The organism is Pilimelia columellifera subsp. columellifera, from assembly GCF_039532605.1.
GTDB classification, from domain to species: domain Bacteria; phylum Actinomycetota; class Actinomycetes; order Mycobacteriales; family Micromonosporaceae; genus Pilimelia; species Pilimelia columellifera.
On sequence record NZ_BAAARY010000005.1, the window covers coordinates 169121 to 225939 of the forward strand.

At 71.8% G+C, this 56819-nt stretch carries 50 protein-coding genes and 1 pseudogene (2 of these 51 running past the window's edge); 31 read left to right on the forward strand and 20 right to left on the reverse strand.

What is annotated here, in order from left to right; translation table 11 throughout:
• The 3 genes in view from ABD287_RS07520 to ABD287_RS07530 are tightly spaced (at most 15 nt apart) and all read right to left on the reverse strand, a layout consistent with a single transcriptional unit that may run on beyond the window.
• Positions 1-2870, reverse strand: partial view of an ATP-binding protein gene (locus tag ABD287_RS07520; RefSeq protein WP_344170316.1) — the 5' portion only. Its footprint begins 370 nt before the window's first position; only the first 2870 of its 3240 coding nucleotides appear in the window; its start codon is at positions 2868-2870; the stop codon falls past the left edge of the window.
• Complete coding sequence (locus ABD287_RS07525; RefSeq protein WP_344170319.1) at positions 2867-3229, reverse strand: hypothetical protein; 363 nt, start codon at positions 3227-3229, stop codon at positions 2867-2869. The genes ABD287_RS07520 and ABD287_RS07525 overlap by 4 nt, the downstream gene beginning before the upstream one ends.
• Positions 3230-3244: 15 nt before the next feature.
• Positions 3245-3550 carry a hypothetical protein gene (locus ABD287_RS07530; RefSeq protein WP_344170322.1) on the reverse strand — a complete coding sequence of 102 codons (306 nt, stop codon included), beginning with the start codon at positions 3548-3550 and terminating at the stop codon, positions 3245-3247.
• A gap of 303 nt (positions 3551-3853) precedes the next feature.
• Between ABD287_RS07530 and folP the strand changes: the two are divergent.
• From folP to ABD287_RS07565, 7 genes and pseudogenes are all read left to right on the forward strand, one after another.
• Positions 3854-4636: pseudogene (gene folP / locus ABD287_RS07535) on the forward strand (dihydropteroate synthase); the annotation flags it as partial.
• A 69-nt stretch (positions 4637-4705) separates the two neighbouring features.
• Positions 4706-5101, forward strand: a complete 396-nt coding sequence (folB, locus tag ABD287_RS07540; RefSeq protein ID WP_344170980.1) for a dihydroneopterin aldolase — start codon at positions 4706-4708, stop codon at positions 5099-5101.
• Complete coding sequence (gene folK / locus ABD287_RS07545) at positions 5098-5622, forward strand: 2-amino-4-hydroxy-6-hydroxymethyldihydropteridine diphosphokinase (RefSeq protein WP_344170325.1); 525 nt, start codon at positions 5098-5100, stop codon at positions 5620-5622. Before folB ends, folK begins: the two co-directional genes overlap by 4 nt.
• Positions 5623-5636: 14 nt before the next feature.
• On the forward strand, positions 5637-6164 hold the full coding sequence (locus ABD287_RS07550) for a DUF3180 domain-containing protein (RefSeq protein WP_425565542.1): 528 nt from the start codon (positions 5637-5639) through the stop codon (positions 6162-6164).
• Between the two features lie 76 nt (positions 6165-6240).
• The gene (locus ABD287_RS07555) at positions 6241-7503 is read left to right on the forward strand and encodes an ABC transporter permease (protein WP_344170331.1); all 1263 of its coding nucleotides are present in this window, start codon (positions 6241-6243) and stop codon (positions 7501-7503) included.
• Positions 7504-7512: 9 nt separating this feature from the next.
• Positions 7513-7818 carry a hypothetical protein gene (locus ABD287_RS07560; RefSeq protein ID WP_344170334.1) on the forward strand — a complete coding sequence of 102 codons (306 nt, stop codon included), beginning with the start codon at positions 7513-7515 and terminating at the stop codon, positions 7816-7818.
• 171 nt (positions 7819-7989) lie between these two features.
• Entirely contained in the window at positions 7990-8943 is a 954-nt protein-coding gene (locus tag ABD287_RS07565; protein WP_344170337.1) for a hypothetical protein, read from the forward strand.
• Between the two features lie 20 nt (positions 8944-8963).
• Here ABD287_RS07565 and ABD287_RS07570 read toward each other — a convergent pair whose 3' ends face one another.
• Both ABD287_RS07570 and ABD287_RS07575 read right to left on the reverse strand, forming a co-directional pair.
• Positions 8964-10049 carry an NADH-quinone oxidoreductase subunit D gene (locus ABD287_RS07570; RefSeq protein WP_344170983.1) on the reverse strand — a complete coding sequence of 362 codons (1086 nt, stop codon included), beginning with the start codon at positions 10047-10049 and terminating at the stop codon, positions 8964-8966.
• 135 nt (positions 10050-10184) lie between these two features.
• Entirely contained in the window at positions 10185-11186 is a 1002-nt protein-coding gene (locus ABD287_RS07575; RefSeq protein WP_344170986.1) for an SAM-dependent methyltransferase, read from the reverse strand.
• Between the two features lie 176 nt (positions 11187-11362).
• On the opposite strand from ABD287_RS07575, the gene ABD287_RS07580 reads away from it, so the two are divergent.
• From ABD287_RS07580 to ABD287_RS07620, 9 genes are all read left to right on the forward strand, one after another.
• Complete coding sequence (locus ABD287_RS07580; RefSeq protein ID WP_344170340.1) at positions 11363-12334, forward strand: Rossmann-like and DUF2520 domain-containing protein; 972 nt, start codon at positions 11363-11365, stop codon at positions 12332-12334.
• A complete protein-coding gene (gene panC, locus ABD287_RS07585; RefSeq protein WP_344170344.1) occupies positions 12331-13173 on the forward strand; it encodes a pantoate--beta-alanine ligase in 843 nt (280 codons plus the stop codon). Before ABD287_RS07580 ends, panC begins: the two co-directional genes overlap by 4 nt.
• Before the next feature lie 19 nt (positions 13174-13192).
• On the forward strand, positions 13193-13621 hold the full coding sequence (gene panD / locus ABD287_RS07590) for an aspartate 1-decarboxylase (protein WP_344170347.1): 429 nt from the start codon (positions 13193-13195) through the stop codon (positions 13619-13621).
• Positions 13622-13645: 24 nt separating this feature from the next.
• Positions 13646-14554: a septum formation family protein gene (locus tag ABD287_RS07595; RefSeq protein ID WP_344170350.1), complete on the forward strand. Its 909-nt coding sequence runs from the start codon at positions 13646-13648 to the stop codon at positions 14552-14554.
• A gap of 86 nt (positions 14555-14640) precedes the next feature.
• Entirely contained in the window at positions 14641-16368 is a 1728-nt protein-coding gene (locus tag ABD287_RS07600) for an L-aspartate oxidase (protein WP_344170353.1), read from the forward strand.
• A gap of 16 nt (positions 16369-16384) precedes the next feature.
• Positions 16385-17281, forward strand: a complete 897-nt coding sequence (gene nadC, locus ABD287_RS07605; protein WP_344170356.1) for a carboxylating nicotinate-nucleotide diphosphorylase — start codon at positions 16385-16387, stop codon at positions 17279-17281.
• Between the two features lie 3 nt (positions 17282-17284).
• Entirely contained in the window at positions 17285-18046 is a 762-nt protein-coding gene (locus ABD287_RS07610) for a type III pantothenate kinase (RefSeq protein WP_344170359.1), read from the forward strand.
• Positions 18047-19024: 978 nt separating this feature from the next.
• Positions 19025-19375 (forward strand): histone-like nucleoid-structuring protein Lsr2, encoded by a 351-nt coding sequence (locus ABD287_RS07615; RefSeq protein ID WP_344170362.1) that lies wholly within the window; start codon positions 19025-19027, stop codon positions 19373-19375.
• Between the two features lie 578 nt (positions 19376-19953).
• A complete protein-coding gene (locus tag ABD287_RS07620; protein WP_344170364.1) occupies positions 19954-22506 on the forward strand; it encodes an ATP-dependent Clp protease ATP-binding subunit in 2553 nt (850 codons plus the stop codon).
• A 77-nt stretch (positions 22507-22583) separates the two neighbouring features.
• Here the strand turns inward: ABD287_RS07620 and ABD287_RS07625 are convergent, their stop codons facing one another.
• A complete protein-coding gene (locus tag ABD287_RS07625; RefSeq protein WP_344170366.1) occupies positions 22584-23474 on the reverse strand; it encodes an HhH-GPD family protein in 891 nt (296 codons plus the stop codon).
• Between the two features lie 150 nt (positions 23475-23624).
• Here ABD287_RS07625 and ABD287_RS07630 point away from each other — a divergent pair, with 150 nt between their 5' ends.
• From ABD287_RS07630 to ABD287_RS07645, 4 genes are all read left to right on the forward strand, one after another.
• Positions 23625-24341, forward strand: a complete 717-nt coding sequence (locus ABD287_RS07630) for a hypothetical protein (RefSeq protein WP_344170368.1) — start codon at positions 23625-23627, stop codon at positions 24339-24341.
• 164 nt (positions 24342-24505) lie between these two features.
• The gene (locus ABD287_RS07635; RefSeq protein ID WP_344170989.1) at positions 24506-26110 is read left to right on the forward strand and encodes a glycosyltransferase family 4 protein; all 1605 of its coding nucleotides are present in this window, start codon (positions 24506-24508) and stop codon (positions 26108-26110) included.
• A 19-nt stretch (positions 26111-26129) separates the two neighbouring features.
• A complete protein-coding gene (locus tag ABD287_RS07640) occupies positions 26130-27677 on the forward strand; it encodes a glycosyltransferase family 2 protein (RefSeq protein WP_344170370.1) in 1548 nt (515 codons plus the stop codon).
• 5 nt (positions 27678-27682) lie between these two features.
• Positions 27683-28966: a nucleotide sugar dehydrogenase gene (locus tag ABD287_RS07645; RefSeq protein WP_344170372.1), complete on the forward strand. Its 1284-nt coding sequence runs from the start codon at positions 27683-27685 to the stop codon at positions 28964-28966.
• Between the two features lie 49 nt (positions 28967-29015).
• Here the strand turns inward: ABD287_RS07645 and ABD287_RS07650 are convergent, their stop codons facing one another.
• Both ABD287_RS07650 and ABD287_RS07655 read right to left on the reverse strand, forming a co-directional pair.
• Positions 29016-30233 carry a PP2C family protein-serine/threonine phosphatase gene (locus tag ABD287_RS07650; protein ID WP_425565521.1) on the reverse strand — a complete coding sequence of 406 codons (1218 nt, stop codon included), beginning with the start codon at positions 30231-30233 and terminating at the stop codon, positions 29016-29018.
• Positions 30230-31399: a PP2C family protein-serine/threonine phosphatase gene (locus ABD287_RS07655; protein WP_344170375.1), complete on the reverse strand. Its 1170-nt coding sequence runs from the start codon at positions 31397-31399 to the stop codon at positions 30230-30232. Before ABD287_RS07655 ends, ABD287_RS07650 begins: the two co-directional genes overlap by 4 nt.
• 70 nt (positions 31400-31469) lie before the next feature.
• Between ABD287_RS07655 and ABD287_RS07660 the strand changes: the two genes are divergently transcribed.
• On the forward strand, positions 31470-31949 hold the full coding sequence (locus ABD287_RS07660) for a MarR family transcriptional regulator (protein WP_344170378.1): 480 nt from the start codon (positions 31470-31472) through the stop codon (positions 31947-31949).
• A gap of 151 nt (positions 31950-32100) precedes the next feature.
• Here the strand turns inward: ABD287_RS07660 and ABD287_RS07665 are convergent, their stop codons facing one another.
• The 4 genes from ABD287_RS07665 to ABD287_RS07680 all read right to left on the reverse strand — a co-directional run bounded on the left by ABD287_RS07665 (position 32101) and on the right by ABD287_RS07680 (position 36007).
• Positions 32101-32634 carry an acyltransferase gene (locus tag ABD287_RS07665; RefSeq protein ID WP_344170382.1) on the reverse strand — a complete coding sequence of 178 codons (534 nt, stop codon included), beginning with the start codon at positions 32632-32634 and terminating at the stop codon, positions 32101-32103.
• A 38-nt stretch (positions 32635-32672) separates the two neighbouring features.
• On the reverse strand, positions 32673-33482 hold the full coding sequence (locus ABD287_RS07670; RefSeq protein WP_344170385.1) for an ABC transporter ATP-binding protein: 810 nt from the start codon (positions 33480-33482) through the stop codon (positions 32673-32675).
• Positions 33475-34371, reverse strand: coding sequence for an ABC transporter permease (locus tag ABD287_RS07675; protein ID WP_344170388.1), 897 nt, complete (start codon positions 34369-34371; stop codon positions 33475-33477). Before ABD287_RS07675 ends, ABD287_RS07670 begins: the two co-directional genes overlap by 8 nt.
• A 127-nt stretch (positions 34372-34498) precedes the next feature.
• Complete coding sequence (locus tag ABD287_RS07680; protein ID WP_344170390.1) at positions 34499-36007, reverse strand: glycosyltransferase family protein; 1509 nt, start codon at positions 36005-36007, stop codon at positions 34499-34501.
• Between the two features lie 146 nt (positions 36008-36153).
• Here ABD287_RS07680 and ABD287_RS07685 point away from each other — a divergent pair, with 146 nt between their 5' ends.
• From ABD287_RS07685 to ABD287_RS07715, 7 genes are all read left to right on the forward strand, one after another.
• A complete protein-coding gene (locus ABD287_RS07685; protein ID WP_344170393.1) occupies positions 36154-37518 on the forward strand; it encodes a glycosyltransferase in 1365 nt (454 codons plus the stop codon).
• Positions 37515-38075, forward strand: a complete 561-nt coding sequence (locus ABD287_RS07690) for a hypothetical protein (RefSeq protein WP_344170396.1) — start codon at positions 37515-37517, stop codon at positions 38073-38075. Before ABD287_RS07685 ends, ABD287_RS07690 begins: the two co-directional genes overlap by 4 nt.
• Before the next feature lie 64 nt (positions 38076-38139).
• Complete coding sequence (locus ABD287_RS07695) at positions 38140-38775, forward strand: TetR/AcrR family transcriptional regulator (protein ID WP_344170399.1); 636 nt, start codon at positions 38140-38142, stop codon at positions 38773-38775.
• A gap of 106 nt (positions 38776-38881) precedes the next feature.
• Positions 38882-39985: a DegT/DnrJ/EryC1/StrS family aminotransferase gene (locus tag ABD287_RS07700; RefSeq protein ID WP_344170402.1), complete on the forward strand. Its 1104-nt coding sequence runs from the start codon at positions 38882-38884 to the stop codon at positions 39983-39985.
• On the forward strand, positions 39982-40971 hold the full coding sequence (locus tag ABD287_RS07705) for a Gfo/Idh/MocA family protein (RefSeq protein WP_344170405.1): 990 nt from the start codon (positions 39982-39984) through the stop codon (positions 40969-40971). The genes ABD287_RS07700 and ABD287_RS07705 overlap by 4 nt, the downstream gene beginning before the upstream one ends.
• A gap of 80 nt (positions 40972-41051) precedes the next feature.
• Positions 41052-42599: a glycosyltransferase family 4 protein gene (locus ABD287_RS07710; protein ID WP_344170408.1), complete on the forward strand. Its 1548-nt coding sequence runs from the start codon at positions 41052-41054 to the stop codon at positions 42597-42599.
• A gap of 70 nt (positions 42600-42669) precedes the next feature.
• Entirely contained in the window at positions 42670-43521 is an 852-nt protein-coding gene (locus ABD287_RS07715; protein ID WP_344170412.1) for an alpha/beta fold hydrolase, read from the forward strand.
• Here ABD287_RS07715 and ABD287_RS07720 read toward each other — a convergent pair.
• Positions 43518-44000, reverse strand: a complete 483-nt coding sequence (locus ABD287_RS07720; RefSeq protein ID WP_344170995.1) for a Scr1 family TA system antitoxin-like transcriptional regulator — start codon at positions 43998-44000, stop codon at positions 43518-43520. The genes ABD287_RS07715 and ABD287_RS07720 overlap by 4 nt on opposite strands.
• A gap of 349 nt (positions 44001-44349) precedes the next feature.
• On the opposite strand from ABD287_RS07720, the gene ABD287_RS07725 reads away from it, so the two are divergent.
• Complete coding sequence (locus ABD287_RS07725) at positions 44350-45651, forward strand: magnesium and cobalt transport protein CorA (RefSeq protein WP_344170415.1); 1302 nt, start codon at positions 44350-44352, stop codon at positions 45649-45651.
• Positions 45652-45664: 13 nt separating this feature from the next.
• Here ABD287_RS07725 and ABD287_RS07730 read toward each other — a convergent pair whose 3' ends face one another.
• The 7 genes from ABD287_RS07730 to ABD287_RS07760 all read right to left on the reverse strand — a co-directional run bounded on the left by ABD287_RS07730 (position 45665) and on the right by ABD287_RS07760 (position 55096).
• Positions 45665-47788 carry a glycosyltransferase gene (locus ABD287_RS07730; RefSeq protein ID WP_344170417.1) on the reverse strand — a complete coding sequence of 708 codons (2124 nt, stop codon included), beginning with the start codon at positions 47786-47788 and terminating at the stop codon, positions 45665-45667.
• Positions 47785-49206, reverse strand: coding sequence for a glycosyltransferase (locus ABD287_RS07735; RefSeq protein WP_344170420.1), 1422 nt, complete (start codon positions 49204-49206; stop codon positions 47785-47787). Before ABD287_RS07735 ends, ABD287_RS07730 begins: the two co-directional genes overlap by 4 nt.
• A 90-nt stretch (positions 49207-49296) precedes the next feature.
• Positions 49297-50385, reverse strand: a complete 1089-nt coding sequence (wecB, locus tag ABD287_RS07740; RefSeq protein ID WP_344170423.1) for a non-hydrolyzing UDP-N-acetylglucosamine 2-epimerase — start codon at positions 50383-50385, stop codon at positions 49297-49299.
• A 223-nt stretch (positions 50386-50608) separates the two neighbouring features.
• Positions 50609-51715: a DNA integrity scanning diadenylate cyclase DisA gene (gene disA, locus ABD287_RS07745; RefSeq protein WP_425565543.1), complete on the reverse strand. Its 1107-nt coding sequence runs from the start codon at positions 51713-51715 to the stop codon at positions 50609-50611.
• 214 nt (positions 51716-51929) lie between these two features.
• Positions 51930-53357 (reverse strand): DNA repair protein RadA, encoded by a 1428-nt coding sequence (radA, locus tag ABD287_RS07750; protein ID WP_344170433.1) that lies wholly within the window; start codon positions 53355-53357, stop codon positions 51930-51932.
• Positions 53358-53398: 41 nt separating this feature from the next.
• Positions 53399-54115, reverse strand: coding sequence for a hypothetical protein (locus tag ABD287_RS07755; RefSeq protein ID WP_344170436.1), 717 nt, complete (start codon positions 54113-54115; stop codon positions 53399-53401).
• Positions 54116-54250: 135 nt separating this feature from the next.
• On the reverse strand, positions 54251-55096 hold the full coding sequence (locus tag ABD287_RS07760) for a UbiA family prenyltransferase (RefSeq protein ID WP_344170439.1): 846 nt from the start codon (positions 55094-55096) through the stop codon (positions 54251-54253).
• 89 nt (positions 55097-55185) lie between these two features.
• On the opposite strand from ABD287_RS07760, the gene ABD287_RS07765 reads away from it, so the two are divergent.
• Positions 55186-55935: a methyltransferase domain-containing protein gene (locus tag ABD287_RS07765; protein WP_344170441.1), complete on the forward strand. Its 750-nt coding sequence runs from the start codon at positions 55186-55188 to the stop codon at positions 55933-55935.
• Positions 55932-56819 carry the 5' portion of an acyl-CoA dehydrogenase family protein gene (locus ABD287_RS07770; protein WP_344170444.1) on the forward strand. Its footprint extends 270 nt past the window's final position, so the window shows 888 of its 1158 coding nt (coding positions 1-888); it begins with the start codon at positions 55932-55934; its stop codon lies beyond the right edge, outside the window. Before ABD287_RS07765 ends, ABD287_RS07770 begins: the two co-directional genes overlap by 4 nt.

The following is a 56819-nucleotide window of genomic DNA, read 5'->3' on the forward strand; positions in this document are numbered from 1 at the left end:
GCGACAAGGGCGGCCAGGTTCCATTTGCGGGAGTCCCGGGCCAGCCGGACCAGGAACGAGCGCCCCGAACGCCAGCCCTCCATGAAGTGCGCCTCGTCGAGGCCGACCATCTTGCGCTGACCCATCGCGCCGCCGTAGCAGCGGCGGACGGCCAGCCGGTGCGCGGTGTGCAGCATCGGCAGCGCCAGCGACTCCTCAGCCGACCAGTACTCCCGTTCGATCTTCAGGTCGGGCAGCCGTAGACCCGCCATGGTGATGACGGTCAACGCCGCGTCCGCGCCCAGCAGCCCCTCCGGCTGCCGGCCGAAGAACAGCAGCGCCAGCGGCATCTCGGCGGTGTCGAGCAGCAGGTTCGCCAGCTCCTGGCCGTCGCCGTCCAGCCCGGCCAGGCACTTGACGACGTCGTCCAGGGTGGACTTCTCCTCGGCGGCGACCTGCCGGACGGCGTGCCGCAGCAGGGTCGCCGTCGACGACTCCCTGGCCACCTGCGGCGGCACCAGCATCATGCAGATGTCCTGCACCAGCATCCGGCGCTCAGCGCGGGCGTTCGACACCGCGATCTCGAACTCGCGGTCCCCGGGCGCCCCGTCGCCGAACTCGGTGCGCGACGGCGTCGGAATGAGCTGGTACGGCGCCAGCGTCCCCTGCTCGGAGCCGGTGAGGTTGAGCACCCGGGAGTACGGCTTGAGCTCGGGCATGTCGCACAGCCGGGCCAGCGGGCCGGACGGGTCCAGCAGCGTCACCTGGACGCCGCGTCTGGCGGCCAGGTAGCCCAGGGCGCCCAGCAGCGTCGACTTGCCGCCGCCCGGCTCGGCCACGAACACGGCCAGGCCGGAGCGTTCGCGGACCTCCATCGGGAAATGCAGGTCGAGGAAGACCGGCCGGCGGCAGGTGCCGGCGGTGCGTCCGATGAGGTCGCCGCGTCGGTCGCCGACCGTCGAGGCGGCCTGCGGGACGGCCGCCGCGAGCAGCTTGACCGGCATCCGGCGCAGGTAGCCGGTGTTGGCCACCGGCTCGCCGGGGATGAACTCGCGGGCCAGCCAGTCCTGGTTCTTCGGGTGCTGTAAGGAGATCCGTAGCTCCCGCGAGTACAGCTGGATGAGCCGGCGGGCCCGTTCCAGGCACTCCTCGCGGCTGCGTCCGCCGACGGCGATCCGGTGCCAGCCGTGGGCGCGCGCGGACTCCACCGGCAGCCCGGTCGTCATGTCGTCGCCGATGTGCAGGGCCCGTTTGGCCAGCCGTTCCAGCTCCGGCGGGGCGTCGATGCCGTGCTCGGCGTAGTCGAGCTGCTGAGAGCGGATCATCCGGAGCCGGTGTTCGAGGTTCTTGAACGAGTCGTTCGGGCCAAGCAGGTCGATCCGCGAGGACAGCTCCATCGGCCACGGCAGCCGCTCGTGGAAGTGCAGCCACGGCTCGTGCCGCTCCGGAATCTCCAGCGGCTCCATCCGGCCCACGGCCAGGACGGCGACGTGCCGCTCCTCGCCGGTCATCCGGTTCACCAGCTTCACCGTCGAGCCGTACGGGGTGCGGTACCGCTCCACCTGCTCGGTGAGGCCGAGCAGGTCGCCGCGTTCCCACCGCCCGCCGGCCACCGGGGACAACGCGGTCGGCGGGGCCATGCACAGCGCCACCGACCGGTACAGCAGCCACTCCAGCTCGTGTGCGGTGACCCGGCGCCCGCGCATCCCGAACGCCCCCAGGACCTCGTCGAACTGTTCGACGGCGCGGGTCATCTTCCGGTGCTCGGAGTCGGGAACGCCCTTCCCGAACGCGCGCATGATCCGCTCGCCGAGCGAGTCGCCCAGCGACCGACGGTGGAAGGTCACCCCGAGGAACGTCTGTCCCTCGGCGTGGTTGACCGACAGCAGGTGCCGCTGGGCGGCGACAAGATGGTCGGCCCAGCTCGTGCCGCCGGCGCCGGTCGGCAGCGGGGCGGCGGTGTGGGCGTCGACGGTGCGGGCCCACTCGTCGGCCGGGAACGGTCGGGTGGTGCGCCGCAGGTGCAGCCGGAACCCGGCCAGTCCGGCGTACTGCTCGGAGATCGCCGACAGCAGCGCCTCCCGCTCGGCGTCCGGCCGGAACGCCCACCGGACCTCGGGCAGCCAGTACCAGGCGGTGACCGTGTGCGGGGTGAACGTCAGGTGCCCGGCGATCTCGGTGATCGCCAGGTCGATCGCCGGGTCGCGGTCGCGGAACTTCGGCAACCGGAACGCCGGTCGACGCTCGGGCCGCCGCTGCCGCTGGCGGGGCCGTGCGACCGGCAGCCGGTCGGTGGACCGTTCGGCGTCCGGGTCCGCCGTCGCCGCTGGCGTCACCGTCGCCGCTGGCGTCGTCGGCAGCGGAGGGGCGGCGGTCGGTACAGGCGCGGCGGTCCGGGCCTCGGCGGCCTCGGCGACCGCGGGCATCGGCCGGGGCGGTCGGGCGGCGCTGACCGTCGCGTCGGTTTCGACATCCGGACCCGGTCGGCCCGGCCGGCCCGGCCGGCGGCTCACCGGGGGCTTGGCCGGCTCGGCTGCCTTCCCGTTCCGGGGTCGGCCGGCGGCGACCTGGGTGACCTGCTGCTCTCCGGTGACCTGCCGGTTCGTCGCCGCCGGGCGGCGCCTTGGGGCGGCCGGCGACATCGCGGGGCGACCATGCGTCAGCGGTCCGTCAAGCTCCAGCGCGCCGTCGAAGAGGTCGAGGAACGGCGATTCGATGTCCGGGTCGGCCGCCGTCACGGTCGTGGTGGTCGGCCTGGGCGCCACGGCGGGTCGGGTCGTCGGCGGCGCCTGGAAGACGGCGACGGCGCCGTGGCCCGGGCTGGTGACCAGCTCTCCCTCGATGACGCCGTCGTCGGCGCCGGTCCCTTCGGCGTGGCCCTGCTCGTTCACGACAGCTCCTCGCGTACTCGGATCCGGGTGGCGATCAGCCGTGGGTCCCGTCGCTCGACGGCTGGCTCGGTGGTGCGACGCCAGTCGGTGAGCGCGGTGCGGATGACGGCGCGGGCGGGTCGGTCAGGGTCGACGTGGCGGAACACGAACGACGTGGTGACGATCGCCAGCGCGATCGGCCACGCGGGGAAAAGCTCCACCTCCTGCGTGATGATCCAGGAGATGAACATGTAGAGGGGCACCAACAGGATGAACAGGCCGTACTGGGCATAGGGCAGGTGGACCGGGAGCGTGTAGCCGGGCGGGCCGAGATAGACCAGGCGGGCCCGGTAGATGTCGTCGTCGGTACGCAGCCGCATAGGTGTCCTGCCGACCTACGCGAAGATCAGGCCGATGAGGTACTCGCCGATGAAGAAGAGCGTCGCGGCGCCGGCGATGAACGCGAGGCCGACGATGGCGATGGCCGAGCTGGTGAGCACCTTGCTGATCTCACCCCGGCTGGCCCGGCCGATGAAGATGACGCCCAGCACGGCGAGCAGGATCGGGGCGACCTTGCTGGCGAAGAATCCGACGACGCCCTCGGTGTTGATCCCCTTGGGCGGGGCGGCGGCGAGCGCGACGAGAAGGTCCCGTGGATCGCCAGCAGCCACTGCCGCGTGAATGAGATCGCTGGCGTTCATGACACTCCGTTTCTCAATGCGCCACCGAAGGTGAGCAAATCTGCCACCATTTGGCGGTTTCTGTCCATGTTTCCCGAGGTCCAGCCCCTTAATGTCCTGCTGAACCAGAGCGTACGGGTCACCCCTCTTTCGGACAACCTATGCAGACCGTTACCAGTGTGCCCCCTGTGACCGGTGGGGCGTGGCCGGTTGGCCGTCCCACCAGCGGCGACGGACGTCACGCCGGCGCCGCCCTCGCCCGGACGCCGGCGCCGGCGGCGGTACCGTCGTCCGGTGACCCCGCTGCCTCCGTCGCCTGTCGTCATGGGCGTCCTCAATGTCACGCCCGACTCCTTCTCCGACGGCGGGCGGTACGCCGACCGCGCCGCGGCCGTCGCCCACGGCGTCGCTCTGCGTGACGATGGAGCGGCCCTCGTCGACGTCGGTGGGGAATCCACCCGGCCCGGGGCCGACCGCGTCGACGCGGCGACCGAACGCGACCGCGTCGTCCCGGTCATCGGCGAGCTGGCCGCCGCCGGGGTCGCCGTCAGCGTCGACACCACCCGGGCCAGCGTCGCCGCGGCCGCGCTCGCCGCCGGCGCCGTGGTCGTCAACGACGTCTCCGGCGGGTTGGCCGACCCGGACATGGCCCGCGTCATCGCCGACGCCGGCTGCCCGTGGGTGCTCATGCACTGGCGCGGCCACTCCCGCGACATGGCCCGACTGGCCCGGTACGACGACGTCGTCGCCGACGTCATCACCGAGCTGAGCCAACGCGTCGACGCCGCCCTCGCCGCCGGAGTCGCCGCCGACCGGCTCATCCTGGACCCGGGCCTCGGCTTCGCCAAGAGCGCCGAGCACAACTGGGCCATCTCCGCCCGGCTGCCGGAGCTGGTCGCCCTCGGCTACCCGGTGCTCTACGGCGCCAGCCGCAAGTCCCACCTCGGCGCGCTGCTCGTCGGCCCGGACGGCACGCCCAGGCCGGCGTCCGGCCGGGACGCGGCCACCGTCGCCACCAGCGTGCTGGCCATGGCCGCCGGGGCATGGGGGGTGCGGGTGCACGACGTGCGCTCCACCGTCGACGCGCTCGCCGTGTGGCAGGCCACCGCCCGCGCCGGGTACGCCCGCGGCCGGCCCGCCGGCGCGCCGACTCCGGCCCTCCCGGTCACCGACCGGATCGCCCTGACCGGTCTGCGGGCCCGCGGCCGGCACGGGGTCTTCGCGCACGAGCGTCGGGACGGACAGGACTTCGTCGTCGACGCCGTCCTCGAGCTGAACCTCAGCGCCGCGGCCCGCAGCGACGACCTCGCCGACACCGTCGACTACGGCGCCCTGGCCCAACGCCTCGCGGCCACGATCACCGGCCCGCCGGTCAACCTCATCGAGACGCTGGCCGACCGTCTCGTCGGACAGTGCCTCGCCGATCCGCGGGTACGCGCGGCCACCGTCACCGTGCACAAGCCGGCCGCGCCCATCCCGTTGGACTTCACCGACGTCGCCGTCACCGCACGGCGGACCGCCGGCCACCGCCCCGCCAGCCACGCCGACGTCAGCCCCGGGGCGGCCCGGTGAGCCGGGCGGTGCTGGGTCTGGGCAGCAACCTCGGCGACCGGTTGGCCCACCTCCGCGACGCCGTCGCCGCCCTCGACGACGTCCTGGTGCTCGCCTCCGGCGTCTACGAGACCCCGCCGTGGGGCGACGCCGAACAGCCCCACTACCTCAACGCCGTCGTGCTGGCGGTCGAGCCCGGCGCCCCGCCGCGCCGCTGGCTTGACCGCGCCCAGCGGTTGGAGACGGCGGCCGGCCGGGTCCGCGACCGGGAGCGGCAGTTCGGCCCACGCACCCTCGACGTGGATGTCATCGCCGTCTGGGACGAGCAGGACGAGCCGGTGATCAGCGACAATCCAGAGCTGACCCTGCCGCATCCGCGGGCCCACCTGCGCGCCTTCGTCATGCGCCCGTGGATTGATCTTCAGCCCTACGGGGAGATCCCCGGCCAGGGCTGGCTCACCGACCTGCTACAGGCCGAGCCCGCCCGCGCCGACGTGCCGGATGTTCGGGCCCGACCCGATCTGACGTTAGAGTCGCGGTGATGAGCGAACCGGATCTGACCGCAGCCGACGGGGAACGCCCCGGCGGCTCGCAGCGTCCCCGACTGGAACCCACCAAAGGATCGGCGCTGGTGGTCGCGGCGCTCGCCGCGTTCGCGGTCTCCTGGCTGCTCATCAGCCGGTTCTACGGCGACCTGCCGCGGCTGCCGTGGGCGCCGGCCGCGTTCAGCGGCGTGCTCGCCCTGCTGGAGGGGTTCCTGGCCGTGCAGACCAGGGCCCGGATCGAACGTCGGCCCGGTCGTGAGCCGGTCGCGCCGTTGGCCGTCGCCCGCTTCGTGGTGTTGGCCAAGGCGTCCTCGATGACCGGCGCGGTCCTTGCCGGTCTCTACGGCGGCGCGCTCGCGTGGCTGGCGGTGGAACAGGCCCGGCTGGGCGCCACCGAGGCCCGTGCGGCCGACCTGCCAATCGCCGCGACCGGCACGACGGCCGCGCTGGCGTTGATCGGCACGGCGCTGTGGCTGGAACGCGCCTGCCGGGTGCCGCCCGGCGACGATGACCCGAAGAAAAACCCGCCAACGGACTGAACCCCCGCCGAAGGTGACGCGTGACACATGGGAGGAGTACCGTGCCCGTGCGAACGATCACAGGAGGCGGCCATCGATGGCGTACGACGACGGCGACGCGCGTTGGCGTGACGACCCCGCCACGGCGCCACCGGCCCGCGCCCGACGCGCCGAGCAGAACCCCTTCGCCGCCGACGACTATGTCGACGACCCCCGTCCGCTCCTCGACGAGCCCGACGACGAGCCCGGACGCTACGGCGGCCTCGCGATCCTGACGCCGTCGCCACGACGACCCGAGCGGGACGACCACCACGGTCGCGGCCATCTCCTGGCGCACCTGGTCTGCGAGGCGGCCCTGCTGGTCGCCGCGGCCGTCGTCGCCGCGCTCATCTACCGCCGCGATCCGTCGCTGTTGAGCGGCGACGCCCGCCAGCAGCTCATGGTGGCCGTCGGCGGGCTCGGCCTGCTCGCGCTCGCCGCCGGCCTCAGCCTGCGGGCCGGGGTGGTCAACCTGGCTGTGGGGCCGATCGCGCTCGCCGCCGCCATCCACGTAGCCGAACAAGGCGACCGCGGCATCGCGATCGCCGGCGGCGGCGCGGTCGTGGCGGCCGCCGTGGGCGGGCTGGCGATGGGCGCGCTCGTCGCCGGACTCCAGGTTCCGGGCTGGGCGGCCAGCCTCGGCGTGGGTTTCGCGGCGATGACCTTCGTAGCCCAGCGGGACGCGCCGGTCACGTTGCAGGGCGGATTCGAACCGACCGCCCACGCCGTTCCCGTTCTCGCCGCCGTAGCCGGGCTGACCGCCGTCGGTGGGCTCCTGGCGGCGATCCCGGCGGTGCGCCGGCAGCTCGGACGCTTCCGGTCGAGCGGCGACCCCGCTCAGCGTCCGGGTCTGATCGCCGGCCTGGTCGTCGTCGTGGCGCTGGGCGTGTCGTCGGCGCTCGCCGCCGCCGGCGGGATGCTCCTGGCCAGCGGCGCCGGCGAACCAGTGGCCCCGGGCACCGGAATCGAGTGGACCGGACTCGCCGTCGGCGCCGCGCTGCTGGGCGGGGTGAGCGCTTTCGGGCGGCGAGGTGGTGTCGTCGGGACGTTCCTGGCCGTCGTTCTCATCACGCTGGTCCTGGAGCTGGTCGACCGCGGACGGTTCGCGTCCCCGTTCGCCGTCGCGGCCGGCGCGCTGCTGCTCGGCCTTGTGGTGACCAGGGTCGTCGAGCGGTTCGGCCGTCCGTGGGCCGTCGAACCGGACGACGCCGAGGGCGACGCCCCGCCGCGTAACCCGCCGCCGCGGGACCGGGTGCGTGACTCGTGGCCGGTGAGGTTTGTCGGTCACGGTGGCCGATCGCGCGGCGCGCATGGACGTTAGGCTCGGCGTATGACCGATCAGGCCGCCGGCGCGGACTTCGCCGCGCTCGACTCGTTGCCCACAGAGGAGCTGCGTCAGCGCGCGTTCGCGCTCGCTCGTCAGCGGCGCGACCTCCGCTTCTTCTGGTCGGTGATCCAGCACCTGCCGCACGCCGACGACGCGGAGGGCCTTGACGGGTCGCTTGGCGCAGTCGGGGCGACCGTCGATGACGCGATCGCGCTGTGGCGCGAGTTCACTGGGCACGGATACGGCGAGAATGAGTCACTGTTGCGGGCCGCGTTCATCAACTACCTGACTGGGGGCGCCGCCGCCTGAGCGGTGCGCGCGTCACGTCGCCGTCGGTCCCCGCGGCGCCCCGTTGCGCGGCGCTGTGGTGTCGGCCACCTGGCTGCCCGGCGGGCCCGGGCCGGTGGATCAGGCGCCCGGACGGCCGGGATCGTTGGCGTCGCATTCCCAGCGGCTCTCACGCTCCGTAACCTCGGCCGCATGACTCGCCAGGACTCCCCCACCGGCGGCGGGGCGCTTGCCCTGATGTTCTGGGGTGGCGTCGCCGCCGCTCCGGTCGCCGCGTTGATGATCGTGTTCGCCGACGGCGTCGGCGCGGTGAAGATCGCCGCAGGGGTCGCTGTGCTGGCGGTGATTCTCGTCGCGCTGGCGACCATGCTGCGCGACGGCGGCGCGGGACAGGGCGAGTTGGAGGAAGTGATCTTCGAGGAGTCCGACGCGTTACGCCATGACCTCCGTGAGGACATCAAGAGCGCGGTGCGCTCAGTCAACAAAGCATTCACAGAGCGTAGCCAAGTCGCGAACCAGGAACTGCAGGCGCTGCGCGTCGAGGTGGACGAGCTGCGCGGGCGGCTGGACGAAGCCCGCGAACAGCTGGTCGAGGCGGTCGCGACGTTGCAGCCTGCGGAGGCTCCGACGCCCACCGCGCGGCACGCCACCAACAACGGGCAGGACCGGGCCGGGTGGCGGACCCCGGCGGCAGACCCGGCGCCCGCCAACCTTCCCGCGCTGCCAGCGGCGCCGTCGATCGCCCCGGCGGGACACAGCACCGCCTCCGCCTACAGCAGCGCCGCGACTGACTACGGCAGCGCCGCCTCCGCTTACAGCGGCGCAGGGCCCGATGACGGCAGCGCCCAGGCCGCTTACGGCGGCGGCACGACCGGCTACCGCTCCCGGCACTGGCCCCAGCAGGCCAGCTCCGATGGCTACCGTGACCTCTACAACAACGGCACCTCGTGGTCCGAACGCGCGCACACCGGCGACCTCGGAACGGACCCGTTGACCGGCGCCGGCCCGACCTGGACGGCCGAACCGGCGCCGTCCAGCTTGACGCCCGACCCGGCCGGCGGATACCAGTGGTCCGTCGACGCCCCGACCGCCTGGGACCAGATCCCCGCCTACCGGGAGCCCGACCGCGACGACCGCTGGCGCTGACCCCAGTCCCGCTGGCGCCGCTACTTGTCGATGTCGCCGACGACGAAGAACATCGACCCCAGGATGGCGATGAGATCCGGAATGAGGCATCCCGGCAGCAGCGTCGACAGCGCCTGAACGTTGGCGTACGACGCGGTGCGTAGCTTGAGCCGGTACGGGGTCTTCTCGCCGCGGGAGACCAGGTAGTAACCGTTGACGCCGAGCGGGCTCTCGGTCCACGCGTAGGTGTGGCCCTCGGGCGCCTTGACCACCTTGGGCAGTCGTACGTTGACCGGTCCGGTGATCCGGTCGACCCGGTCCAGGCACGCGTCGGCCAGGTCGAGCGAGGCGTACACCTGGTCCAGCAGCAGCTCGAACCGGGCGTGGCAGTCGCCGGCGGTCCGGGTGACGACCGGCACGTCCAAATCACCGTAGGCCAGGTACGGCTCGTCGCGTCTTAGGTCGAAGTCCAGTCCGGACGCCCGCGCCACCGGCCCGGACGCCCCGAACGCGGCGGCGTCGGCAGCGCTGAGCACGCCCACCCCGACGGTGCGGGCCATGAAGATCTCGTTGCGGCGGATGAGGTTGTCCAGGTCAGGCATCCGTCGCCGGACGAGGCCGATGGCGTCGCGGGCCCGTCCGGTCCAGCCTGCGGGGGCTTCTTCCTTGAGCCCGCCGACGCGGTTGAACATGTAGTGCATCCGTCCGCCGGAGATCTCCTCCATAACTTCCTGGAGGGCCTCCCGCTCGCGGAATGCGTAGAAGACCGGGGTGATCGCGCCGATTTCCAGCGGGTAGGAGCCGAGGAACATGAGGTGGTTGAGGATCCGGTTCAGCTCGGCGAGCGCCGTGCGTAGCCAGGTGGCCCGTTCCGGGACCTCGATCCCCATGAGCCGTTCGACGGCGAGCGCGACGCCAAGCTCGTTGCTGAACGCGCTGAGCCAGTCGTGCCGGTTGGCGAGCATGAGGATCTGCCGGTAGTCGCGCACCTCGAAGAGCTTCTCCGCGCCCCGGTGCATGTACCCGACGATCGGCTCGCAGGCGACGACCCGCTCCCCGTCGACGGTGAGCTTGAGCCGCAGCACCCCGTGCGTCGAGGGATGCTGCGGTCCGATGTTGAGCACCATGTCAGCGCTGTCGAGCCCTGCCTGCGTCCCGACAACAACATCGCGCACCTGTCCCGATCCACCCACCGCGCCATCCTCCCACGCCCCCTCGGCCCAGCGTTGATCATGACTTCCGCGGGCGGGCGCGGCGTGTGCTCAACCGCCCAGATCATGGTCAACATCGCTAAGGCGTGGCGGGAGGGGGATTCCGCGGGGGTGCAGCAGCCAACGGTGGGCGCCGAGGGTGGTGGGGGTGGTCAGTTCGGTGGCGGTGGCGGCGGCGGACAGGGCCCGGAGGTACGCGACGGGGTCCGTGGCGGCCAGGGCGAGCGCCGGGCGGCGGCCGTCGACGCCGAGGGCGTGCAGGGCACGCCGTTGGGTGAGCAGGTGGAACGGCCGTCCGGCCGCCGTCGCGACGGCGTCCAGGGCCACCTGCGCGGTGATGTCGCAGGAACCGTCCGGGACGGGGCGCGTCTGCCGGCCGTCCCGGAACCCGGTCAACGTCCCCGCAGCCGGGCGACCCGGCAGCAGGTGCCCGTAGTCGACGGCCAGCGCGAGCCCCCGGTCGACGGCGCTGACCGCCCGTGCCCACGCCTCGTCCCGGGCCAGCCCGATCTCGACCCGTCCGGTGTCCGGCCCAGGGGCGCGCCCGCTCCGACCGGTCGCCGGCCACCAACGGTCCAGCCAGCGCCCCTCCGGCCCGGTGAGGCGGCCGCCGCTGATCTCCTCCCCGCGGTCGTTGACGAGCACCCGACGGAGACCGGCTGATCCCACCTGCGCGACCTCGACCGGCACGTTGTCCAGCCACTCGGTGGCCACCAGCAGCCCGACGACCCGGGCCGGAATCTGGTCCGTCCAGCCGATCTCCGCTGGCAGTCCGGCCGGTCGGTCGGCGATCTCGACCGCCACCGGGCGCAGCCGGGCGGCCAGTTCGGCGGGGACGGACGCCAGCAGCGCCGCCAGCAGTTCGCCCCGGCCGGCGCCGACGTCCACCAGGTCCAGCCGGCTGGGGTGGCCCAGAGCTGCGTCAACGCCCAGCAGCAGGGTGGTCAGGGCTCCGCCGAACGTCGGCGAGGCGTGGACGCTGGTGCGGAAGTGGGCTGCCGGACCGGCGTGGCGGCGGAAGAAGCCCCGCTCGCCGTAGAGGGCGTCCGTCATCGCCGCCGACCACGGTCGGTGGCCGGGGGGCGGGGCGGGCTCGTCTGGCACAGCGGGCACGATAGCCGGCGCCCGGGCCGTCAGCGGCGGGGGAGATTGGTCACAGCCCTGGCCGTTCAGCGGCTCTGGCAGCGCATACTTGCCTCGACCGGTACCTACGAGGACTGGATCGTGAGATGAGCGCATCCCCGCGCCCGCCTGGCTTCGTGCCGGCGGGCACCGACCCAGCCGCCCCGCTGCGCCTCGCGGTGGTGGGCGTCGGGAGAGTCGGCGCCGCGGTCGGCGCGGCCCTTGTGGCCGCCGGGCACCGGGTGATCGCCGCCTGCGGCAGCGGGCCGACGTCAATGGCCCGCGTCGCGTCGGTCTTTCCCGGCGTGGCCTTCTCCGATCCCGTGGCGGTCGCCCGTCAGCATCCCGAACTGCTGCTCCTCGCCGTCCCCGACGATGCCCTGCCGTCGGTGGCGGCCGCCGTCGCGGACCACGTCGGTCCCGGACAGGTGGTCGCGCACCTGTCCGGCGCGTCCGGGACCGGAGTGCTGGCGCCGGTCGTGGCGCGCGGCGCCGGAGCGCTCGCGCTCCACCCGGTGATGACCTTCACGGGCGGCCCGGCCGACCTCACCCGACTCACCGCCGGCATCTCGTTCGGCGTCACCGCTGACGGGGCGGCCGCGCCGCTGGCCGGGCGCCTCGTGGCCGACCTCGGTGGCCGGATCGAGTGGGTCGCCGAAGCGGACCGACCGCTCTACCACGCGGCGATCGCACATGGCGTCAACCATCTGGTCACCCTGGTCAACGACGCCATGGACGTGCTGCGGACCGCTGGCGTTGCCGATCCCGCCGCACTGCTGCGCCCCATCGCGTCCGCGGCCCTGGACAACGCGCTGGCGTCAGGTGACGCCGCGCTCACCGGTCCGGTGTCCCGGGGGGACCTCGGCACCGTGGGCGGACACACCGCCGCGCTGGCCGCCGCCGCCGGCCAGGTCACACCCGCGTACCGTGCCCTGGCGGGCCGCACGGCCCGCCGCGCCGCCGCCGCGGGACGGCTGCCCTGGCCGGTCGCCGAGGCGGTGGCGGAGATGGTCGGGGCCGACGACACGACCCCGCCGGCGCGCGCCGACGTATCGACCGGGGGGAGCGGGCCGCGATGACTCGCATGGTGCATGTCAAGGCCGAGCTGGCGCAGGTGAGAGCCGCGATGCCGGGCACGGTCGCGGTGGTGATGACGATGGGCGCGCTGCACGACGGGCACGCGGCTCTGCTGCGGGCCGCCCGTGAGCAGGCCGACCACATCATCGCGACGATCTTCGTGAATCCGCTCCAGTTCGGCCCGAGCGAGGACTTCGACCGGTACCCGCGCAGTCCCGACACCGACCTGGCGATCTGCGCGATGGCCGGCGCCGAGGTGGTCTTCGCGCCGAGCGGGTCCCAGATGTACCCCAACGGGGAGCCGCGGGTCCAGGTGAGCCCCGGTCCGTCCGGGGAGCGGTTCGAGGGCGCCAGTCGTCCGGGCTTCTTCCACGGCGTGCTGACCGTCGTCCTCAAACTCCTCCAGCTCACCCGCCCCGAGCTGGCCTTCTTCGGCGAGAAGGACTACCAGCAGCTCACCCTGGTGCGGCGGATGGCCCAGGACCTGGACCTGCCGGTGCGGGTGCTGGGCGTGCCGACGGTCCGCGAGCCGGACGGGCTGGCCCTGTCGAGCCGCAACCGGTACCTGTCGCCGGCCGAGCGTCGGGAGGCGCTGCGCCTGTCGGCCGCGCTCCGGGCCGGCGCGGACGCCGCCGAGCGTGGCGCCGACCCGGTGGGGACGCTGGCCGCGGCGCGCGCCGCGTTCACCGCCGGCGAGCCCAAGGCGACCCTGGACTACCTGGAGCTGACCGACCCGGACCTGGGCCCGCCGCCCCGGTCCGGTCCGGCCCGGTTGCTGGTGGCCGCCTGGGTCGGTGACACCCGTCTCATCGACAACGCCCCCCTCACCCTTCGTGGGTAGCCGACAGGAGAACGCTGCCATGTTCCGCACCATGTTCAAATCCAAGATCCACCGGGCCACGGTGACCCAGGCCGACCTGAACTACGTCGGCTCGGTGACCGTGGATGAAGACCTCATGGACGCCGCTGACCTTCTCCCCGGCGAGCAGGTCGCGATCGTGGACGTCACCAACGGCGCCCGCCTGGAGACGTACGTCATCGCCGGCCGGCGCGGCTCGGGCGTCATCGGCATCAACGGCGCCGCCGCGCACCTGGTCCAGCCCGGCGATCTGGTCATCCTCATCTCGTACGCGCAGATGGACGAGGCGACCTCCCGCGCCTACAAGCCGCTGGTCGTGCACGTCGACGCCGACAACAACATCCTGGAGCTTGGCGAGGATCCCGCCGCCGCCGTCCCCGGAATGGCCGGTGACCTGCGGCGTGGCGACCTGAGCGCTACCGTCGGCTGAGGCACCGAACCTCAGGGGGGCGTCATGCGGCTCGGCCGACGCGTCGTCGTCACGGCCGTGGTCGGGTGTGTCCTGACCGCCGGTTGCGCGGCCCCGGAGGGCATTGACGGCAAGCTCGCCGACGACTGGGCGCCGATGCCGTCGCCGTCGCAGTTCGTCCCGAAGGCCGGGGTGTGTCACCTCTCGCCGCCCGGGGACACCGGTCCGCTGGCGAGCTACGAGCCGGCGCCCTGCGCCGGGCCGCACCGCACCGAGACGTTCCACGTCGGCGCGTTCCCGCCGGCCACGCTCGTGGGCCTGACCGCGCCGCCCACCCGCGTGTCGCTGGCCCGGCGGGCCGCGTTCGCTATCTGTGACCAGCAGGCCCGGGCGTTCCTCGGCCGGGATTTCCGGTACGGGCGGCTGGGGCTGAACGTAGTCTCCCCGTCCAGCCCGGCCTGGGCCGGCGGCGCCCGGTGGTTCCGGTGCGATCTGGGCGAGTTGGCGGCTGTCGACGACCCGGGCACGCTCGTCGAGCGCACCGGCTCGCTGGCGGGGGCGTTGAAGACGGTCGGCTCGCCGTTGGATCTCGCCTGCTTCCAGGTGACGGCGACGGCGACCGGGGCGATCGGCACGATGACCGCAATCTCCTGCTCGGTGGCGCACAACAGCGAGTTCACGGGCACGTTCACCGCTGGTTCCGCCACCCGGTATCCGGTGGCGGCCGCCGACTGGGAACGGATGCACGCGCAGTGTCGGTCGGTCGTCGCCGACTTCACCGGGGTCCGCAACGACGCCACCTTCCGGTTCCGCACCGGCACGATCGCCGCGCCGGCGCCGCAGGAGGAGTGGGACGGCGGCGACCGCGGCATTCGGTGTTACCTGTACGTGAACGCGGGCTCGTTCAGCCGGTCCCTGCGTGGCGCCGGCCCGACCGCCCTGCCGGAGCGGTGAGTGGCGCTGGCGGGGTGAGCGCTGGCGGGCCGTTGGCCTGGCCCCCCGACGTCAGCCGGTCCGGGCCGGCAGGTTTCACTGTCGGCATGCCCAGCACCGCCTTCTCGTCGTCCCCCGTCCTGCCGTTCGCCGGGCCGGATCTGCCGGAGCTGGTCCTGCCGTCGCGGTTGGCGGCGGCCGATCCGGGCTGGGCGGAGACGACCGACGTCGTGGTGATCGGCTCCGGGATCGCCGGTCTGACCGCCGCGCTGCACCTGCGCGAGACGGGCCTGCACGTCACCGTCGTCACCAAGGTCAACATCGATGACGGCTCGACCCGTTGGGCCCAGGGCGGGATCGCGGCGGTCCTCGACCCGTTGGACACCCCGACCGCCCACGCCGCTGACACCGAGACTGCGGGCGTTGGCCTGTGCGACCCGGAGGCGGTGCGGACCCTGGTCGAGGAGGGGCCGCAGCGGGTGCGGGAGCTGATCCGGCTCGGGGCCCGGTTCGACCGTCACCCGGACGGCGCGCTGATGCTCACCCGCGAGGGCGGGCATCACGCGAACCGGATTGTGCATGCCGGCGGGGACGCCACCGGCGCCGAGGTGCAGCGGGCGCTGCACTCCGCGGTGCGCCGCGACCCGTGGATCAGGCTGGTGGAGCACGCCCTGGTGCTGGATCTGCTGCGGGCGGCCGACGGCCGTGCCTGCGGCGTCACCCTGCATGTGTTGGGCGAGGGGTCGGAGGAGGGCGTCGGGGCGGTGCTGGCCCGCGCGGTCGTGCTGGCGACCGGCGGCATGGGCCAGGTTTTCGCCGCGACGACGAACCCGACGGTCTCCACCGGCGACGGCGTGGCGCTGGCGCTGCGGGCCGGGGCTGAGGTCACCGACATCGAGTTCGTCCAGTTCCATCCGACGTCGCTGGCGATCGGCGGCGGCGTCGGCGGCGACGGAACGACGCCGGCCGCGGCGGTGGCGCAGCAGGCGTTGGTGTCCGAGGCGCTGCGGGGCGAGGGCGCCCATCTGGTGGACGCCGACGGCGTCCGGTTCATGGCCGGGCAGCACGAGCTGGCGGAGCTGGCGCCCCGGGACGTGGTCGCCAAGGGCATCCACCGGGTGTTGCTGGTCACCGGCGCCGACCACGTCTTCCTGGACGCCCGGCATCTCGGCGGCGAGTTCCTGCGCCAGCGGTTCCCAACGATCGTCGCCTCGTGTCTGGCGGCTGGGATCGACCCGGCCCTCGACCGCATCCCGGTGACGCCCGCCGCGCACTACGCCAGCGGCGGCGTCCGCACTGATCTGGCCGGCCGTACCTCCATCCCTGGGCTGTACGCCTGCGGCGAGGTGGCCTGCACCGGCGTCCACGGCGCGAACCGCCTGGCCAGCAACTCGCTGCTGGAGGGTCTGGTCTTCAGCCGCCGGATCGCCCTGGACATCGCCCGCCACCTGCCGTCGCAGGCCGACCCGGCGCCGGTCGCGGCTGCCCTGGACACCCTGGTCGAGCCGGCGGGTCGGGCGGCGGCGCAGCGGGCGATGACCCGCGGGGCCGGCGTGCTCCGGTCGGCCGACTCGCTGCGCGGATCCGCGAGCGCGCTCGTCGGCGCCGCCGGCGCCGCGGGCGCTCCGGGCACCCCGGCGTGGGAGGCCACGAACCTCGTCACCGTCGCGTCGGCTCTGGTCGCGGCCGCGTACCTGCGGCAGGAGACCCGTGGCTGCCACTGGCGGGAGGACTTCCCGGACGCGGTGGCCCGCTGGCGCGGGCATATCGTGGGCAGCCTCGGCCCCGACGGCCGACGCCGACAGGAGTGGACGCCGTGGTCGGCGGGTCGGTGAGGCAGGATCGTCTTCCATGGACGGACGGGGCGTGACGGTGAACGAGTTTCGGGCGCGGCGGTTGGCGACTCTGGGTCTGGACCCGGCGGAGGTCGGCCGGATCGTCGAGCTGGCGCTGGCTGAAGATCTTGGGCCGCGACGCCAGGACGTGACCAGCGAGGCGACCATCCCGGCCGGACAGCGCGACGTCGCCGAGGTGGTGGCCCGCGCCGACGGCGTGGTGGCCGGTCTGGACGTGGCGGCGGCTGTCTTCGAGGCCGTCGACGCTGAGCTGGTGGTGGAGCTGTCGGCGGACGACGGAGCGCACGTCAGCCGGGGGGACGTGCTGGCGGTGGTCTCCGGGCCGACGCGGGCCCTGCTGACGGCCGAGCGCACCGCGCTGAACCTGCTGTGCCGCATGTCCGGGGTCGCCACCCACACCAGCGCGTGGACCCGGGAGCTGGCCGGCTCGAAGGCCCAGGTGCTGGACACCCGCAAGACCACCCCGGGGCTGCGGTCCCTCGAGAAGTACGCGGTGCGGGCCGGTGGCGGCGCGAACAAGCGGATGGGCCTGTACGACGAAGCGATGATCAAGGACAACCACAAGCTCGCCGCAGGCGGCGTCGCCGCGGCGTTCCGACGGATCCGCGAGGCGTCCCCGGGCGTCACCATCCAGGTCGAGGTGACGACGCTGGACGAGGCGTTGGAGGCCGTCGAGGCCGGAGCTGACTTCCTGCTCTGCGACAACATGGCCCCGCCGTTGCTGTCGCGGATCGTGGCGGCCGTCGGCGACCGGGCGCAGCTGGAGGCGACCGGCAATCTGACGCTGAACACCGCCGCCGCGTACGCCGCCACCGGTGTCGACTACCTGTCGGTGGGCGCGTTGACCCACTCGTCGCCCATTCTCGATATCGCGCTCGACCTGCGGAGCTGACCCATGCTGCTGTGTATCGACATCGGTAACACCAACACGGTGCTGGCGACCTTCGAGGGCGAGCGGCTGGTCCACTCCTGGCGGGTCAAGACCGACCCGGACGCCACCTCGGACGAGCTGGGTCTGTTGTACCGCGGACTGCTGGCCGGGGACGCCGTCGACATCACCGGGGTGGCCGCGTGCTCGACGGTCCCGGCCGCGCTGCGCTCGCTGCGGCGGATGCTGGAGCGCTACTACCCGGCCGTCCCGACGCTCATCGTCGAGCCGGGGGTGCGCACCGGCGTCCAGCTGGCGGTCGAGAACCCGAAGGAGGTGGGCACGGACCGGGTGGTGAACACGCTGGCCGCGTTCGCCATGTACGGCGGGCCCTCGATCGTGGTGGACGTCGGCACGACGACCACGTTCGACGTGATCAGCGCCCGAGGGGAGTTCCTCGGCGGCGCGTTCACCCCTGGCATCCAGATCGCCTTCGACGCGCTGGCGAACCGGGCGGCCCAGCTGCGGAAGGTTGAGCCGGCGAAGCCCTCGTCGGCGATCGGCAAGAACACCGTCGAGTGCCTCCAGGCCGGCATGTACTTCGGATATGCGGGTCTCATCGACCGCGTGGTCGAGCGGATGACCGGGGAGCTCGGCCCGTTGCGGGCGGTCATCGCTACCGGTGGGCTGGCGCCGGTGGTGCTTGACGAGTGCCGCACTATCACTCACCACGAGCCGTGGATCACTTTGATCGGCCTGCGCATGGTGTACGCCCGTAACCAGTCATGATCGGCGGATCGATTACCGACGGCCAAGCGCGGACCTGGTAGGTCGGCACGGTCCGGCTATTGACCGGAATTGACCCGCGTCGGGCCGTCCGGGGTGGTGTCCCTGCTGTCGCGCTTATCGATCATTCCCGGAGCGTGAAAGTTGCATCCGTCATTCCTGTCACTCTGTGCAGTCTGGTGTGCTCGCACTGTGGCTATGTCGCGTGGAATCGCGCGCGGACGAAGGTCCGTGCGCAGGGTCACTCTTTTCGGATCATCGCCCGTGCCGCGGTGTGCGGCGGCCCGGGGCCGAGCCGTCGCGACGGCCCTTGTGGCCCTGGTAGCGCCACCGGCGAGGGAAAAGCCGACGAAACCCTCGTTCGAGGCGCCCGCCGCGGGAGCCCGGACTGTCCACGGACGGGGACCGCTCGTCGTCCTCGCGCCGTCCGGCGCCGAATAGAGCGGGAATGGGAATCGACAGACTCTTGTCGGGCGGCGCGACGAGGCAATCCCGTCTCGCTCCAATTCTCCGGAGACTCCGACGCCGGACCGCCGCGGCCGACGGTCGATGCGGACCCGGCCGTACTCCGCCAATGCGGCCGTGGCGCTGCGGGCGGCGTGACTCAGGGGCTGACTGGTGAGTCCCGACGCGGGACTCACCGGCGCCCGTGATTGACGGATCGGGCCTCAATTAGGATATTGTGCGGTCCTCGGCTTGTGCGCGCTTGTGCCGCGGCCCGTGCTGTCTCTTGGCTATGGCATGTGCTGTCGCCGCGCTGTTGCGGGTTCTCCCGTAATCGGCTTGGTCTCTTGCGCGTTACCCGTGATCGTGCCGTATGGTCTGCGTACTTCGGTTTCGGTCGTGTTTCCGTAGCCGATGTTTTGAGATCAAGCAAGCTGAGAATGCTCGTGATGGTTAGTGCGTGCGGACAGGTCCGGAGGTAATTCGTCCGGTTTGATCGCACGCTGTCAACGAATGTGTTCGGAAAGGTAGCCGTACGTGGCAAAGCAGATCATCCACAAGTTGGTCGACGACCTGGACGGCGGCGACGCGGACGAGACCGTCAAGTTCGCGCTGGACGGCATTCAGTACGAGATTGACCTGTCGCAGAAGAACGCCGCCAAATTGCGCGAGGTCTTCGAGCCTTACGTCTCCAAGGGCACCAAGGTCGGCCGCGGCGGCGTCGTGGTGGGCGGCCGGGCCGCTCGTGGGCGGGGCGTCGCCACCGCCGACCGTGAGCAGAACAAGGCGATCCGGGCCTGGGCGAAGCGTGAAGGTCGGGAGATCTCCGATCGCGGCCGCATTCCGCAGGAGATCGTCGAGGAGTACCACTCCCGCGCCGGTCGCTGACCGACCGCTGTGCCACTGGCGTCCTGGACAGCTTGTCCCGGGCGCCAGCGGCATGTCCGGGGTCCGACGTGCCGGCGAACTTATCCACAGGCTGTGGATATCTGGCCGTCGGCGCGGCCCGGGAAGCAGCTGCGGCGGCGCGGACCGGCGCGGTAATTTCGCTCTGCGCGTACAGCAGTGGCTGGTGGAACATCCGAACTACGCGTGCGGTTAGGCAAAACGTCTTCCGATGACGGCCCCGCCGGGGGCGACGGCGCTGGCAGCGCGATCGTGTGGCCTGCGCCGTCAGTCATCGGCGATAGAGTGATTGGCAGTAAGCGTCAGCGACGGTGCACGCCGGCGGCCGCGGGATCCTCAGACGACCGCGGGATCCTCAGACGGTTGAACGTCCCCCGTCTGGGAAGTCCCCGATGGTCGGTTGTCGCCCGCGGCCCGTCGCCACCGGGCCTCCCCGGCGGTGGCAGGCCGTCGGCGGCGTCGTTGTGGAACCGGAGTCGAGTGAGTTGTCGGCGGACCGGGTCGAGTCGTTCGACAGCGCCGCGACAAGTTCTGGCGCACGGCACGTGAGGAGCACGGAAATGTTCGAGCGGTTCACCGACCGAGCGCGTCGGGTTGTCGTCCTGGCCCAAGAAGAGGCCCGGATGCTCAACCACAACTACATCGGCACCGAGCACATTCTGCTCGGCCTCATCCACGAGGGCGAGGGCGTCGCGGCCAAGGCTCTGGAGAGTCTGGGGATCTCGCTCGAGGGCGTGCGTCAGCAGGTCGAGGAGATCATCGGCCAGGGGCAGCAGGCCCCCAGCGGGCACATCCCGTTCACACCGCGTGCCAAGAAGGTCCTGGAGCTGTCGCTGCGCGAGGCGCTGCAGCTCGGACACAACTACATCGGCACCGAGCACATCCTGCTGGGCCTCATCCGGGAGGGCGAGGGCGTCGCCGCCCAGGTGCTGGTGAAACTCGGCGCCGACCTCAACCGGGTCCGCCAACAGGTGATCCAGCTCCTCTCCGGCTACCAGGGCAAGGAGCCGGCGGCCACCGGCGCGGCCACCGGCGAGGCCACGCCGTCGACGAGCCTGGTGCTGGACCAGTTCGGTCGCAACCTCACCCAGTCGGCCCGCGAGGGCAAGCTGGACCCGGTCATCGGCCGGGAGAAGGAGATCGAGCGGGTCATGCAGGTGCTGTCCCGCCGCACCAAGAACAACCCGGTGCTCATCGGCGAGCCCGGCGTCGGCAAGACGACGGTCGTCGAGGGCCTGGCCCAGAAGATCGTCAAGGGCGAGGTCCCGGAGACGCTCAAGGACAAGCAGCTGTACACGCTCGACCTCGGCGCCCTGGTCGCCGGGTCGCGCTACCGCGGTGACTTCGAGGAACGCCTCAAGAAGGTCCTCAAGGAGATCCGCACCCGCGGCGACATCATCCTGTTCATCGACGAGATCCACACCCTCGTCGGCGCCGGGGCGGCGGAGGGCGCGATCGACGCCGCGTCGATCCTCAAGCCGATGCTGGCCCGGGGCGAGTTGCAGACCATCGGGGCCACCACGCTCGACGAATACCGCAAGTACGTCGAGAAGGACGCCGCTCTCGAACGTCGTTTCCAGCCGATCAGCGTCCCCGAGCCGTCCGTGGCGGACACCATCGAAATGCTCAAGGGCCTGCGCGACCGGTACGAGGCGCACCACCGGATCACCATCACCGACTCCGCCCTGGTCGCGGCGGCGAACCTGGCCGACCGCTACATCTCCGACCGGTTCCTGCCGGACAAGGCGATCGACCTCATCGACGAGGCCGGCGCGCGGATGCGCATTCGCCGGATGACCGCGCCGCCGGACCTGCGTGACTTCGACGAGCGCATCGCCCAGGTGCGCCGGGACAAGGAGTCCGCGATCGACGCGCAGGACTTTGAGAAGGCCGCCCAGCTGCGGGACAACGAGAAGCAGCTGCTCGGCCAGAAGTCGCAGCGCGAGAAGGAGTGGAAGGCCGGGGATCTGGACGTCGTCAGCGAGGTCGACGACGAGCAGATCGCCGAGGTCCTCGCGAACTGGACGGGCATCCCGGTCTACAAGCTGACCGAGGAGGAGACGGCCCGACTGCTGCGCATGGAGGACGAGCTGCACAAGCGGGTCATCGGCCAGTTCGACGCGGTGCGGGCGGTTTCCAAGGCGATCCGCCGGACCCGCGCCGGTCTCAAAGACCCGAAGCGTCCGGCCGGATCATTCATTTTCGCCGGTCCGTCGGGCGTCGGAAAGACGGAGCTGTCGAAGACGCTGGCCGAGTTCCTGTTCGGCAGCGAGGACGCGCTCATCCAGCTCGACATGTCCGAGTTCCACGACCGTTACACGGTGTCGCGTCTCGTCGGCGCCCCTCCCGGCTACGTCGGTTACGACGAGGGCGGCCAGCTCACCGAGAAGGTGCGGCGTAAGCCGTTCTCGGTGGTCCTGTTCGATGAGATCGAGAAGGCCCATCCGGATGTTTTCAACACCCTGTTGCAGATCCTTGAGGACGGCCGCCTCACCGATGGCCAGGGCCGGATCGTCGACTTCAAGAACACCGTGATCATCCTGACCACGAACCTGGGCACCCGGGATGTGGCGAAGGCGGTGTCGCTGGGCTTCCAGAAGTCCGAGGACACCGAGTCGAACTACGAGCGTATGAAGATCAAGGTCAACGACGAGCTGAAGCAGCACTTCCGGCCCGAGTTCCTCAACCGGATCGACGACACCATCGTCTTCCACCAGCTCTCCCAGCCGGACATCCTGCGGATCGTCGACATCATGATCTCCCGCATCGAGGGCCAGCTCAAGACGAAGGACATGGGTCTGGAGCTGACCGACAGCGCGAAGATCTACCTGTCCAGGAAGGGCTTCGACCCGGTTCTGGGCGCCCGGCCGCTGCGGCGCACCATCCAGCGGGACCTTGAGGACACGCTTTCCGAGCGGATCCTGTTCAACGAGCTACGGCCAGGGCAGATCGTCATCGTCGACTGCGAGGGCGACCCGACGAATATCGACAAGTCGAAGCTGGTGTTCCGTGGCGCCGAGAAGTCGGCGCCGGTGCCCGAGACCGTGCCGGAGGACCTCGACGGTCCCACTGCCGCCGGCGCCGCTCCGACGGCGACCGAGGAAGCCGGCTGACCCGGTAGCCCGCACTCAGGCGACCCGACGGGGTCCGCGCCGGTGGCGCGGACCCCGTCGCACGTCCGTTCCGTCAGTCAGTCTCCGGCGAGGGCGTATACGCCGGGCGCCACCTGGCGGGCCAGGCCGTCGTCGAGCAGGCTGGTCAGCGCCCGGTCCCGTTGGACGTCGTCGGACCAGACCGGGGCCAGCTGATCCCCGGTGACCGGCCCGGTCGCGTCCCGGAGCACCGCCAGGAGCAGCCCCCTGACCTGGCGGTCCGTCCCGGCGTAGCGCTGAACCTTCCGGGTCGGGCCGACCGGCAGCGCCTGGCCGCTGGCCCGCCACCGGCACCGCGCCGCGACCGGGCACCGTCCACAGACCGGGGCGCGAGCGGTGCAGACCAACGCGCCGATCTCCATGAAGGCGGCGCTGGCGCGCGCGGCGCGGGACGGCTGTTCGGGCAGCAGCGCGACCGTCGCGGCGAGGTCTGCCGGTGTGGTCGCCGCCCCGGCGTCGGCCCGGCCCGCCGCCGCCCGGGCGACGAAGCGCCGGACGTTGGTGTCGACGACCGGTTCGCGTTGCCCGTACGCGAAGGCAGCGACGGCCCGCGCGGTGTAGGCGCCGACGCCGGGTAGCGCCAGCAGCTCCGGGACCGATCGCGGCGGCTGGCCCTCGTGGTCCCGGACGAGCGTCGTGGCGCAGGCGTGCAGGCGCATCGCCCGGCGTGGGTAGCCGAGCCGGCCCCAGGCACGGATGGCCTCGGCGACCGGTTCGGCGGCGAGGTCGGCCGGCGACGGCCAGCGTTCCATCCACTCCAGCCAGATCGGCGCGACGCGTCCCACCGGGGTCTGCTGCGACATGACCTCGCTGACCAGAACGCCCCAGGCGGTGGTCGCGGGGGAGCGCCAGGGCAGGTCCCGGGCGTGCCGGTCGTACCAGTCGATGGCGAGGTGGGCGAGTGTCGACGCGTCGGCGGGGGCGGGCATCGTCCGATCCTGTCATGTTGTGGACGAGGCCGCCGGCGGCCTCGGGGCGTCGGAGTCCTGGTCGATGCACGGGGGCGCGTGCCTGTCACGGACCGCTCGTCGGCGCGTCGCGGCAGCCGGCTGGCGGGTCGGCGATACGGTGAGGTCATCATGCGTTTGACGGTCGGTCCGCTCCCGTCCGCCGTGTACTGGCGGCGGCGGGTCGTCGTGCTCGCCGCGCCGCTGGCGGTGATCGTCCTGGGCTACGCCGCCTGCGCGCCGGACGGGGATGACAAGAAGGCGCCTATGGCCACGACGTCGACCGCGCCCCCAGGGCTGGAGCTGACGCCGACCGCGCTGCCGGCCCTGTCCAGCGCGGCGCCCACGGGAGCGCCGGGAAGCAGCGGGGGCGCGGGGTCGCCGGGTCCGTTGGGCGTGGCCGCGACCGGCGGCGCTCCGGCGGCGCCGCCGGGGCTGGGCGGCCCGGCCTGCGACGACGGGCAGCTCATGGTGGCGCCCGCGCCGGCGAAGTCGAGCGTTCCGGCGGCGAGTCCGATCGACATCCGTCTCATCGTCGAGAACTCGTCCGGTAGAGCCTGCCTGCGCGATGTCGGCGCGGACGCCCAGGAGCTACGGATCGTGCGCGGTGTTGAGACGATCTGGTCGTCGGACCATTGCGGCTCGGGCCGGGGCCAGGAGCCGCGGAGCTTCGCGGCGGGCGAGCGGCTTGAGTACATGGTGACCTGGAACGGTCGATCGAGCACGATGGGCGACAAGTGCCGTGCTGGCGTTCCTGTGGGCCCGGTCACACCCGGCGCGTACCAGTTACTGGCTCGCGTCGGTTCAAAGGTGAGTGAACCGGTTGAATTGACCCTTACCGCTTCCTGACGGCGTGATCTGGGCAACGGCCACGGCGTCCGCCCGGGGCGCCCGCGTCGTAGACTCGCCGAGGTCTCGATCACCGACCTGGGGAGAGGCGGCCAGAACGTATGGCAGCGGACACTGTTCAGCCTGAAGTCCAAGCCGAGGGCGGCCGCCGTGGGCGGCTCGTGATGCTGGTGGACAACGCCGTCAACGGCGACTCCCGCGTGCAGAAACTCGCGCGGTCCGCGGCTGAGCTCGGCTGGGACGTCACCCTGCTCGGGCGTTCGCCGACCGCGGAGCCGCAGACGTGGAAGCTCGGCGAGGCCAAGGTGCGGCTGCTGCCGATGCCGCGACTGATGTCGAAGCGGCGCCATGAGTACCGGCGGGCGATGCTGCGTTGGCCGTTGGCGTACCCGCCCACCGGAATCCCGACCCAGCGGGCCGCCGCGGTGCGCGCGTGGCGGGCCGACATCGACCTTCGGGTCAAACTCCTGGACATCGCGCAGCGCTCCGGGAAGGAGTCGGCCGCGGACCAGCGGTGGCGGCGACGGTGGCTCTACCTGGAGCGGGTCGCGTGCGGCGTGCGCCGTCGGTGGACCTCGGCGCGGCGTCGGATGCTCACCCTGGCCCGGGGGCGTCGCCAGCTCACCAGCCCATGGGACCGGCTCTACACCTGGTTCTGGCTGACGGTGAGCAAGGAACGCGCCTGGCGCAAACTCGAACCGAGTCTGTGGGACTACGAGTTCGCCTACGGCCCGGTCATCGACGAGTTGGCGCCCGACCTCATCCACGCCAACGACTTCCGCATGCTCGGCGTCGGCGCTCGCGCGAAGATCAGGGCGCTGGCCGGTCGCCAACATCGGACTGAGCTGGTCTGGGACGCGCACGAGTTCCTGCCCGGCATCAAGCCCTGGGCGGCGAACGCCCGGTGGAAGCCGGGACATCTGGCCCATGAGCGCGAATACGCGCCGTACGCCGACGCGGTGATGACCGTCTCGCCCGCGTTGTCCGAACTGCTGCGTGATGCGTACCGGCTGCCTGAGATGCCCTCGGTGGTGCTCAACGCCCCGGCGGTCGACCACGATCCGGAGCCACATGTGGGCGTGTTGACAGCGTCGCTGCGGCAGCAGTGCGGGATCTCCTCGGAGACGCCGCTCATGGTGTACAGCGGCGTCGCCGCCGAGCAGCGTGGCCTGGCGACGATGGTCGAGGCGATGCCCCAGTTGGACGGCGTGCACGTGGCGCTGGTGGTGAACCACCCGGACGGCAAACTGGTAGCCGACCTGGTGGACCGGGCCCGCACGCTCGGGGTGGCCGACCGGTTGCATCCGCTGCCGTACGTCCCACACTGGCAGGTGGTGGGATTCCTGTCCGGCGCCGATGTCGGCGTCATCCCGATCCACCACTGGCCGAACCACGAGATCGCGTTGATCACCAAGTTCTTCGAGTATTCACATGCGCGACTCCCGCTGGTGGTGAGCGATGTGAAGACCATGGCCGAGACTGTGCGGGCGACCGGCCAGGGCGAGGTGTTCCGCGCCAAGGACGTCGCGGACTTCGTCCGCGCGGTGCGGGCGATTCTCGCTGACCCGCGTCGGTACCGGGCCGCCTACGACACCCCGGGGCTGCTCGAAGGTTGGACATGGGAGGCGCAGGTGCGGGTGCTTGACGAGGTCTACTCGCGGCTGTGCCCGCCCGGCGTCCCCGCCGCGGACGACGCCACGGTCGCCGACCATTTCCCGGTCGCCGCGAACCACACCATCGGCGACGTAGCCGTCCGACCCCGTGGTTGAGCGGACGACCAGACCTGATGTGACCGTGGTCCTGGCGGTCTACAACACCATGCCGTACCTGGTCGAATGCCTGCGCTCGTTGGAGGCGCAGAGCATCGGTCACGACCGTATGGAGATCATCGCCGTCGATGACGGATCGACCGACGGCAGTGGCGCCGAGCTGGACCAGTTCGCTGCCCGTCGACCCGTCCTGGTCACTGTGCTGCGGCAGCCGAACTCCGGCGGCCCAGCGGGCCCCAGCAACCGGGCCCTGGACAACGCCAACGGCCGGTACGTCTTCTTCATCGGCGCCGACGACTACCTCGGGCCACAGGCGTTGGAACGCATGGTCGACGCCGCCGACCGCACCGGCGCGGACGTCGTCCTCGGGAAGGTCGTCGGGGTCAATGGCCGGTACATCGACCAGCGCATCTTCGCGGCCAACCAGGACGATGTGGACCTGCTCCACTCGCCGCTGCCGTGGTCGCTGGCCAACACCAAGCTGTTCCGCCGTCAGCTGATCGAGGATCGGAAACTGCGGTTCGCCACCGACATGCCGATGCTCAGCGACCAGCCGTTCACGATCGAGGCGCTGGTGAACGCCGGCCGGATCGCGGTGGTGGCCGACTACGACTGCTACTTCGCCGTGCGCCGAATGGACCGCAGCAACATCAGTTTCCGGCCACGCCGGCTCACCAGCAGGATCGCGTGCATCGAGCGGCTGGTGGACTTCGTCGGCGAGCTCATCGAGCCGGGACCGCGCCGGGACGCCATCCTGCTCCGACACTTCAACTGGGAGATCAGTCTGCTGCTGCGTCGCCCGTTCCTGCTCGCCCCGCGTGACGAACAGGAACGGGTCTACGCCGGCGTCCGGCGGCTCGCTGACGCCTACCTCACCGACCGGATCCGTCGTCGCCTGTTCGTCCCCGAGCGGCTACGGATCGAGTACGCCCAGCGGGCCACCCTCGATGAGCTGTTGGCGCTGCTGCGGTCCCAGGACGAGTCACCGGATCCGCCGCTCGTGGTCGAGGCCGGCCGTTCGTTCGTCACCTACCCGGGGTTCCGGGACGCGCGATGGGGGCTGCCCGACACGTCCTTCGAGCTGACCCCGGGCACCGAGGCCGACTGGTTGGCCCGGATGCAGACCACGGCGGTCCGGTGGCGTGGCGGGCGGGTCGTCGAGATCGAGGCCGTGGCGAGCGTCGCGGATCTGCCAGGTCAGGTCAACGGACCGCCGCGCCTGCTGGTCGGTGACGTGCCAGCGCCGGCTGTCGTGGTCACCCAGGAGGGCGATCTGACCCGGGTCCGGGCCAGCATCCCGCTGCGGCGCCTGTTGGCGGGGCAGGCCAGGCTGGGCGCGGTGCGGGTGGTCCGGGCAGAGGTGGACACCGCCGGCGGGACCGGCGTTGCCGACCTGCGCGCCCCTCGTAAGCTGGTGGTTCGTCGCCGCATCGCGTTCCAAGGCCTGCGGCTTTTTCTGGTGACCCTCACCGCCAACCACAGAGATCGACTGATTGTCGCGGTGGCGCCGGTCACGCTCGGCCGGGTGGTCCGCCGGCTGCGCTCCGTAACCCGAGGAGGAAGATAGCCCCCATGAAGATCTGTGTCGTCGCGCTCGGAAAGATCGGGCTGCCACTCGCTGTCCAGTTCGCCAGCAAGGGCCACACCGTCATCGGGGCGGACGTCTCCGAGCCGGTGGTGAGCCTGGTCAACGACGGGGCGATCCCGTTCCCCGGCGAGACCGACCTGGACCTCAAGCTCAAACAGGTCGTCACCTCCGGCCATCTCAAGGCCACCACCGACACCGCCGCCGCGGTCGCCGCATCCGAGGCCGTCGTGGTCGTCGTCCCGTTGTTCGTCGACGGCGACGGCGTCCCGGACTTCGCCTGGATGGACGCCGCCACCGAGGCCATCGCCCGCGGTCTCAAGCCAGGCACCCTGGTCAGCTACGAGACCACCCTGCCGGTGGGCACCACCCGGGACCGCTGGGCGCCGATGCTCGAACAGGGCTCGGGACTCACCTGCGGCCAGGACTTCCACCTGGTGTTCAGCCCGGAGCGGGTGCTCACCGGACGGGTCTTCGCCGACCTGCGCCGCTACCCCAAGCTCGTCGGCGGGCTCGACCAGGCCGCCACCGCCCGCGGCCTGGAGTTCTACCGCCAGGTTCTCGACTTCGACGAACGCGCCGACCTGCCCCGCCCCAACGGCGTCTGGGACATGGGCAACGCCGAGGCGGCCGAGATGGCCAAGCTCGCCGAGACCACCTACCGCGACGTGAACATCGGGCTGGCCAACCAGTTCGCCCGGTTCGCCGACACCACCGGCATCGACATCACCACGGTGATCGAGGCCTGCAACAGCCAGCCGTACAGCCATATCCACAGCCCCGGCATCGCGGTCGGCGGCCACTGCATTCCGGTCTATCCGCGGCTGTACCTGTGGAACGACCCCAACGCCTCGGTCGTCCGGTCCGCCCGGGAGGCCAACGCGGCGATGCCCGAGTACGCGATCCAGTTGCTGGCCGACGCCTACGGCGACCTGACCGGCGCCGAGGTGCTGGTGCTGGGCGCCTCGTACCGGGGCGGGGTGAAAGAGACGGCCTTCTCCGGCGTGTTCCCGACGGTGGCCGCGTTGCAGGCCCGCGGCGCCCAGCCGTACGTGTCGGACCCGATGTACACCCCCGACGAGCTGACCGCGCTCGGGCTGCCCGCCTACACCGGTCAGCCGGTGTCGGCCGTGGTCGTGCAGGCTGACCACGCCGAGTACCGCACCCTGGGCGTCAAGGACCTGCCGGGCGTCCGGGTGGTCGTGGACGGCCGTCGGGTCACCGACCCGCAGCGGTGGGAGGGCGTGCGTCGCGAGGTCATCGGCGGCTGAGCCTTCTGACAGTCGCATGACGGGGCGGGGCCACTGCGGCCCCGCCCCGTCACTGTGCGGTGGGGCGCCGGCCGACCAGCAGGACGGCGACGTCATCGGTGAGCGGGCCGCCGTTGCGGTCCTCCGCCTGACTGATCAACCAGTCCGGCAACGAACGCCGGTCGACATCTGCTGCGGCGGGGGAGTCCAGCAGCGCGCACAGCCCCTCAACGCCGAGACGCTCGCCGGCCTGCCCGCCGTGGCCCTCGATGAGGCCGTCGGTGAACAGCAACAGGGACCAGTCCTCCCCGGGCAGGCTGGCCGTCGCCGCCGGCGCGAGTTTCGGGACGACCCCCAGCAGGCGTCCGCCGGGCGAGGTCAGCGGACGGGCCGGGGCGCCTGGTCGTAGCAGGAGCGGCGGCGGGTGCCCGGCCAGGCGCAACGTCGCGGTGTGGGCGGTCAGGTCCAGGCGCACGGTGCCGATGGTCGCGAAGATCTCCGCGGCCCGGCGCTCGCTGATGAGCACCTGCTCGACCGCGGGCAGCACGGTCGGCTCGGGCACCCCGGCCAGCACGAGCGCCCGCCAGGCCACCCGGAGCGCCACGCCAAGCGCCGCCTCCTCGACGCCGTGGCCGCACACATCGCCGATGAGCAGGTCGATCCGGTCCGGTCGGGTCTGCACCACGTCGAGGAAGTCGCCGCCGAGGACCCCGCGGTCGCGTCCCGAACGGTATCGCGAGCACACCTCGATCGCGTCGGAGGTGGCCAGCGGCTGGGGGAGCAGACCGCGTTCCAGCCGCCCGGACTCGGCCTGCCGTAGCTCCACCTCCTGAAGCCGCCGGGCATTGTCGTCGGCGCGTCGGCGTTCGACCGCGTAGCGCAGCGACCGGGCCAGCAGCACCCCGTCGGCCTGCCCTTTCACCAGGTAGTCCTGGGCGCCTTCGGCGAGCGCGGCCCGGCCGAGGTGGTCGTCGTGCCAACCGGTGAGGACGCACACGGCGGGCGCCCGCGGGGTGGAGAGGACCCGGCGCAGCGCGGGCAGGCCCCGGTCGTCGGGCAGGTCGAGGTCGAGCAGGACGCAGTCCACGCCGCCGATGAGCGGCAACGCCTCAGCCATGCTGGCGGCCACGATGAGGTGGATCGCCGTCTCGGGCCGGCCGAGCAGCATGCGTTTGCGTAGCACGTCCCGTTCGTCGTCCTCGACGAGCAGGACCCGCAGCGGCTCGATGTCGGTGGTGGACCGGCCGGCGCCGGGCGCCTGCGAGGTCGGCGGGGCCGTGGTGGTCACCGCCGCGCTCCGCGTTGTGGGCCGTGCCAGTCGAAACAGGTCACCACGGCGTCGTCGTCGAGCGGGGACCGTCCGAAGTAGGTCAGCAGGTCGCTGAGGATGGTGCGGACGGTGTCGAGCGCCGAGCTGTTGCGGGACCGGCGCAAGGCGTGCCGCATCGCCCGTTCGGAGTAGCGCACCCCGGCGCCGTCGGTGAGGTCGGTGGCGCCGTCGCTGAGGACGATGAGCCGGTCGCCGGGGAGCAGCCGCAGCCGCTGCTCGGTGTACTCGGTGTCATCGAAGGCCCCCAGCGGGGGCTGTCGGCGCAGGCTGACCGGGGCGACGTCGTCGCCGGTGAGGCGCAGCACCATGGGCGAGCCGGCGTCGACCATGCTCACCTCGCCGGTGCTGAGCGTGACCTGGAGCAGCAGCGACGCGACGTTCATCTCGCCGCGGTGGCGCGAGTACAGGGCCTGGTCGGCCAGCGACGCCTGCTCCGCCAGGCCCAGACCGGCGCGTCTGGCGTTGCGGAGGCCGTGGATGGCGACCGTGGTGAGCACCGCCGCTTCCAGTCCTTCGCCCATTCCATTGGTGACGGTGAAGGTGAACTCGTCGTCGTTGCGGGACCAGTCGAAGTTGTCGCCGCGGACGGCGTAGGCGGGCTCCAGTTGGCCGGCGAAGTCGAAGTCGTCGCGGCTGTGGCCGCGACCGGGCAGTAGCGACCACTGCATCTCGGAGGCGAGGGTGAGCCGGCGGACGCGGCGCAGCAGCACGTACCGGTCGGTGACCCGGTCGCAGGCGGCCAGCAGGTGGGCGAAGCCGTCAGTGAGCAGGAGCAGCCGGGCGGCGAGGGCGCTGTCGGGTGTTCCTGGCAGTGTCATCCTGAGGACGCCGAGCCGGTCGCCCCGGACCGAGACCGGCAGGTGCAGGCGCCAGCGGCCGTCCGCGTCCTCGGTGTCGTGGGGGCGCTGGCTCGTGAAACACGCGGCGGCCGGTCCCGCGCTCAGGCTTTCCTGGCCGTGGTCCGGCGCGAGGACCGGCATCAGGCAGACGAGCTGGTAGTCGGCGAGCAGAAGCTCGATCCCGGACGCGTCGAACTCGGTCCGCAGGCCATCGGCGAGGGCTTCGACGAGCAGGTGCGCCGGTGCGTTGATCATGTTTTGATTGATGCGTAGCAGCGGGTCCATGGCCTCATCCTTCCGGTCGGCGGGGCGCGGGGTCCGGTCTGGACGAGCCGGGGACGGGTGGAGGCAGCCGATGACACGCCAGCGACTGGCTGACCCGACCACACCGGCGCCTGCCCCGGACGCTCATGGCGCCGGCGCCTCGGCCGTCGTCATCGCGGCGGGGGATCTGGACGAGGCGGTGGACCTGGTCCTGGCCTGCAGCGACGAGGCCCGTGAGCTGGCTGAACCACGGCTGTCGCACCTGCAACTCCAGGCATTGGTGATGATCGATCGCGGCGCCGGGCTGAATCTCGCCGGGCTGGCCGTGTCGCTGCACATCGGAGTGTCGTCGGCGAGCCGGCTGTGTGACCGCCTGGAGGCTGCTGGGCTGGTGGACCGTGACCCGCGGGCCGGGAACCGACGTGAGGTGACGTTGGCGCTCACCGGCGACGGAAGTCGGCTGCTCGCACGGGTGCGGGACCACCGTCGGGCGGCTGTCCGGGCGGCGCTGGCGCGGCTGGTGGTCGACCAGGCGCCGGCCCGGCCGGCGCTGCGGTCGGTGCGGCCGTAGCGTGGCTCTGGTCCGCGACTCGCGTTGACTCACGGGCCGACCCCGCCCTTCTGAAGGCCTGCCATCGTCTGTCGTCGATCGCCTGCGGCGTGTGGTGGCCCGCCGAGCATACGCTTGCCATAGTGCAATAGTTGTGGATCGAGGGCAAATTTCAGGGGCGGACGGTGAGCCCGATGGGCGGCGTGGCCGGATCGCGGGAGACGACCTCGCCTTTCTCATCCACCCATCCCTTCGGCCGGGCCGGGTTGCCGGCCACGAGCTGGAACGGGGCCACGTCCTTGGTCACCACCGAACCGGCGGCGATCATGGCATATTCGCCGACGGTGATCCCGCAGACCAGCGTCGCGTTGGCGCCGATGGACGCGCCCCGCTTCACCAACGTCGGGGTGATCGTCCAGTCCGGGTTCTGCGCCCGCGGCCGGAAGTCGTTGGTGAACACCGCGCACGGTCCCACGAAGACCTCGTCCTCCAGCGTGACGCCCTGGTAGACCGAGACGTTGTTCTGGATCTTCACCCGGTCCCCGACGACCGCCTCGGCGTCGACGTAGACGTTGCGTCCGATGACGCAGCCGGCGCCGACGCGTGCCGAGGACCGCACATGCGCCAGGTGCCAGATCCTGGTCCCGGCGCCCACCTGCGCGCCGGCCTCCACGTCCGCGGTCGGGTGTACGAAGTCAGCGTTCATGGCTCCACTCTCCGTCGACGGTCGGGGCGCCCGACCGTTCACTTGCCGTTGACGAACTTCTCGTACTCGGGCACGACCTCGTCGGTCGGCCCGTCCATCTTGAGGACGCCGCCCTCCAGCCAGATCGACCGTTCGCAGGTGTCCCGGATCGAGCCGATGGAGTGGCTGACGAGGAACACGGTCCCCGCCTCGGCCCGCAGCTGCTTGACCCGGGCCTCGCTGCGCTTGCGGAAGCGGGCGTCGCCGGTGGCGAGGGCCTCGTCGATGAGCAGCACGTCGTGCTTCTTGGCGGCGGCGATGGAGAACCGGAGCCGGGCCGCCATGCCGGACGAGTAGGTGCTCATCGGCAGGGTGCTGAACTCGCCCCGCTGGTCGATGCCCGAGAACTCGATGATCTCCGGAGTGAGCTGGCGGACCTGCTCGGGGCTCATGCCCATCGCCAGGCAACCCAGCGCGACGTTGCGCTCGCCGGACAGCGTGTTCATGAGCGCGGCGTTGACGCCCAGCAGCGACGGCTGGCCGAGGGTGTAGATGTGCCCCTGCTGGACCGGCAGCAGGCCGGCGACGGCCCGCAGGATCGTCGACTTGCCGGAGCCGTTGGTGCCGATGAGGCCGATCGCCTCGCCCCGGTAGGCGGTGAAGCTGATTCCTTTGATCGCGTGCACCGTCTTGACCTGGGTCGCGGGCTGGCCGCTGAGCATCCGCCGCAGCCCGGCCACCGGGCTCGACGATCCGGACGCCCGGCCATGGATCTTGTAGACGACGTGGACGTCGTCGACGATCACGGTGGGGATGCGCTCGCCGCCGAGGGTGGTGGAGGCGACGGTCTCTCGGGGGGTCTCAACCACGGCCGTACTCCTGTTCGCCACGCCAGAAGAAGAGGTAACCGCCGACGCCGACCAGCAGCGCCCAGCCGAGGCCCAGGGTCCAGAGCAGCCAGACCGGCGAGCCCAACGGGGCGGTCTCCATCAACGAGTGGCGCATGAGCTCGATGTAGATGAGCAGCGGGTTGGCCTTGAGGAGGGCCGACACCGCGTCGGGGATCTCCGGACTGTCGAAGAGGGCGACGCTGTAGAGCACCGCCGAACCGTACATCCAGGTCCGCAGGATGAACGGCATGATCTGTTTGAGGTCACGCATCCTGGCGCCGATCCGGGCCATCGCCAGGGCGAGTCCGGCGTTGAAGATCGACTGGAGCAGCAGCGCCGGCACGACCAGCAGCCACTCGAAACTGAGTGGCTCCCCGGTGAGCAGGACGATGGCCGCCAGGACGGCCATCGAGGCGATGATGTTCTGCAACTGCACCAGCGTGAGCGACAGCGGCAGGCTGGCCCGGGGGAAGTGCAGCGCCCGGATGAGGCCGAGGTTCCCGGCGATCGCCTGTAGTCCCGAGCTGACGGCGGTCTGGGTGAAGATGAAGACGAACAGCCCGGTGCACAGGTAGCCGATGAAGTTTGTCGGACGGCCCGGCGAATCGACGATCAGGCCGAAGATGAGGAAGTACACCGCGGCGTTGGTCAGTGGGGTGAGCACTTGCCACAGCCGGCCGAGCGCGGTGCTGCTGTACGAGGACGCCACCTTCGCGTTGGCGTAGGCGACGATGAAATGCCGGTACGCCCACAGCTGTCTGGTGTACCGCAGCAGACCGGGCCGGGCGCCGGCGACGGTCAGGCCGTGCCGTGCGGCCAGCGCCGCGGATGATCCGACGTCCGGTTCGGCTATCGCCGGTTCGGCCATGGGGGCGCTCCGATCTGGCTGGGGGGTGCGCGGGGGCTGCGTCGTGATTATGCCCTACGTCGATACGGAACCGTAGCGTCGAGGGTCAACTGCTGCCGCAGGGCATAACGATCGCCGGAGCGACCACTCACACATCCGTCGCAGGCAGCAGCAGCCGGTCGAACTCCGGGGCGACAACCGGCCAGTTCCAGGTCGCCACCGCCAGCGCCTGCGCCGCCGCTCCAGCGGCCCGCCAGACTCGCTCATCGGCGGTGAGCGCCGCGATCCGATCGGCCGCCCCCCGTGGGTCGTCCACCACCCAGTCGGCCGGGAAGAGGCTCCGGGCCCCGGTGCTCCGACCGGCGAAGAACGGCCAGTCGCGGACCACCGGCACGGCGCCGCTGGCCGCCCCCTCGACGAGCGCGCAGTGGAAACTCTCCCGAACCGAGCTGCTGAGGATGACGCCGATTCCGCGAAGTGTCCCCGGCACGTCCGCGGTGTGTTCACGCCTGTCGACAGCGTCGGCGCCGAGGGCGTCGATGTCCGCGTCGAGACCCTCGCGGTAGCGACGCGCCACCGGTCCGGCTTTCGTGCTGATCTCGCCGCCCACGAGAGCGAGCCGGTAGCGCGGGTCGATCCTGCGCAGCTCGGCCAGCACCGCCACCGCCCAGCGCGGGTCCTTCGCGACGCTGCTGACGCCGATCACCCCCACGGTGAACCGGGCATCGGCCGGCTTGTCGCCGGCGAATCCGGTCAGGCTCATGGCGTTGGGCGCCACGTGGAGTCGGGGCGCCGACCCGGCGGTCAGGCGCGGATCGACGGAGATCGCCAGGTCCCGCAGGTGTTCGGAGACGAAGACCAGCTCATCGACCCGGGACAGGTCCATGAGCTGCGGCCAGACCGTGAAGATCTCGAAGCTGTGCAGCCGGGCCACGACGCGGGTGGCGCCCGGGTCGATCAGGGTGAGCGTCGCGGCGGCCAGGACGCACCAGTCGACGAAGACGGTGTCAGCCCAGTCCAGGTGCGGCTGGAGCCACTGGCGGACGGCGTCGCCGTACTCGTCGGCGCCGCCGAGCCGGTGCTCCATCACCGTGACCGCTCCCACCAGCAGCCCGGCGGCCGCGGGGTCCTCGGCCAGGTGCGCGTACCGCAGCTCCACCCCGGGGTGCTCGGCGTAGCGCTCGCGAATCTCGCGCAGAAAGTGCGGGTTCCCGTTGGTGAGGACGAGCAGCCGCAGCGGTCGGTCGGCCGGGGGGTCGGTGGCGGGCACGGCGCGTCCACGGGCGGCGGTCAGCTGATTCACGGTGGCCGACTGCCGCCACCGTGCCAGGAAGGTGGCCGGATCGCTGGCGAGCGGCGAATGCAGCGAGTCGAAATGGATGGCGCGGTGGAAGAGCAGGCGGGCGGCGTCGTTGACGGCCTCGGCCGCCTGACGGGTGGCGCCTGCCGCGTGCCAGTGGTCAGCCAGGTCGAGTTGGGATGCCGCCACCGTCGTCAGGTCCGCCGGAATCCGCCCGCGGGCCAGCTCCGCGAACGCTCGGTCGCTCAGCTCACGCGCCCGTCGTGCCAACGCCCGACTCCGCCAGCTACCGATGGGCCGGAAGGAGAGCGACCGCCATCCTCGCTGGATGGTCGCCTGGCCGTCGCGTTTTCTCACGGCGTCAACCTAGGGGATGTGGGCCCGATGGGGAAAGCACGTCAGACTCGGACCTGTTCTGTCACCTTCGATACAATGAGCCACATCGTTCCTGGCTGAATGCCCGATAATGCTCCGGTTTATTCCGATTTGAACTAAGGCTGCAGATGAGCTCCTCGCCCCGCGTGCTCTATCTGGGCTTCTTTCTCCCGCCCTCGCGGGCGAGTGGAGTCTTCCGGACCCGCGCGACCGCCAACCACCTCGCCCGCGCCGGTTTCGACGTCACCGCGTTCGGCGCCCCGCTGCGTTTCCTGCGCGATGTCGTCGGCTCTGTGGACGAGAGCATGGTCGACACAGTCGATTCGCGCATCACCCTGATCCGCCCCGAGCTGAACTATTTTCCCTGGGAAAAAGACATCCGCCAATTCGGGCTATTGCGTCGTAACTCCCCGGTGCTCGCGCTGCGGGCCCACCGGTGGAAACTGCGCCGCGGCTTCCCGGAGGCCTACGCCTCCTGGGGCTGGCAATGCGTGCGGACCGCGATTCGACTGCACCGGAAGCGACCGTTCGATGTGGTGCTGGCCACCGGGAACCCCTTCTCCGCCTTCGGCGCGGCGTGGGCGATCAACCTGCTGCTCGGCGTCCCGTACGTCCTGGACTATCGCGACTCCTGGACGCTGAACCAGTTCACCGACGAGCCCGCGCACCCGGCCGACCACGGCTCGTGGCGGTGGGAGCGCCGGGTTCTGTCGCGGGCGTCGATGATCATCCATGTCAACGAAGCGCTTCGTGCCTGGCACGCCGAGCGGTATCCCGCTGACGCCGACCGGATGGTCGTCGTCGCCAACGGCTGGGACCCGGACCTGCTCGATCTGGACGCCGCGCCGCCGCCCGCCAGCGGCGCCCGGCCGCCGCAGTTCACGTTCCTCGGCACCGTCACCCATGTGCAACCCCTGGAGGAGCTGGTCGCAGCCTTCCGGGCCGCGCGAGCCCACCCGGATCTCGCCGGGGCGCAGCTCAGCATCTACGGACATCTGGGCTTCTACCGGCATACCGCCGATCCGCTACGCCGGCGGCTGGGACTGCCCGACGGCGCTGACGAATCCGCCGACGGCGTGCGCTACCGCGGTGCGGTGGATAAATCGGGCGTCGCCGCGGTCTACGCGGAGGCCGACGTGCTCGTCTTCTGCACCGGCGGCGCGCGCTACATCACCTCCGGCAAGGTCTTCGAGTACATGGCGGCGGGGAAACCGATCGTCTCGGTCCACGGTCCGGGCATCGCCGCGCAGGAGGTGTTGCGGGGATATCCGCTGTGGTTCACCGCCGAAAGCCTCGACCCGGACGCCATCGCGGCGACCATGGTCGCCGCAGGTCGCGCGGCGGCCGAGTTGACCGAGTCGCAGCGGGCGGCGGCCAGACGTTGGGCGGACCGCTACCGGCGGGAGGTGTTGCTGGCGCCTCTGGCCGACCGGTTGCGCGAGCTTGCCGCCGCGCCGCGTCGCTGGCGTCGACGACGGGGAAGTCCGTCATGACCCGCCATACCGTCCTGCTGTCGTTCGCGGCGACGCCCCGCCCGCCGGTGCTGCGGGCGGTCCACCGCCTTCGCGAGATCGGCGACCGGGTCACGGTGCTGGCGCTCACCGGGGCGGGCTGGGAGGAACTGGCCGCCGCCTCGGAGATCGCGCTCATCACCGCCGACGGGGCGGAGCTGCGTCACCCGGCGCGGGCGCCGATCGAACTGGTCCTGCGACGGGCGCCGCGGGCGTTCCTGCGACGGGCGTCGGGGATCGGCCTGCGGCATCCGGCGATCCGACCGGTCGGCCGGGTCGCCGGTCGGTTGGCGGACCTGCACGGCCGCCTCTACGGGGCCTACAACCGCCGGATCTTCATGCCTGTCTATGGGCTGACGGTTCGTTCGACGGTGCTGGCGACGACCTTCGAGAGAGTGCTGCGGGAAGTGAGCCTCGGCCCGGTGGACCGGATCATCGCCGCGGACACCCTCGCTGTCACCTGCGCCTGGCGGCTCGCGGCGCGGCATCCGACGGCGTCAGCCACCACGGATCTGACCGTCGCCGACCAGGAACAATGAGGGTTGCCCGTTGGTATCAGGGCGTCGATACGCAACCGTAGCGTCGCTACGCTAGGCTCTGGCGGTGGCCTTGGTCGAGAACAAGCACGCGGCGGGCCGAGCGCCCGCCGGCGCCGCCGTGCTCCGTCGTCATGTGACGACCGCGATTCGTCTCGCGGTCATGCAGGAGCTGGCCGAGGGCGGCTACGGCCGGCTCTCCATCGAGGCGGTCGCCCGGCGGGCCGGGGTCGGCAAGACCACCGTCTACCGGCGTTGGTCGTCCAAGCTGGAGATGGTCGTCGAGATCATCGCCGAGGTGGCGGGTCGGCGGCTGCCTGTGCCGGACACCGGCAGCCTCCACGGCGACCTTGAATTGATCATGAACGCGGTGGTGGCGGCGCTCGCGCATCCGCTCGCGTCGCAGATCGTCCCCGACCTGCTCGCCGAGGCCGCCCGGACCCCGGAGATCGCCGAGGCGCTGCTGGCCACGTTGCGCGCGCACCAGCGCGACATCGCCGCCGCGGTCGTCGGGCGGGCCGTCGGCCGCGGCGAGCTGCCCGCCGACGCCGACGCCGAGTCGGCTGTCGACTTCATCGTCGGCCCGCTCTACTGGCGGCTGGCGGTGCTTCGCGCCCCGCTGCCTGACGGGTATGTCGGCCGTCAGGTGCAGGCGGTGATCGAAGTGCTCAGCGGCCAAGCCGCGCCGGTCCCCTCCGGGTAGGCGTGTGATCGCGGCGCCCGGCCAACAGCGCTGAAACTGTCTTTTATGTCTGAAACGTTACGATTATTTATTGAATTTCAGCCTCACCGTCACAGGAGGTAGACGTATGTCCGGGCTTGAGAACGAGGCGATCCCCCCAGCGCGCCCGATCATCGGGGAAGCGGAGATCGAGGCCGCTGTCCGGGTGCTGCGCAGCGGCATGGTCGTCCAGGGCCCGGAGGTCGCGGCCTTCGAGCAGGAGTTCGGCGAGCTGGTCGCCGGCCGGCACTGCGTCGCCGTCAACTCCGGCACCTCGGCGCTACAGCTCACCCTGATGGCGTTGGGCTTCGGACCCGGTGACGAGATCATCGTCCCGTCGTTCTCGTTCGCGGCCTCCGCGAACGCGATCCGGCTCGTCGGCGCCGTCCCGGTCTTCGTGGACATCGAGCCGGCCAGCTTCTGTCTCGCCCCAGGCGCCGTGGCCGCCGCGATCACGCCCAAGACCGTCGGCATCATGCCGGTGCACCTCTACGGCCACCCGGCGGCGATGGACCAGATCATGGCGCTGGCCGACCAGCACAGCCTGGCCGTCATCGAGGACGCCGCCCAGGCCCACGGCGCCGCGCTAGGCGGCGCCCCGGTCGGGGCGTTCGGGACAGCCGGCTGCTTCAGCTTCTACCCGACCAAGAACATGCACTCGCTCGAAGGCGGCATGATCACCACCGCTGACGCCGGCCTCGCCCGTACCCTGCGCCTGCTGCGTAACCAGGGCATGGAGCAGCGGTACGCCAACGAGATCGTCGGCGCCAACATGCGGATGACCGACGTCGCCGCCGCGATCGGCCGCGAGCAGCTCAAGCAGCTGCCCGGCTGGACCAAGCAGCGCCAGGCCAACGCCGCCTTCCTCGACGGGGCCATCACGGCCGTGACCACGCCGTCGGTCGCCGGCGGCGCCGAGCACGTCTACCACCAGTACACGGTCCGGGTCCCGCAGGACCGCGACGGCCTCCAGGCGTTCCTGCGCGAGCGGGGCGTCGGCAGCGCCGTCTACTACCCGACGCCGATCCACCGGTTGCTGCCCTACCTGGTCGACGGCCAGCCCGGACCGTGGGACCTGCCCGAGACCGAGAAGGCCGCCCGCGAGGTCCTCTCGCTGCCGATCTTCCCGAGCCTCACCGAGGGCCAGCTGCGCCGGATCGCCGACGCCGTCAACGAAGGAGCCACCCGATGACCGCCAAACTCCGCGCCGGCCTCATCGGCCTGGGCGCCATGGGCCGCAACCACGCCCGGGTGCTGTCGCACCTGGCCGGCGTCGAGCTGGTCGGCATCATGGACCCGGCCGGCGACCCGAATGGCGCCGCCCCCGCCACCGTCGTCCCGACCCTGGACGACCTGCTCGCCCTGGGCGTCGACTACGCCGTCGTGGCCTGCCCGACCGTCCTGCACGAGCAGGTGGGGCTGACCCTCGCCGAGCGCGGCGTGCACGCGCTGATCGAGAAGCCGCTGGCGCACACCGTCGAGGCTGGCCGCAAGCTCGTGGCGGCGTTCGAGGCCCAGGGCCTCATCGCCGGCGTCGGCCACATCGAGCGGTACAACCCGGCTCTGCTCGGCCTGCGGTCGCGGCTGGAGAACGGCGAACTTGGCGACGTCTTCCAGGTCGTCACCCGCCGCCAGGGCCCGTTCCCGCACCGGATCGCCGACGTCGGCGTGGTGATGGACTTGGCCACGCACGATGTCGACCTCACCAGCTGGGTCACCGGTCAGGACTACACGGACGTCTCGGCCCGTACCGCCTCCCGCAGCGGCCGCCCACATGAGGACGCCGTCACCGCCGTCTGCACCCTGACCGACGGCACCGTCGTCAACCACCTGGTGAACTGGCTCAGCCCGTTCAAGGAGCGGTCGACGGTCGTCACCGGTGAGAAGGGCTGCTTCATCGCCGATACCCTGCACGCGGATCTGACGTTCTTCGCCAACGGCGCCATCGACACGGAGTGGGAGGCGATGCGCACCTTCCGTGGCGTCGCCGAAGGCGACCAGATCCGGTTCGCCATCGCCAAGCGTGAGCCGCTGCTGGTGGAGCACGAGCGGTTCCGTGACGCCGTCGAGGGCAAGGACAGTGGGATCGTCACCCTCGCCCAGGGCCTGCGCACGGTAGAGGTGTGCGAGGCGATGCTGCGGTCCGCCCGCGAGGGGAGCACCGTCTCCTGCCGGTAGCGGCGCGCGTTAGGCATAGGTAGGGGCGGGGTCGGTCAACCGGCCCCGCCCGCGCCATGCCTGTCGCTTCCGGAGGTCCGATGAATGCTCACGACGGCGCCCAGACGCCGCCCGGTCGGGTGGTGATGCTCGTCGACAACGGCGTCCAGGGCGATTCCCGGGTGCAGAAGTCCGCCGAGTCGATGGCCGCCCTCGGCTGGGAGGTCGTCCTGCTGGGGATCCGCCAGAGCAACAGCGTCGAGCTGGAGTGGCGCATCGGCGGGGCGAGCGTGCGGCTCCTGCCGGTGGCGCGGCCGATGGGCGTCCACCCGTCGCAGTTCCGGCGCTCGTGGCGACGGCCCCTGGCGTACCCGACCGGACGGACCGCCGCCCACCAGGTGGCGGCCGCGCGGGCCCGCCGGGCTGAGTGGTCGCACCGCCGCGCGATGCTCAAGGCCACCGGCCGGTCCGCCCCTGTGGATCTCCTTGGACGCGTGGTGGTCAGGCTCGGCCGCGACGTCGCCCGCGCCACCGAGCTGTGGGCCCGGTTCCGCGCTCGCGAGCTGACCCGGCTCCGGGCCGCCCAGAACGACCCGGACAACGCGCTGACCAGGGCGTACATCCGCTTCTGGCAGACCGTGTCCGGGCGCCGGAGCTGGCGGCGGCTCGACCCTGGCCTGTGGGACTACGAGCTGGCGTTCGGCCCGGTCATCGACCGGCTCAAGCCCGACATCATCCACGCCAACGACTTTCGGATGGCCGGCGTCGGCGCCCGGGCCACCCTGCGGGCGCGGCTGGCCGGGCGGCGGACCCGGATGGTCTGGGACGCGCACGAGTTCGTCGCCGGCGTGCAGCCCCGGGCCGACAACCCGCGCTGGCTGCCGGCGCAGGTCGCCTACACCGACGAGCACGTGCGGCTCGCCGACGCGGTGGTGACGGTCTCGCCGACCCTGGCACAGATGCTCAAGCACACCCACGACCTGCCGACCCTGCCGGAGGTGGTGCTCAACGCCCCCGACACCGGACGGCCGGCTGACAGCGCCGACGAGCCCCTGCCGGACATCCGGGCCATGTGCGGGATCGACGATGAGACGCCGCTGCTGGTCTACTGCGGCGGCGTGAACGCCCGCCGAGGTCTCGACACCATGATCGAGGCGCTGCCGGCGCTGCCCGGGGTCCACGTCGGATTTATTACGGTTCGCCCGGGGGTGAACAACGCCGCCTCCGACGCCCTGGTCGACCTGGCCGCCGAGCGCGGCGTCGCCGACCGGGTCCACCTGCTGCCCTACGTGCCGCACTGGCAGGTGTCAGCGTTCCTGGCCCCCGCCGACGCCGGCGTCATCCCCCTCCACCATCAGCCGAACCACGAGATTGCCCTGATCACCAAGTTCTTCGAGTTCTCGCACGCCCGGCTGCCGATCGTCGTCAGCGACGTCAGAACGATGGCCGAGACCGTCGCCGAGACCGGGCAGGGCGAGGTGTTCGAGGCCCAGAACCAGGTCGACTACCTGCGCGCAGTCCGCGCCGTCCTGGACGACCCGAAGAAGTACCGGGCCGCCTACGACACCCCGGGCCTACTGGACTCCTGGTCCTGGCCGGCGCAGGCCGCCAACCTGGACCGGGTGTACCGGAAGCTGCTCGACCCCTGACAAGCCGGCGCCGGCGGTCCGCTCCCGCACGGGGCCCCCTAGCCGAACGGAACAGACTACGGTCGGGCGCATGCCAGCGGCGAACCTCACAGCGGGTGTTATCGAGTACCTCGACTCCGGCGGTGACGACCGTCCCGTCCTGGTGATGTTCTCTGGGCTGTTCGTCGGTGTATCGATGTGGCGTCACGTCGTCGCCGAGCTCGGCGACGAGTTTCGTTGCGTGATTCCGCAGCTCCCGCTGGGGGCGCACCACACACCGATGCGGTCAGGCGCCGACCTCAGCGGCCGGGGCCTCGCCCGGCTCCTTGCCGAGTTCATGGAACGTCTCGGTCTTGAGAACGTCACCCTCGTCGGCAGCGACTGGGGCGGAGCGCAACTGATGGTCGCCGAAGGCGTCGATACCAGAGTGGCGCGGTTGGTGCTGCTCCCGCAGGAGGCGTTTGACAACTATCCGCCAGGCTTCGCGGGTAGGTCGGTCTGCCTTGCCGCGAGGATTCCGGGCGGCCTCACGCTGGCGTTGCAGCAGATGAGGATCCGCTTGATGCGGAGGTCCGCGTTGACGTTCGGGCGGATGTCCAAACGCCCCATCCCCGACGACGTGTTGGATTCCTGGCTCGCTCCGGCGTTGCATCGGCCAGAGATCCGTAAGGATGTCGAGAGCTACCTGCGGGCGACCGTCACAGGCGACTACCTCCGGGCGGCCGAGGCGTTGACCCGGTTCGACCGACCTGCGTTGGTCATCTGGGCTACTGAGGACAAGCTGATGCCCGTGGCGCACGGGCGCAGGCTCGCCGACATCCTGCCGAACGGTCGGCTCGTGGAGATCGCGGACAGCTACACGCTGATCCCGGAGGATCAGCCGGCGGCGTGCGCTGCGGCGATCCGCGACTTCGTCCGGAGCACGTTTCGGGTCCGTCCCTAGAGCTCGTCCATGGCCCTGGTGATCAGGTGGCGGGCGTCTTTCCCGTAGACGGCTTGGCCGTCTAGCATCTCAAACAGCCGCTCGTACATCGCGATCTCTTGGGGCCGCACGACCTTCAGCTCCGCGGTTGGGGTAGCGACGACGACACAGTCTGAGTCGTGAATCCAGAAGCCCACGGCATCAACGCCGTACTTTGGAGTGGCTGTTGGCACGATGCCGAGGCGCACGAACGGCAAGCGCGTGATCCACAGCAGGTGGGCGAGCTGCTGTTCATGGTCGGCAGGGTTGTCGGTGTACCTCGCTCTGACGGCTTCCTCGTACAGGACCACGGCTAGGCGCTTGCTCTGGTGCAGCGCTACCTGGGCGCGGCTCTGGCGGAAGGCAACTGTTTCGTCCATGTCGTAAGGCGCATTTAGAAAGCGGTACCAGAAGGAGAGAACACCGCGCATATAGGCCTCGGTCTGGAAGATGCCAGGCAGCCGGTCGTGAGGTTCATCAAGGTAAGGACCGGCAGCATCAAAACGGCCTCGGAGCGGACCTGGGGCAGAGCCGCCGTCTGATGTAGGAGGCCCCGTGGTCGGCCCAGGCTGCGCTTACCTGTCGCGGCATCCGACAACCTCAGCCTGCGCTGGGGCACTGTGTGCGAGCGACCTTGTCCGTTCCGTGTGCGAGCAGATGTCCAGCTCGCTGCCCGGGCGCCACCGGCGCCTCGTACGGTCCCGCAACGGCGCGAACCGGCTCGGCACCGGCGCGCCGTGTCGCCCGACGATCAACTCAGCCGTAGCGTCCTGGGATAGACCGGCGAGTTCACGAGCGCACTCCGCCTCGGTGATCGCGATACCCAGCCGCCGCATCCGCTCCGCCAACACCCCCGACGACGATCGGTTCGCTGTCGACCAGCACGCCGTCGGCCGGGAACAGAGTCCGGCCGAGTGCTCCCGGCCGGCGAAGAACCGCTCGATCGCTGACGGGGCGGCGCCGACCGCAGGTGACACGGTCTACCGTGAGGTGGCGCGTCGCTGGGCAGCGGCGCAAGAGAGGACACCACGCATGGGAGCCCGTCCACCCTCGATGATCTCCCGCATCCTCGGCCTCGGCGAGGCAGCCGCCCCGCGGCAGCCCACCTCGGTCGCTCTGCCGGGCGTGACCGAGCTGGCGCTCTACGTGGCCGGTCGACGCCAACCGGCCGGCGACCTGTCCCGGGCGCTTACCCTCGCCCGACGCTCGCGCGACGGTTTCATCTGGCTCGACCTGCACCAGCCCACCGCAGAGACAATGGCCACCGTCGGGCTCCAGCTCGATCTGCCGGACCTGCTGGCCGCGTCGGCGGCACAGGGCGGCCACCGACCGGGCGTGGAACGATTCGGCCAGCTCACCGTCGTCACCCTCCGCACCGCCCGGTACGTCACGCACGCGGAGCTGACGCCGACGTCCGAGGTGGTGGACACCGGCGCCGTCCTGATCATGGTGGGGGACCATTTCGTCGTCACCGCTCGGCACGGCGCCGGCAACGCCCTGGCCGCTCTGCGCGCCGATGTCGAGCAGAGCCCGAGCCGGCTCGCACTGGGACCGTGGTCGATCGCACACGAGATCTGCAGCGATCTGACCAACCAGTACCTGCGGGTCGCCGCCCAGGTGGATCTGGACCTGGAGCACGTCGAGGAGACGACCTTCCACCGGGAGCGTCGGCTCGACGTGGCGCAGGTCTACCAGATCAAGCGCGAGATCGTCGAGTTCCGGCGGGCGGTGGTGCCGTTGGTGGCGCCGCTGCGGTCGCTCATCGAACAGAGCCCCGCCGACCTGCCCGAGCGGCTGCGCGAGTACTTCATGGACGTCTCCGGCCGGCTCGGCCGCGCCGCCGACCAGATCACCTCGTTCGACGAGCTGCTCAACTCTGTCCTACAGGCCAGGCTCGCACAGGTGACCGTCGAACAGAACCATGACATGCGCCGCATCGCGGCCTGGGCCGCCATCGCCGCCACCCAGACATTCATCGCCGGCATCTACGGCATGAACTTCGAGCACATTCCGGAGCTGAGTTGGCGCTACGGCTACTACCTGGCGTTGCTGTCGATGGCGACTGTGGGCGTGGTCATGTACCGGCTGTTCCGCCGCTCCGGCTGGCTGTGACCGGCTGCGACGATCAACCGCCGAAGAAGAGGCGGTCGTAGTCGCGGGCGACGACGTTCCAGTCCCAGGTGGTCAACGCGTGCCGTGACGCCGCCGCTCCCTGCTCCCGCCAGACAGCCTCGTCGGCGGTGTTCGCGATGATCCGTTCGGTGGCCTCGGCCGGTGTGCTGACGACCCAGTCGGCCGGGAACAGCGTCCGGGCCGAGTGGTCCCGGCCGGCGAAGAACGGCCAGTCCCGCGCCACCGGCAGGGCGGCGCTGGCGGCGCCCTCGACCAGGGCGCAGTGGAAGCTCTCCCGCACCGAGCTGCTGAGGATGACGCCGATCCCGGTGAGGGCCGACGGCACGTCCTCGACGTGGCCCCAACGCTCGACGGCGCCCGCGGGCGTCAGCTCGCCGATCTCACGTTCAAGTTCCCGCAGGTAGCGGGCAGCGGCGCCGCTGGCCCTCGGGTTGATGTCCGAGCCGAGCAACACCAACCGGTACCGGTCGTCGCGCCGCCGCAGCAGCCGGAGCACCTCGATCGCCCAGCGCGGGTCCTTGGCGACCGCGCTGATCCCCACCAGACCGAGGACGAACCGCGCCTGCGCGTCCTTCGGGCGGGGCAGCTTCGTCAGCTCCATCGCGTTGGAGATCACGCGGGCCCGGGGCGCGGTCGGCCCGACCAGCGCCGGGACCGCCCGCAGCGTGAGGTCGCGCAGGTGCTCGGAGACGAAGATGATGTCGTCGACCCGGGAGAAGTCGACCATGTGCGGCCACAGCGTGAACGTCTCGTAGCTGTGCAGCCGCACGATCACCCGGGTGGGGCCCGGGTCGATGAGCGTCACCAACGCCGCGGACGCCGCGCACCAGTCGATGAAGATGGTGTCGGCCCACTCCAGGTGCGGCTTGAGCCACTCGGTCACCTCGTGCCCGTAGGCCGAGTCGCCAGCGAGGATGTGGCTGATCATCGCGGAGTCGCGCCTGGTGAGCGGCTGGGTGTTCGGGTCCGAGTCCAGGTCCAGGTAGCGGGTCTCGCAGTCCGGATGGGTGGCGTAGCGGGCCCGGATCTCGCCGAGGAAGTTGTCGTTGAGGCGGGTGATGAACAGGATCCGCTGGCGCCGGCCGGTCGGCGGCTTGGCGGCCCTGGCTCGGCCCCGGCAACCGGCGAGCGCCCGGCCGACCTCGCTGTGGTAGATCGGCGCCAGGAACCCCGCGGGGTCGTCGACCAGCGGCGAGGACAGCACGTCGAAGTGGATGCCGCGGTGGAACAGCAGGGCGCTCGCCGTGCTGACGGCGGCGCCGGCGCCCTGGGCGTCGCCGCGCCGCAGGCACTCGTCGGCGAGGGAGAGCTGGCTGCCCACGACGCTGGCGAGGTGCTCGGGGACGCGGCCCTGGGCCAGCTCGGCGGCGGTGGCCCGGCTCGTCAGCTGGGCGCGTCGCCGGGTGTCGCGGACCTTCCTCGCCACCGCCACCGCGGTCGCCGTCGCCGCTTCCACCTGCTCGGCCCGCAGCATGCTGTCGTAGACCCGGTTGGCGAGGCCGATCCGGCGGGTGTCCGACAATCCGGGCGCGGTCACCACCGTGCGCCAGATACCGCGGCCGATTCTGGTCCGCATGATCCGTTTCCCGGCGAGTCGGCGGGCGAGGCCGCGGCCCCGGTCGGTGGCCGACCGCAGCACGCCGCGCGCCGCCAACGTCGGCGAGGGCATGGACAGCAGCATCCGACGGGTGGCGAAGTGGGCCGGGTTCGCCAGCCGAGCCTGGACGGCGTTCGCCGCCGGTGTCAGTCCGTAGACGGCGTCGGCGTGTCGGTTGCGTTGTGCCAGTTGCCACACGGTGTGGATGGCGCGGGGGTCCAGCGCCACCAGGACGTCCGCGCGGGCGCCGCGGCGGCGGAACACGCCGTCGCGCTCAGCGAAGATCCACATCTGACGGCCTGGCTCAGCCCGCCGCACCCGCCGGTCGAACGACGGGTCGTCCTCCGGCCCGACCAACCACCGGGCCTGCGCCAGCGACGCGGGCAGGTCCAGCTCCGCCGGATCGAACAGGCACGCCAGCAACACGCGCGCGCCGCCGGACTGGAACCGCCGCAGCGTCTGCTCCAGGACGCCGCGGCGGGTCGGCACGACGGCCGCGACCAGCACGATGTCGATCACCGGGCCACCTCCTGCGGAGCGCTGTTGACGCCGGACCGGACGGTCAGCGCCGTCAGATACTCGGCCGCCGGGGCGATCTGCGCCGCCCGGGCGTACCGCTGGGCGAGGGCGCGGCCCGTCGTCCGTTGCTTATCGGTCGCGGCGCGGGCCAGCCGGGCCGCCGCCGCGAACCGGTCCGCCAACGCCGTGGGCTCCAGCCCCACCGCCCCGGTCCACAGCGGATGCCCGGTCAGCACGTTGCTCGCGTCGTGGTCGACGGCGTGCGCCGACACGACCGGCAGGCCGCTGGCCATCACCTCGTACACCTTCCCCGAGGTCACGTACCGGCCGCCGACGAGCATGAGCACGATCGCGTCCCACCGGCCGTAGGTGTCGGCGACGTCAGCCTTGGCGACCGGGCCGCCGAACGTCACCCCGTCCGGGGCGGCGGCGCGCAGCAACTCCATGTGGGCGTTGTCCTCCCGGGCCGAGCCGGCGCCGATGTGCCCGCGCACCTCGAACGTCGCGCGCGCCAGCAGCGGCTCGTCGCGCCGGGCCAGCCGCCAGCCGGCCAGCACCGACTCCAGGAACGCCGGCTTGAAGTTCACCGAGCCGAGGTAGCCGAACGTCAGCCCGGCGTCCGGGGCCGGGGTCGCGCGGTCGGCCGGGTCGGGCAGGCTGTCGGGGTCGAAACCGTTGCGGACCACCCGGACGCGGTCGGCCAGCTCGGGGTAGCGGTCGCGGTAGAAGTCGGCGATCGGGTCGTTGACGCACCACACCGCCAGCGCGTGCTCCAGCGCGCGGCTCTCCCAACGGCCCGCCACGGAGTCCTTGGGGAACGCCTCGCCGCCGCCGATGACGTCCACCGACCAGCCGTCGCGGAAGTCCACCGCGTACGGGACCTGCTCCTCGTCCCACAGCCGCACCGTGGCGGCCAGGTTCACGTACGGGGCGCAGGTGGTGAGCAGCAGGTCGGAGGGGCGCTCGCGGTGCGCCCGCAGCAGCGCCCGCTCCAGCTCGATCCGCCAGCCGCCGAATACCGGCTCGGGGAACAGCTTCTGCTCCCGTTCGCGCAGTTCGGTCAGCCACCGGCCGGGGTTGAGGGTGCGCTTCTCCGGGAAGGCCCGGATGTCGGTCTCCAGGTCGGCCCGGAACAGTGGCAGCCCGATCACCCGCACCCGCGGGTCGACCCCTTCTGAGAGGGTGTGGTCGAGCCCGAACTCCCGCTCCCACGCCTGGTCACAGATGGTGATGACGGTGACGTCCCAGCCGAGCGCGCAGAACTGGTTGGCGGTCTCCCGCATCCGGTACGCGCAGCTCTTGGCCGCAGGCGGGAACCCGATCGCCAGGTAGAGCAGGTGCGGTCTGCCGCCAGGGGTCGGCTGGCCGCTACGGCGCCGTCGTCGCGGCAGCGAGGGGTGTGGACGCGCACTGGTCATCGTCGCTCCGTCGATCGTGGAAGGGGTCGGGGACGGGTCATCGTCGCGGTGGATCGTCGGCGGGCTCGGGGGCGTCGGCCGGCCGTCTGGTCAGCTGGTCGCCTCGGCAAGGACGCGGGCGACGAGCTGGGCGGCGTGCCCGTCGCCGTACGGCTCTGCCCGGCCGGCGGCCGGCGCCGCCCTGGTCGCCACGGACCGCCAGCGGTCAGCGCCGAGGTCTGCCGGCTCGGGGGCGAGGATGTTCCATTCGTGGGCGAGGGTCTCCACCCACTCCGTTTCGGGCCGCAACGTCGTGCAGGGACGTTCCAGCAGGTACGCCTCCTTCTGGAGGCCGCCGGAGTCGGTGACGACGCCGATCGACCCGAGCACGGCGGCGACCATGCCCGCATACGGCAGCGGGCGCCCGGCCCGCACCGCGCCACGGCTGAGTTTGAGGCCCTGCGCTTCGGCGCGGGCCACCAACCGGGGGTGCGCCAGCAACGCGACCTGCACCGGCAGGACAGCCAGGGCGTCGATGAGGGTGGCGAGGCGGCGGGGGTCGTCGGTGTTCTCGGCCCGGTGCAGCGTCGCGACAAGGTACGGCAGCCCCGGGTCGATGCCCTCGGGCAGCGTGGGCGCCTCGTGCCGCCCGGCGATGACGGCGTCGCGGACCTGAAGGCACACGTCGGCCATGACGTCGCCGACCAGTCGTGACCGTCCGGCCAGGCCCTCGGTGGCGAGGTGACGCATGGCCTCGTCGGTGGGCGCCAGCAGCAGGTCGGCGGCATGGTCGGTGAGGACCCGGTTGTGTTCCTCGGGCATCCGCCGGTTGAAGGAGCGCAGGCCGGCTTCCAGATGCGCCACCGGCAGATGCTGCTTCACCGCCGACAGGGCCGCGGCGATGGTGGAGTTCGTGTCGCCGTAGACGAGCACCCAGTCGGGGCGCTGCCGTTGCAGAACGGCGTCGAGCGCGGCGAGCATCGACCCGGTCTGGACGCCGTGGGCGCCGGAGCCGATGCCCAGGTGCTCGTCCGGGTCGGGGATGCCCAGTCCGGTGAAGAAGACGTCGGAGAGGTCGGCGTCGTAGTGCTGGCCGGTGTGCACGATGACGTGATCGGCGCCGGCCGTCGCGAACGCCGTCGCCATCGGCGCCAGCTTGATCAGTTGCGGTCGGGCGCCGACGACGCTGACAACCTTCACCTTGTACGCCTCCGCCGGGTGCGTCAGTGATGACGCGGGCGTTGGCGCGGCGTGGCGCCGGTGTGTTCCCCCGACGGCCGGCGCACGCACCCGAGCCCTATTGCCCGATATGCCCGCAGTGAACTGGTTCCTAGGGAACTATCGGGCCGGCATCGAGCCGAGTGACGGGGAAGCGGCGAGGCTCAGTCGTGCGTGGGCAACACGACGGCAGATGCTGACAAAATCAGACGTAACGCTCTAGGATGGACGCCTCCGCGAGCCGGGAGAGCCCTTCCCGGACCCCCCGCGCGCGAGCATCGCCCACCCCATCCACGGTCTGAAGGTCCTCGACCGTCGCCCCGAGCAGCCGCTGAAGGCTGCCGAAATGCTCCACCAGACGGTCGATCACCGCAGCTGGGAGCCGTGGCACCTTCGCCAACAGTCGGAATCCGCGCGGGCTGATCGCCGACTCCAGAGCATCGGTCGCGCCGGGGTAGCCCAACGCCTTGGCCACCGCCACCAGATCGATGAGCTCAGCGGCGCCGAGCAGATCCAGCTCGACCAGGGCCTCGTCCAGGGTGCGGGCCTTGCGGCCCGAGGGCAGGTAGTCCCGGATCACCAGGGTCCGGTCGGCGTCCACGCCGGCCATCAGCTCATCGAGTTGGAGAGCCAGCAGTCGGCCGTCGGTGCCCAGCTCGACCACGTACCCGGCGATCTCGTCGGCGATCCGCCGGACCATCTCCAACCGCTGCACGACCGCCACCGCGTCGCGCACCGTGACCAGATCCTCGATCTCCAGTGCCGACAGCGTGCCGGAGACCTCGTCCAGCCGCAGCTTGTACCGCTCCAGCGTGGCCAGCGCCTGGTTCGCCCGGGACAGGATCGCGGCCGAGTCGTCCAGGACGTGCCGCTGGCCGTTGACGTACAGCCCGATGATCCGCATGGACTGGCTCACCGAGATGACCGGATGCCCGCTCTGTTTGGCCACCCGCTCGGCGGTCCGGTGCCTGGTGCCAGACTCCTCCGACGGAATCGACGGATCCGGCATGAGGTGCACCGCCGCGCGCACGATCCGGGTCCCGTCGCTGGACAGCACCACAGCGCCGTCCATCTTGCACAGCTCCCGCAGACGCGTCGCCGAGAACTCGACATCAAGGGTGAAACCGCCGGTGCATAGCGTGTCGACCAGTCGGTCGAAGCCGAGCACGACCAAGGCCCCCGTCCGCCCGCGGAGGATACGCTCAAGGCCGTCCCGTAAAGCGGTGCCCGGCGCCATGAGGGCCAGCGTGGCGCGGACCGGGTCGCCGGTCGCGTTGCTCAACACGTTGGCCGCCGGCCCGCTCGGGCCGATCGTCGGGCCCGCGCCGACGGACGCGGACACGCCGGCCGCCGCAGAGCCTGCGGTGAGGGCGCGGGAAGCGTCGCGGTCGATCGGCACGCCGACAGTCTACGGACAGACCCCCACCTGGTGCCGGCATGGTGTGACGCAGCACCCACCGACCGGCCGGCCACGCCCCGGGCGACGGCGGTAGGAAACGGAAGCCGCGGATGTTTCCGGCGGGTGGTCACTCCGCCGACACCCGGGCGGCCCAGTGCAGGGCCGACCGCACGTCGGAGACCTCGATCACCCGCAGGCCGTCGGGAACGGCGCCGTGATCGGCGCTGTCGGCGCCCGGCGGCGCCAGCGCCACGGTGAAACCCAGCCGCGCCGCCTCCGCCAGCCGCCGCCCGACCGCTCCGACCCGGCGCACCTCGCCGGTGAGGCCGACCTCGCCGATGGCCACCAGCCGGGGCGAGACCGCCAGGTTCAAGCCGCCCGAGGCGACCGCGAGCGCGACCGCCAGGTCCGCCGCCGGCTCGATCACCCGGATGCCGCCCACGGTGGCCGCGAAGACCTCGCGATCGTGCAGGGTGAGCTTCTCGGCCCGTCGTTGCAGCACCGCCAGGACCATCGCCAGCCGGGCGCTGTCCAGCCCGGAGACGGTGCGCCGCGGCGAGCCGGCGACGGTCGCCCCGATGAGCGCCTGGACCTCGGTCACCAACGCCCGGCGCCCCTCCATCGCCACCGTGACGCAGGTGCCGGGGACCGCCTCGGCGTACCGGGTCAGGAACAGCCCCGATGGGTCGGCCAGGCCGGTGATGCCGCGCTCGTGCATCTCGAAGCAGCCGACCTCGTCGGCCGGCCCGAACCGGTTCTTCATCCCGCGCACCAGTCGCAGGGCTGAGTGCCGGTCGCCCTCGAAGTGCAGCACCACGTCGACGAGATGCTCCAGCACGCGCGGTCCGGCGACGTTGCCGTCCTTGGTGACGTGCCCGACGAGAACAGTGGCGATGCCCCGCTCTTTGGCGACCGCCACCAGCGCGGCGGTGACTGCCCTGACCTGGGTGACGCCGCCGGCCACCCCGTCGGCGCCGGACAGCGAGAACGTCTGCACCGAGTCGAGGACCAACAGCCCGGGTTGAACGGCGTCGAGGTGGCCGAGGACCGAGCCGAGGTCGTTCTCGGCGGCCAGGTAGAGGCGGTCGTCGAGGGCGCCCAGACGCCCGGCGCGCAACCGCACCTGACTTACCGACTCCTCGCCGCTGACCACGAGCGCGGGGGTGTGGCCGGCGACGGCCCACTGCTGCGCCACGTCGAGCAGGAGCGTCGACTTGCCGACGCCGGGCTCCCCGGCGAGCAGGACCACCGCTCCGGGCACCAGTCCCCCGCCGAGCACCCGGTCCAGCTCGCCGATCCCGGTCGGGCGGGCCTCGGCGGGGGCGGCGCTGATGGTGCTGATCGGCCGGGCCGGCTCGCTCGGCGTCCGCGCGGCGACCGCCCGGCCGGCGACGACCGGACCGGTCAACGTCCGTTCGACTACCGCGCCCCACTCCTGGCACTCCGGGCACCGGCCGACCCATTTGGGTGGTTGGTGCCCGCAGTTGTCGCACTCGTACGCGGGGCGCGGCTCGCGTGATCCGCGCTGTCGGGACGGCGCTGGGTTGGTGGTCACGCTGGCAGGCTACGCCGAGCCTCCGACATGGTCGGTGGGAGTCAGTGGCCGCCCTCGTCCGGGCCGCCGGTCTGACGCGGGAGCGGCGTCAGTGGCGTCGACACGGTGGCGTCCACGTCGATCACCAGGCCGTTGGAGAAGTCGAATCGCAGCGGCACGCCCATACCGCCCTTGAGCGCTGCCGACAATCCGACGACCTGGAGGAACGACTCCTGTCCTGGCCGCAGCGCCAGCGTCCCGGCGACCGGGACGCTCAACTGGGCCTCATCCCCGGCGGGCTTGGCCGTGCCACCGGCCGGGCTCGCTGACGGCCTCGCCGCCGACGGCGTGGCGATCGGCGACGCTGAGGCGGCGGCGTCACCGGTCTTGCCCGCGCTGTGCCTGGCGGCCGCGGCGGCCGCGTCCCTGCCCTGTACGAGGGTGACGGATTCGGCGCCGACGAGGTGCGCCAGCCCGGTGTCCGGGCGGACGCTCGCCCGGACGGTGACCGGCGCTGTCGTGTCGTTGAACAGGCTGAGCGACAGCGGGGCCGTTCCGCCCTTGGGGTACCCGTGGCTGTCGAAGACGATGACAGCGTCCCGGACTGACACGACTCCGCCGTCAGGCAGCGACGCGGACGCGTTGACCCCGGCCACCGACGGCCTCTTCTTCGCGGTCTCGGCGATCTGCCCGGCCGAGCAGCCGGATACCAGCAGGCTGGCGGTCAGCGCCGCGCCGGCGAGCAGCGCGGCCCCCCGGCGGTTGGTCGAGCGCGTCACGGCGGTCCTCCCTTGAACCCATTCAGTGCCCTTGAAGCCGTCAGCGGGCCCTGGGCGCCCGTCAGCGGGCGCACCGCGTCCAGCCTAGTGGGCGGACCGTCCCGCTCTGCGTGGACCCGCCAGGCCGCCAGCGCCTCACCCGCGTAGCGCCGCGACCTCGCCCACGAGCAGCGCCACATCGACGACAGCCAGAGCCATGACCGCCCGGAACGCGGTGACCCGTCGCCGGCCCAGCCGGTGTGCCCGACGGTCGGCCAGCCACCCCGCAGGCAGCGCAAACAGCGCCGCGGCGGCCGCCGCCAGCGCGGGCCCCGTCGGCGCTCCGGCCGGCCCGAGGACCAGCGAGGCGGTGGCCGCCAGCAACAGCGCGGCGGCCACCCCCTGACTGCCGGCGACGCCGAGTCGCTGCGGCAGCCCGCGTACGCCGACGCGGGTGTCCTCAGCGAGGTCGGGCAGCGCGTTGGCGAAGTGCGCGCCGGCGCCGAGCAGGCCGCCGCCGACGATGAGCCACACCGGTGGTGGGATCGGCGCCGGCGCCGAGAGCAACACGAATGTCGGCAACGCGGCGAAGGACACCAGGTACGGCAGCGCCGAGGCGACCGTGAGTTTGAGCGGCCAGTCGTAGAGCAGCGCGCTGCCCAGCCCGAGGAGCGCGACGGCCGTCGCCGGCCACGGATGGGTCGTGGCGAGCGCGACCGTGACGAGAGCGGCCACGCCGGCGGCGAGCGCCACAGCCCGCCGGCTGACGTCGCCGACGGCGACCGGCTTGTCGGCCCGGCGGACCGCCCGGTCCCGCCGGGCGTCGATCGCGTCGTTAGCCCAGCCGACGGCGAGTTGGCTGGCCAGCACCATCGCCGCGACCCTGACGGTGGGCCCTGCCGGGTGGCCGACCCCCACCGCGAGCACGGCGGCGACGCAGGTGACCGCGACTGCCGGCGCCGGGTGGCTGGCCTGGATCATCGCCCGCGTCCATGCCAGCATGTGGGCCACAGTAGAACGGCGCGTCGGTTCGGCGCCAGATGTCTGCGGGCTCTGTCGCGCGTCGTCGGTTCGTGACAGGCTGTCGTCCTATGCGGACCCTTACCCGCCGCCCTTCCCTGGAGTCCGGCCTCTCCGACGGCCGCCGCCGCAACGATCCACGTCAGTACGACGCGCACGCGGCTGACTGGTGGCGCCGGGGCGGCCCGTTCGCGGTGCTCCGTTGGCTGGCGGCGGCCCGGGCGGCCATGGCGCCCACGCCGCGTCGGGAGGGGGCGGTCCTGGTGGATGTCGGTTGTGGCGGCGGCCTGCTCGCCCCGTTCCTGCCGCCCGGCTACCTGCACATCGGCGTGGATCTGCGGGCCGCGTCCCTCACGGTGGCCGCCGGCCATGGGGTGCTGCCGGCGCAGGGCGACGCGGGCGCGTTGCCGCTGGCTTCCGGCTGTGCGGACGTAGTGGTCGCCGGAGAGATCTTCGAGCATGTCAACGACCTCGCCGCCGCCGTCGGCGAGTGCTGCCGGCTGCTGCGCCCTGGAGGCCTGCTCATCGTGGACACCCTCAACGACACCTGGCTGAGCCGTACGCTGACCGTCACGATCGGCGAACGACTGCCTCGGGTGCCGCGTGGTCTTCACGACCCGTCCCGCTATGTCTCGCCGCGGCTGCTGACCGCACTCTGCGCCCGCCACGGTGTCGACCTTCAGGTGACCGGCGCCCGTCCGACCCTCTGGCCGACGCTGCGCTGGTTGGCCAGCGGCGCCGACACCGGCCGGATCGTTCCCAGCCGCTGGACGACGGTGCTCTACCAGGCGGTCGGCGTGCGATCCGGGGGCCAGGCGTGACCGGCCCGGCGCAGCTCGCCGCGCGGCTGGCGCCCCGGTTCGCGGCGCGGGCGACCGGCTATGACCAGTCGGGGGCGTTCCCGACGGAGGACTTCGCCGACCTGGCCGCCGCCGGTCTGTTCGGCCTCATGGTCCCGACCCGGCTCGGGGGGATGGGGGCGGGTTTCGCTGAGTATGTCGAGGTCGCCTACGAGCTGGCCCGCGGCAGCGGGGCGTCGGCGTTGGTGTTCAACATGCACGCCTCGGCGACTGGCGCCCTGGCCGCGGTCACCGACGGGCTGGCCGAGGATCTGGGCATCCCGGCGGAGGCGTTGGCGGCCCGTGACGATCACCTGGCCGCCGCGGCGAAGGGCGCCTGGTACGCGGTCGCGATGAGCGAGCGCGGGGTCGGGTCGCGGCTCTCCCAGCTCAACACGGTTTACCGCCGGATCGGCGACGGATTCCAGATCACCGGCGAGAAGACGTTCTGCTCCGGCGCCGGCCACTGCGACGCCTACCTGGTCGCCGCCCGCAGCGCCGACGATCCGGCGGTCGTCTCGCAGTTTCTGGTGCCCGCCGACACCCCGGGGCTGACGGTGACGCCGACGTGGGACGCCCTGGGCATGCGCGCCACCTGCTCCCATGATCTGCGACTGGCGGCGACAGTCCCGTTCCGGACGCTGCTCGGCGGCGTCGAGGGCCTGGCGCTGGCGGTGGCGGGGTCGATGCCGCACTGGATGGTGGCCAGTTACGCGGCGGTCTACGTCGGGGTGGCCCGGGCGGCGGTCGACGCCGCGGTGGCGCACGTGGGCGATCGACCGGCCGGTCGGCTGCCGGCGGTACGGGCCCGGATCGGCCGGGCCGACGCCGCGGTCGCCGCCGCCGGCCAGGTGATCCGACAGGCG

Bases quoted from the DNA above. Each gene is read 5' to 3' on its own strand.
- ABD287_RS07570 (WP_344170983.1), bottom strand. From the start codon at position 10,049: ATGGTGCTCAACATCGGACCGCAGCATCCCTCGACGCACGGGGTGCTG.
- ABD287_RS07600 (WP_344170353.1), top strand. From the start codon at position 14,641: ATGCCCAGCACCGCCTTCTCGTCGTCCCCCGTCCTGCCGTTCGCCGGG.
- ABD287_RS07655 (WP_344170375.1), bottom strand. From the start codon at position 31,399: ATGGACCCGCTGCTACGCATCAATCAAAACATGATCAACGCACCGGCG.
- ABD287_RS07675 (WP_344170388.1), bottom strand. From the start codon at position 34,371: ATGGCCGAACCGGCGATAGCCGAACCGGACGTCGGATCATCCGCGGCG.
- ABD287_RS07715 (WP_344170412.1), top strand. From the start codon at position 42,670: ATGCCAGCGGCGAACCTCACAGCGGGTGTTATCGAGTACCTCGACTCC.
- ABD287_RS07525 (WP_344170319.1), bottom strand. From the start codon at position 3,229: ATGCGGCTGCGTACCGACGACGACATCTACCGGGCCCGCCTGGTCTAT.
- ABD287_RS07555 (WP_344170331.1), top strand. From the start codon at position 6,241: ATGGCGTACGACGACGGCGACGCGCGTTGGCGTGACGACCCCGCCACG.
- ABD287_RS07630 (WP_344170368.1), top strand. From the start codon at position 23,625: ATGCGTTTGACGGTCGGTCCGCTCCCGTCCGCCGTGTACTGGCGGCGG.
- ABD287_RS07710 (WP_344170408.1), top strand. From the start codon at position 41,052: ATGAATGCTCACGACGGCGCCCAGACGCCGCCCGGTCGGGTGGTGATG.
- ABD287_RS07765 (WP_344170441.1), top strand. From the start codon at position 55,186: ATGCGGACCCTTACCCGCCGCCCTTCCCTGGAGTCCGGCCTCTCCGAC.
- ABD287_RS07665 (WP_344170382.1), bottom strand. From the start codon at position 32,634: ATGAACGCTGACTTCGTACACCCGACCGCGGACGTGGAGGCCGGCGCG.
- ABD287_RS07625 (WP_344170366.1), bottom strand. From the start codon at position 23,474: ATGCCCGCCCCCGCCGACGCGTCGACACTCGCCCACCTCGCCATCGAC.
- ABD287_RS07645 (WP_344170372.1), top strand. From the start codon at position 27,683: ATGAAGATCTGTGTCGTCGCGCTCGGAAAGATCGGGCTGCCACTCGCT.
- ABD287_RS07735 (WP_344170420.1), bottom strand. From the start codon at position 49,206: ATGACCAGTGCGCGTCCACACCCCTCGCTGCCGCGACGACGGCGCCGT.
- ABD287_RS07685 (WP_344170393.1), top strand. From the start codon at position 36,154: ATGAGCTCCTCGCCCCGCGTGCTCTATCTGGGCTTCTTTCTCCCGCCC.
- ABD287_RS07580 (WP_344170340.1), top strand. From the start codon at position 11,363: ATGAGCGCATCCCCGCGCCCGCCTGGCTTCGTGCCGGCGGGCACCGAC.
- nadC (WP_344170356.1), top strand. From the start codon at position 16,385: ATGGACGGACGGGGCGTGACGGTGAACGAGTTTCGGGCGCGGCGGTTG.
- ABD287_RS07560 (WP_344170334.1), top strand. From the start codon at position 7,513: ATGACCGATCAGGCCGCCGGCGCGGACTTCGCCGCGCTCGACTCGTTG.
- ABD287_RS07635 (WP_344170989.1), top strand. From the start codon at position 24,506: ATGCTGGTGGACAACGCCGTCAACGGCGACTCCCGCGTGCAGAAACTC.
- panD (WP_344170347.1), top strand. From the start codon at position 13,193: ATGTTCCGCACCATGTTCAAATCCAAGATCCACCGGGCCACGGTGACC.
- ABD287_RS07690 (WP_344170396.1), top strand. From the start codon at position 37,515: ATGACCCGCCATACCGTCCTGCTGTCGTTCGCGGCGACGCCCCGCCCG.
- ABD287_RS07530 (WP_344170322.1), bottom strand. From the start codon at position 3,550: ATGAACGCCAGCGATCTCATTCACGCGGCAGTGGCTGCTGGCGATCCA.
- ABD287_RS07575 (WP_344170986.1), bottom strand. From the start codon at position 11,186: ATGACGGACGCCCTCTACGGCGAGCGGGGCTTCTTCCGCCGCCACGCC.
- ABD287_RS07610 (WP_344170359.1), top strand. From the start codon at position 17,285: ATGCTGCTGTGTATCGACATCGGTAACACCAACACGGTGCTGGCGACC.
- ABD287_RS07565 (WP_344170337.1), top strand. From the start codon at position 7,990: ATGACTCGCCAGGACTCCCCCACCGGCGGCGGGGCGCTTGCCCTGATG.
- ABD287_RS07660 (WP_344170378.1), top strand. From the start codon at position 31,470: ATGACACGCCAGCGACTGGCTGACCCGACCACACCGGCGCCTGCCCCG.
- ABD287_RS07760 (WP_344170439.1), bottom strand. From the start codon at position 55,096: ATGCTGGCATGGACGCGGGCGATGATCCAGGCCAGCCACCCGGCGCCG.
- ABD287_RS07620 (WP_344170364.1), top strand. From the start codon at position 19,954: ATGTTCGAGCGGTTCACCGACCGAGCGCGTCGGGTTGTCGTCCTGGCC.
- ABD287_RS07700 (WP_344170402.1), top strand. From the start codon at position 38,882: ATGTCCGGGCTTGAGAACGAGGCGATCCCCCCAGCGCGCCCGATCATC.
- panC (WP_344170344.1), top strand. From the start codon at position 12,331: ATGACTCGCATGGTGCATGTCAAGGCCGAGCTGGCGCAGGTGAGAGCC.
- ABD287_RS07595 (WP_344170350.1), top strand. From the start codon at position 13,646: ATGCGGCTCGGCCGACGCGTCGTCGTCACGGCCGTGGTCGGGTGTGTC.
- ABD287_RS07705 (WP_344170405.1), top strand. From the start codon at position 39,982: ATGACCGCCAAACTCCGCGCCGGCCTCATCGGCCTGGGCGCCATGGGC.